The organism is Thermococcus celericrescens, from assembly GCF_001484195.1.
In the GTDB taxonomy this organism is placed as follows: Archaea; Methanobacteriota_B; Thermococci; order Thermococcales; family Thermococcaceae; genus Thermococcus; species Thermococcus celericrescens.
Genome location: NZ_LLYW01000004.1, coordinates 54,127 through 99,352 on the forward strand (window position 1 = coordinate 54,127; position 45,226 = coordinate 99,352).

50 protein-coding genes and 5 pseudogenes (1 of these 55 cut by a window edge) are annotated in these 45,226 nt (G+C 51.0%); 28 read left to right on the forward strand and 27 right to left on the reverse strand.

Going from position 1 to position 45,226, the window contains the following annotated elements; translation table 11 throughout:
• Together APY94_RS01585 and APY94_RS01590 are read right to left on the reverse strand one after the other, a co-directional pair.
• Positions 1 to 91, reverse strand: the start of a protein-coding gene (locus APY94_RS01585) for a hypothetical protein (protein ID WP_058937971.1). The gene continues 1,586 nt to the left of window position 1, outside the view; 91 of the gene's 1,677 nt are visible here — the first part of the coding sequence; the start codon lies at positions 89 to 91; its stop codon lies off the left edge, out of view.
• A 32-nt stretch (positions 92 to 123) separates the two neighbouring features.
• Complete coding sequence (locus tag APY94_RS01590) at positions 124 to 630, reverse strand: hypothetical protein (RefSeq protein ID WP_058937972.1); 507 nt, start codon at positions 628 to 630, stop codon at positions 124 to 126.
• A 243-nt stretch (positions 631 to 873) separates the two neighbouring features.
• Between APY94_RS01590 and APY94_RS01595 the strand changes: the two genes are divergently transcribed.
• The 14 genes from APY94_RS01595 to APY94_RS01660 all read left to right on the forward strand — a co-directional run bounded on the left by APY94_RS01595 (position 874) and on the right by APY94_RS01660 (position 16,151).
• Positions 874 to 1,230 carry an ArsR/SmtB family transcription factor gene (locus APY94_RS01595; protein WP_058937973.1) on the forward strand — a complete coding sequence of 119 codons (357 nt, stop codon included), beginning with the start codon at positions 874 to 876 and terminating at the stop codon, positions 1,228 to 1,230.
• Positions 1,231 to 3,318, forward strand: coding sequence for a heavy metal translocating P-type ATPase (locus tag APY94_RS01600; protein ID WP_058937974.1), 2,088 nt, complete (start codon positions 1,231 to 1,233; stop codon positions 3,316 to 3,318).
• A gap of 127 nt (positions 3,319 to 3,445) precedes the next feature.
• Positions 3,446 to 4,345, forward strand: a complete 900-nt coding sequence (locus APY94_RS01605; protein WP_157065431.1) for a DUF4855 domain-containing protein — start codon at positions 3,446 to 3,448, stop codon at positions 4,343 to 4,345.
• Positions 4,346 to 4,541: 196 nt separating this feature from the next.
• The gene (locus tag APY94_RS01610; RefSeq protein WP_157065432.1) at positions 4,542 to 5,165 is read left to right on the forward strand and encodes a hypothetical protein; all 624 of its coding nucleotides are present in this window, start codon (positions 4,542 to 4,544) and stop codon (positions 5,163 to 5,165) included.
• Positions 5,166 to 5,369: 204 nt separating this feature from the next.
• Positions 5,370 to 5,834, forward strand: coding sequence for a DUF302 domain-containing protein (locus tag APY94_RS01615; RefSeq protein ID WP_245610373.1), 465 nt, complete (start codon positions 5,370 to 5,372; stop codon positions 5,832 to 5,834).
• A 142-nt stretch (positions 5,835 to 5,976) separates the two neighbouring features.
• Positions 5,977 to 6,495 carry a hypothetical protein gene (locus APY94_RS01620; protein WP_058937978.1) on the forward strand — a complete coding sequence of 173 codons (519 nt, stop codon included), beginning with the start codon at positions 5,977 to 5,979 and terminating at the stop codon, positions 6,493 to 6,495.
• A gap of 9 nt (positions 6,496 to 6,504) precedes the next feature.
• Positions 6,505 to 8,328 (forward strand): hypothetical protein, encoded by a 1,824-nt coding sequence (locus APY94_RS01625; RefSeq protein ID WP_058937979.1) that lies wholly within the window; start codon positions 6,505 to 6,507, stop codon positions 8,326 to 8,328.
• A gap of 10 nt (positions 8,329 to 8,338) precedes the next feature.
• Positions 8,339 to 8,935, forward strand: coding sequence for a hypothetical protein (locus APY94_RS01630; protein WP_058937980.1), 597 nt, complete (start codon positions 8,339 to 8,341; stop codon positions 8,933 to 8,935).
• Positions 8,935 to 9,540 (forward strand): hypothetical protein, encoded by a 606-nt coding sequence (locus APY94_RS01635; protein WP_058937981.1) that lies wholly within the window; start codon positions 8,935 to 8,937, stop codon positions 9,538 to 9,540. Before APY94_RS01630 ends, APY94_RS01635 begins: the two co-directional genes overlap by 1 nt.
• Before the next feature lie 141 nt (positions 9,541 to 9,681).
• On the forward strand, positions 9,682 to 11,391 hold the full coding sequence (locus tag APY94_RS01640) for a serine/threonine-protein kinase (RefSeq protein WP_245610381.1): 1,710 nt from the start codon (positions 9,682 to 9,684) through the stop codon (positions 11,389 to 11,391).
• Positions 11,392 to 11,393: 2 nt separating this feature from the next.
• Entirely contained in the window at positions 11,394 to 12,575 is a 1,182-nt protein-coding gene (locus APY94_RS01645) for an ATP-binding protein (protein ID WP_058937982.1), read from the forward strand.
• A complete protein-coding gene (locus APY94_RS01650; protein WP_058937983.1) occupies positions 12,572 to 13,309 on the forward strand; it encodes a PP2C family protein-serine/threonine phosphatase in 738 nt (245 codons plus the stop codon). The genes APY94_RS01645 and APY94_RS01650 overlap by 4 nt, the downstream gene beginning before the upstream one ends.
• Before the next feature lie 4 nt (positions 13,310 to 13,313).
• On the forward strand, positions 13,314 to 13,880 hold the full coding sequence (locus APY94_RS01655; RefSeq protein WP_058937984.1) for a hypothetical protein: 567 nt from the start codon (positions 13,314 to 13,316) through the stop codon (positions 13,878 to 13,880).
• 108 nt (positions 13,881 to 13,988) lie between these two features.
• Positions 13,989 to 16,151 (forward strand): heavy metal translocating P-type ATPase, encoded by a 2,163-nt coding sequence (locus APY94_RS01660; protein WP_211259688.1) that lies wholly within the window; start codon positions 13,989 to 13,991, stop codon positions 16,149 to 16,151.
• A 17-nt stretch (positions 16,152 to 16,168) separates the two neighbouring features.
• Here the strand turns inward: APY94_RS01660 and APY94_RS13550 are convergent, their stop codons facing one another.
• The 15 genes and pseudogenes from APY94_RS13550 to APY94_RS13995 all read right to left on the reverse strand — a co-directional run bounded on the left by APY94_RS13550 (position 16,169) and on the right by APY94_RS13995 (position 25,355).
• Entirely contained in the window at positions 16,169 to 16,852 is a 684-nt protein-coding gene (locus APY94_RS13550) for an ATP-binding cassette domain-containing protein (RefSeq protein ID WP_281175981.1), read from the reverse strand.
• Positions 16,849 to 17,061 (reverse strand): ATP-binding cassette domain-containing protein, encoded by a 213-nt coding sequence (locus APY94_RS13795; protein WP_281175982.1) that lies wholly within the window; start codon positions 17,059 to 17,061, stop codon positions 16,849 to 16,851. The genes APY94_RS13550 and APY94_RS13795 overlap by 4 nt, the downstream gene beginning before the upstream one ends.
• Positions 17,062 to 17,119: 58 nt before the next feature.
• Complete coding sequence (locus APY94_RS01670; protein ID WP_058937985.1) at positions 17,120 to 17,476, reverse strand: hypothetical protein; 357 nt, start codon at positions 17,474 to 17,476, stop codon at positions 17,120 to 17,122.
• 2 nt (positions 17,477 to 17,478) lie between these two features.
• Positions 17,479 to 17,766 carry a hypothetical protein gene (locus APY94_RS01675; RefSeq protein ID WP_058937986.1) on the reverse strand — a complete coding sequence of 96 codons (288 nt, stop codon included), beginning with the start codon at positions 17,764 to 17,766 and terminating at the stop codon, positions 17,479 to 17,481.
• Positions 17,767 to 17,799: 33 nt separating this feature from the next.
• Positions 17,800 to 18,705 carry an ABC transporter ATP-binding protein gene (locus APY94_RS01680; protein WP_245610374.1) on the reverse strand — a complete coding sequence of 302 codons (906 nt, stop codon included), beginning with the start codon at positions 18,703 to 18,705 and terminating at the stop codon, positions 17,800 to 17,802.
• Positions 18,705 to 19,778, reverse strand: coding sequence for a hypothetical protein (locus tag APY94_RS01685; RefSeq protein WP_245610375.1), 1,074 nt, complete (start codon positions 19,776 to 19,778; stop codon positions 18,705 to 18,707). Before APY94_RS01685 ends, APY94_RS01680 begins: the two co-directional genes overlap by 1 nt.
• 45 nt (positions 19,779 to 19,823) lie before the next feature.
• Complete coding sequence (locus tag APY94_RS13560; RefSeq protein ID WP_245610376.1) at positions 19,824 to 21,473, reverse strand: radical SAM/SPASM domain-containing protein; 1,650 nt, start codon at positions 21,471 to 21,473, stop codon at positions 19,824 to 19,826.
• Between the two features lie 10 nt (positions 21,474 to 21,483).
• Complete coding sequence (locus APY94_RS01700) at positions 21,484 to 21,714, reverse strand: hypothetical protein (protein WP_157065433.1); 231 nt, start codon at positions 21,712 to 21,714, stop codon at positions 21,484 to 21,486.
• A 223-nt stretch (positions 21,715 to 21,937) separates the two neighbouring features.
• Complete coding sequence (locus APY94_RS13800) at positions 21,938 to 22,063, reverse strand: hypothetical protein (RefSeq protein ID WP_281175983.1); 126 nt, start codon at positions 22,061 to 22,063, stop codon at positions 21,938 to 21,940.
• 167 nt (positions 22,064 to 22,230) lie between these two features.
• A complete protein-coding gene (locus APY94_RS01705) occupies positions 22,231 to 22,620 on the reverse strand; it encodes a hypothetical protein (RefSeq protein ID WP_058937991.1) in 390 nt (129 codons plus the stop codon).
• Positions 22,608 to 23,030 carry a hypothetical protein gene (locus APY94_RS01710; protein WP_169791796.1) on the reverse strand — a complete coding sequence of 141 codons (423 nt, stop codon included), beginning with the start codon at positions 23,028 to 23,030 and terminating at the stop codon, positions 22,608 to 22,610. Before APY94_RS01710 ends, APY94_RS01705 begins: the two co-directional genes overlap by 13 nt.
• A gap of 554 nt (positions 23,031 to 23,584) precedes the next feature.
• Positions 23,585 to 23,953 (reverse strand): radical SAM protein, encoded by a 369-nt coding sequence (locus APY94_RS13990; protein WP_083500587.1) that lies wholly within the window; start codon positions 23,951 to 23,953, stop codon positions 23,585 to 23,587.
• Positions 23,886 to 24,338, reverse strand: coding sequence for a DUF6775 family putative metallopeptidase (locus tag APY94_RS13445; RefSeq protein WP_211259692.1), 453 nt, complete (start codon positions 24,336 to 24,338; stop codon positions 23,886 to 23,888). Before APY94_RS13445 ends, APY94_RS13990 begins: the two co-directional genes overlap by 68 nt.
• Before the next feature lie 252 nt (positions 24,339 to 24,590).
• Positions 24,591 to 24,758 carry a hypothetical protein gene (locus tag APY94_RS13565; protein WP_245610377.1) on the reverse strand — a complete coding sequence of 56 codons (168 nt, stop codon included), beginning with the start codon at positions 24,756 to 24,758 and terminating at the stop codon, positions 24,591 to 24,593.
• A 109-nt stretch (positions 24,759 to 24,867) separates the two neighbouring features.
• Positions 24,868 to 25,355: pseudogene (locus tag APY94_RS13995) on the reverse strand (FAD-dependent oxidoreductase).
• Positions 25,356 to 25,530: 175 nt separating this feature from the next.
• On the opposite strand from APY94_RS13995, the gene APY94_RS01725 reads away from it, so the two are divergent.
• A complete protein-coding gene (locus tag APY94_RS01725; protein ID WP_245610379.1) occupies positions 25,531 to 25,839 on the forward strand; it encodes an SHOCT domain-containing protein in 309 nt (102 codons plus the stop codon).
• A gap of 61 nt (positions 25,840 to 25,900) precedes the next feature.
• Here APY94_RS01725 and APY94_RS01730 read toward each other — a convergent pair whose 3' ends face one another.
• A complete protein-coding gene (locus APY94_RS01730; protein ID WP_058937994.1) occupies positions 25,901 to 26,230 on the reverse strand; it encodes a winged helix-turn-helix domain-containing protein in 330 nt (109 codons plus the stop codon).
• A gap of 135 nt (positions 26,231 to 26,365) precedes the next feature.
• Here APY94_RS01730 and APY94_RS01735 point away from each other — a divergent pair, with 135 nt between their 5' ends.
• Positions 26,366 to 26,827: a hypothetical protein gene (locus tag APY94_RS01735; protein ID WP_058937995.1), complete on the forward strand. Its 462-nt coding sequence runs from the start codon at positions 26,366 to 26,368 to the stop codon at positions 26,825 to 26,827.
• Positions 26,828 to 27,097: 270 nt separating this feature from the next.
• On the opposite strand, the gene APY94_RS01740 is transcribed toward APY94_RS01735, so the two are convergent.
• The 4 genes and pseudogenes from APY94_RS01740 to APY94_RS01755 form a co-directional block, all read right to left on the reverse strand.
• Positions 27,098 to 27,841 (reverse strand): class I SAM-dependent methyltransferase, encoded by a 744-nt coding sequence (locus APY94_RS01740; protein ID WP_058937996.1) that lies wholly within the window; start codon positions 27,839 to 27,841, stop codon positions 27,098 to 27,100.
• Positions 27,838 to 28,995: a cystathionine gamma-synthase gene (locus APY94_RS01745; RefSeq protein ID WP_058937997.1), complete on the reverse strand. Its 1,158-nt coding sequence runs from the start codon at positions 28,993 to 28,995 to the stop codon at positions 27,838 to 27,840. The genes APY94_RS01740 and APY94_RS01745 overlap by 4 nt, the downstream gene beginning before the upstream one ends.
• A complete protein-coding gene (locus APY94_RS01750; protein ID WP_245610380.1) occupies positions 28,992 to 30,173 on the reverse strand; it encodes a PLP-dependent cysteine synthase family protein in 1,182 nt (393 codons plus the stop codon). Before APY94_RS01750 ends, APY94_RS01745 begins: the two co-directional genes overlap by 4 nt.
• A gap of 251 nt (positions 30,174 to 30,424) precedes the next feature.
• Positions 30,425 to 30,999: pseudogene (locus APY94_RS01755) on the reverse strand (class I SAM-dependent methyltransferase).
• Positions 31,000 to 31,146: 147 nt separating this feature from the next.
• Here APY94_RS01755 and APY94_RS01760 point away from each other — a divergent pair.
• From APY94_RS01760 to APY94_RS13100, 3 genes are read left to right on the forward strand one after another with little or no spacing between them, the layout of a single operon-like run.
• Positions 31,147 to 31,443 (forward strand): hypothetical protein, encoded by a 297-nt coding sequence (locus tag APY94_RS01760; protein ID WP_058937998.1) that lies wholly within the window; start codon positions 31,147 to 31,149, stop codon positions 31,441 to 31,443.
• A gap of 47 nt (positions 31,444 to 31,490) precedes the next feature.
• A complete protein-coding gene (locus APY94_RS01765) occupies positions 31,491 to 31,850 on the forward strand; it encodes a hypothetical protein (RefSeq protein ID WP_058937999.1) in 360 nt (119 codons plus the stop codon).
• Positions 31,851 to 31,859: 9 nt separating this feature from the next.
• Positions 31,860 to 32,594, forward strand: coding sequence for a cytochrome C biogenesis protein (locus tag APY94_RS13100; RefSeq protein WP_157065435.1), 735 nt, complete (start codon positions 31,860 to 31,862; stop codon positions 32,592 to 32,594).
• Here APY94_RS13100 and APY94_RS01775 read toward each other — a convergent pair.
• Positions 32,535 to 33,152: a TRASH domain-containing protein gene (locus APY94_RS01775; protein ID WP_058938000.1), complete on the reverse strand. Its 618-nt coding sequence runs from the start codon at positions 33,150 to 33,152 to the stop codon at positions 32,535 to 32,537. The two genes, APY94_RS13100 and APY94_RS01775, sit on opposite strands and share 60 nt — an antisense overlap.
• Positions 33,153 to 33,270: 118 nt before the next feature.
• Between APY94_RS01775 and APY94_RS01780 the strand changes: the two genes are divergently transcribed.
• Positions 33,271 to 35,670 carry a heavy metal translocating P-type ATPase gene (locus APY94_RS01780; RefSeq protein ID WP_058938001.1) on the forward strand — a complete coding sequence of 800 codons (2,400 nt, stop codon included), beginning with the start codon at positions 33,271 to 33,273 and terminating at the stop codon, positions 35,668 to 35,670.
• Between the two features lie 30 nt (positions 35,671 to 35,700).
• Positions 35,701 to 36,006, forward strand: a complete 306-nt coding sequence (locus APY94_RS01785) for a thioredoxin family protein (protein ID WP_058938002.1) — start codon at positions 35,701 to 35,703, stop codon at positions 36,004 to 36,006.
• Here the strand turns inward: APY94_RS01785 and APY94_RS13915 are convergent.
• The 3 genes and pseudogenes from APY94_RS13915 to APY94_RS14000 form a co-directional block, all read right to left on the reverse strand.
• Positions 36,007 to 36,135 (reverse strand): annotated as a pseudogene (locus APY94_RS13915) (nitroreductase family protein); the annotation flags it as partial. It lies immediately after the preceding gene.
• Positions 36,136 to 36,205: 70 nt separating this feature from the next.
• A pseudogene (locus APY94_RS01790) lies at positions 36,206 to 37,485 on the reverse strand (RNA-guided endonuclease InsQ/TnpB family protein).
• Between the two features lie 68 nt (positions 37,486 to 37,553).
• The gene (locus tag APY94_RS14000) at positions 37,554 to 37,694 is read right to left on the reverse strand and encodes a hypothetical protein (RefSeq protein WP_394325667.1); all 141 of its coding nucleotides are present in this window, start codon (positions 37,692 to 37,694) and stop codon (positions 37,554 to 37,556) included.
• A gap of 196 nt (positions 37,695 to 37,890) precedes the next feature.
• Between APY94_RS14000 and APY94_RS01795 the strand changes: the two genes are divergently transcribed.
• From APY94_RS01795 to APY94_RS01825, 7 genes are all read left to right on the forward strand, one after another.
• Positions 37,891 to 39,555 carry a DUF4932 domain-containing protein gene (locus tag APY94_RS01795; protein ID WP_058938003.1) on the forward strand — a complete coding sequence of 555 codons (1,665 nt, stop codon included), beginning with the start codon at positions 37,891 to 37,893 and terminating at the stop codon, positions 39,553 to 39,555.
• A 52-nt stretch (positions 39,556 to 39,607) separates the two neighbouring features.
• Positions 39,608 to 40,258 (forward strand): helix-turn-helix domain-containing protein, encoded by a 651-nt coding sequence (locus APY94_RS01800; protein ID WP_058938004.1) that lies wholly within the window; start codon positions 39,608 to 39,610, stop codon positions 40,256 to 40,258.
• Between the two features lie 10 nt (positions 40,259 to 40,268).
• Entirely contained in the window at positions 40,269 to 41,015 is a 747-nt protein-coding gene (locus APY94_RS01805; RefSeq protein WP_058938005.1) for a class I SAM-dependent methyltransferase, read from the forward strand.
• A 40-nt stretch (positions 41,016 to 41,055) separates the two neighbouring features.
• Positions 41,056 to 41,907, forward strand: a complete 852-nt coding sequence (locus APY94_RS01810) for an ABC transporter ATP-binding protein (protein WP_058938006.1) — start codon at positions 41,056 to 41,058, stop codon at positions 41,905 to 41,907.
• Positions 41,904 to 42,605, forward strand: a complete 702-nt coding sequence (locus APY94_RS01815; protein WP_058938007.1) for a fluoroquinolone export ABC transporter permease subunit — start codon at positions 41,904 to 41,906, stop codon at positions 42,603 to 42,605. Before APY94_RS01810 ends, APY94_RS01815 begins: the two co-directional genes overlap by 4 nt.
• Positions 42,602 to 43,306: an ABC transporter permease gene (locus APY94_RS01820; protein ID WP_058938008.1), complete on the forward strand. Its 705-nt coding sequence runs from the start codon at positions 42,602 to 42,604 to the stop codon at positions 43,304 to 43,306. The genes APY94_RS01815 and APY94_RS01820 overlap by 4 nt, the downstream gene beginning before the upstream one ends.
• Before the next feature lie 187 nt (positions 43,307 to 43,493).
• Complete coding sequence (locus APY94_RS01825) at positions 43,494 to 44,897, forward strand: hypothetical protein (RefSeq protein ID WP_058938009.1); 1,404 nt, start codon at positions 43,494 to 43,496, stop codon at positions 44,895 to 44,897.
• A 47-nt stretch (positions 44,898 to 44,944) separates the two neighbouring features.
• Here APY94_RS01825 and APY94_RS01830 read toward each other — a convergent pair.
• Positions 44,945 to 45,226, reverse strand: a pseudogene (locus APY94_RS01830) (peroxiredoxin); the annotation flags it as partial.

Here is a 45,226-nt window from a genome sequence, read left to right on the forward strand (position 1 = left end):
CGTTGCTGGCGAGGGCCTGCCCCCCTGCCAGGAGCAGGGCGAGCAAAATCCCTGCAATCAACTTCTTGGTTTTTCTTACTACATCCCACATGTCGCATCACCAACCTGACCCTGAGTCGTGGCTTATTTTAGGGAACCGGCGAACCCCATAGGTTCCAAAAGGTTCCACTCGGTTTCTGTGAAATATTCGCTGGTGGATTTTACCGGGTTGGCAGCATACGCCGCTCTCTGGGGTTTATCCTTGATTGAAAGGGGATCCTCCCCTCGCAGGATTCTCCATATCTCATCATAGAGGGACAGTGCACTCACCGCCATGTTCACAGCCGCCTCGTAGTGGCTTATCTCACAGGCTGCCCGAATACTTCTCAGGAGGTTCTCTGAATCAAGGAGCATGTCTTGGACGTTTGGAGTAATGTCTCTCATGCTGACCCTGTACCTGATCCATTCTGCAAGGCCTTCAAGGAAGTTCAGCATCTCACACGCCTTCATCTCCGATGAGACGCTCCCGGGGGTGCCCCCCTGCCGCGGCCTCTGTGAACTTGCCACGCTGGTGCCACTTCTGCTGCCATAGCTGTCTCCGTCCAATATATCCGCCCTAAACTTAATCCCTTTACTCGGCTTCTTCTGCATGCTAACATCACCAACTAAGGTACATCCTGCCCACTATTTTAGGGAACCGCCGGGAGGTATGGGTTTCGCAGGGTTTCCCCGCGTCCCATTTACTTTGAAACCCCGCGTCATCCCTCCGGGGATGGAAACAGTGGGTGTGCATCCTTTTCATGAAGGCCGTGCCTTTGACGTGCTCGCTATTTTCTCCGGGGCGTAATGTTTATAAACATTTGCACAAATGCTCAAATGTGAAGGTGATGAAAGATGACAGAGGTCTGTAGGATTTACGAGGAGCACCTCGATAAGGTGCTCGAAGCCCAATCAAAAATTCCGGAGGAGGAGACCGTATTGGAGGCAGCGGATTTTTTTGACGCCCTCGGCAACCCGACGAGGCTCAAAATCCTGCTGGCACTCATGGAGGCAGGGGAGCTCTGCACCTGCGACCTCTCGGCGATAACCAAACTCTCGGTCTCGGCAATCTCCCACCAGCTCCGCATCCTCAAGGACAGGAAGATAGTCGCCTACCGCAAGGACGGCAAGAACGTCTTCTACCGCCTCGATGATGAGCACATCAGGGATATCCTGAGGACGGCCATGGAGCACCTCTCGGAGGTGAAGTGAATGCCAAAGAAGCTCAAGCTTGAAGGCCTCGACTGCGCGAGCTGTGCCTACGAGATAGAGGAGGCCCTGAAGAAGGAGGGTTTCGAGTTCGCGGTAGTCAACTTCGCCACCAAGGAAGCTGTGATCGAAGGTGATGTTGAGAAGGCTAAAGAGGTAATCAAAAAGGTCGAGCCCGACGTTGAAGTTATAGAAGCGGATGAACATGGGCATAGACATGGACACGAGCATGAGCACGGAGAGGAAGAGGAGTACGGGAAGACAGTGTACATGATAGGGACTTCCCTAATCCTCTTTGCCGTTGGCATTGTAATGCGCTACTACTACGACATGGACAACGCCCTCGTGTTCGGGATTTTCCTGGCGAGCTACGTCATCTCCGGCTGGAAAGTGCTGAGGAGTGCTGTAGTCAACTCCATCCGCGGCAACGTCTTCGACGAGAACTTCCTCATAGCCGTGGCGACCGTAGGTGCTTTCATAATCAGGGAATATCCGGAAGGAGTAGCGGTCATGCTGTTCTACGTCGTTGGCGAGTTCTTCCAGGATCTTGCAGTTGGAAAGTCAAGACGCTCAATTAAGGCTCTACTCGCACTCAAAGCGGAGTACGCCAACCTGCTCAGGAACGGCGAGGTCGTCCAGGTCAAGCCGGAGGAGCTTAAGGTGGGGGACGTAATCCTCGTCAAGCCGGGCGAGAAGGTTCCCGTCGACGGCGTCGTCATCGAGGGCACTTCAAGCGTTGACACCTCCGCCTTAACAGGTGAGAGCGTACCGAGGACTGTGAAGGAAGGCGAGGAGATCCTCTCCGGCATGGTCAACCTCAGCGGCCTCCTAAAGGTGAAAGTCACCAAGGAGCTGAGCGAATCCACAATCTCAAGAATCCTTGAGCTCGTCGAGAACGCCAGCGCCAGGAAGGCAAAGACGGAGAAGTTCATAACGCGCTTCGCCCACTACTACACCCCCGCTGTGGTGGGAATAGCGGCCCTGATAGCCCTCGTGCCGCCGCTCGTGACGGGAGACCCGTTCACCCCATGGATATACAGGGCGCTTGTGATACTCGTCATCTCGTGCCCCTGTGCCCTCGTCCTCTCCATCCCGCTCGGCTACTTCGGAGGTATAGGCAGGGCAGCGAAGGAGGGGATACTAGTCAAGGGCTCCAACTACCTGGACGCTCTCAAAGATGCCAGTATAGTGGCCTTCGACAAGACTGGAACCCTCACCAAGGGCGTCTTCAAGGTCACGAAGGTGGAAACGCGGAACGGCTTCAGCGAGGAAGAAATCATCAAATTCGCGGCACTGGCCGAGGCCCACTCGAACCACCCGATAGCGAAGGCCATCAAGGACGCCTACGGGAAGGAGATCAACGAGGCCGAAATCAAGGAGTACGAGGAGATAGCCGGCCACGGAGTGAGGGCGAGGATAGACGGCGTGGAGGTTATGGTAGGAAACGACAGACTCCTCCACAGGTTCAACATTGAACACGACACCTGCCGCGTGAAGGGAACCGTAGCTCACGTCGTCATCAACGGAAAGTACGCGGGCTACATCATAATCTCGGACGAAATAAAGGAGGACTCACCCACAGCCGTGAAGGAGCTCAAGCGCCTCGGCGTCAGAAAGGTCGTCATGGTTACCGGTGACAACAGGGAGGTTGCGGCGGAGATAGCAAAGCAGATCGGCCTCGACGGCTTCTACGCGGAACTCCTTCCAGAGGACAAGGTGAGGGTCATAGAGGAGCTTGAGAAGGAGAAGGGCAACGGCAAGGTCGTCTTCGTTGGGGATGGGATAAACGACGCCCCCGTTCTGGCCAGGGCAGACGTTGGCGTGGCCATGGGCGCCCTCGGAAGCGATGCGGCAATAGAGACGGCGGATGTGGTCATAATGGACGACAAGCCCTCGAAGCTGCCGAGGGGCATCAGGATAGCAAGGAGGACGCAGAGGATAGTCTGGCAGAACATAATCCTTGCGCTCGCCGTTAAGCTGACCTTCGTAAGCCTTGGAATCCTTGGAGAGGCGACAATGTGGGAAGCAGTGTTCGCGGACGTTGGAGTGGCCCTCATAGCTGTCTTCAACGCGATGAGGATCCTGAGGTGAGTTTATCTTAATTCTGTTTAAGATTGAGTAAGTCTCTTTTACCTTATTATTTCAACTGGTCATCATTGAGCTTATAACCATCTTTCCGTTCAAAAGATTTTTATATTTTGATAGATAACATGTGTTGGTGATCTCCATGGCGAACTTTGGACTATGGTGGATCAGATGGAATGGCTCGAACTACGAATCGAGAATGAATGGAAGCCTAAGGGAGTTTAAAGGACTAGGTTTTGACTATGCTGTGATACTCGGACAGCCGGCTCACATCCAATATACTGGAGATGCGGAGACTGACGCATATAACCTTTCTGAATATTTGAGTGACTACATGAACATGCCATACTACGTCACAATACCATTCTTTACACCTGCAAAAACTCCTCGTGGCAACATAACCGGAAGTTTTGAGGGGTCCTACTGGGAAAGATGGATTAATGTATTCGCCGGATCATCGGATCCCAATTTAAGGGGGTTTTATTGGAGCCTTGAGAATGCTTGGATGTTCAAACAGGATCAGATTGAGAAGGGAGTGGGGATTTCTTATGAATTAATCAAAGCAATGTCACAAAAGATACACAGCGCGGGATTTGAATTTATCTGGATTCCAAGTGTGCCAACAATGAATATTGAAGGAACAAATATCTTTCCTTGGTACTACTCTCCGAATTATCCTGGAGCCTGTGAATATTTTGACTATGTTTTTGCACAGCCAAATTATTATATGGGCCGGATAAATAACATAAATGGATGGACACTTAATCTTGAAGGGCTAAAGCTTAAATACAACTGCTGGAATGTATTTATGGAAATGGAAGCTGATGAATGTGTTATAGGTGGAGGGGGGAACTGTAAAACTTGCAGTGACTCAATTAACTGTACAAAGTTAGCAAGTGATTATGTACAAGCTCAGATTAACAATATCGGAAGGAAATATCCACAAAGGGCGTACTACTTTGGGGTGACCTTTGACGTTGTTAGACAAGTTGATTCATATTGTATCAGCAATTTGGGGGTCCCGTATGTATAAATTTAGTATGTGGAAGTTAGGGCTTTTTCTTTTTCTATTGTCACTTTCGTTTCTACCTGCTATCTCGGCTACCGGATCACTCTGCGGTCCACATCCTGTTCTCGGCCCCACCGAATACTGCAGTTTCGCTCCATTTATTAAAGTCGGAAAAGACGACGCGATAATAACCCTCTCTTGGGACGCGCTGGGCCAGGGAATGCAGGGGGTACCCACCCCGAGCATGATTGGGGAGTACTACTTCTACTTCAGGGATGGGCGGCTTTACTATCTCGGCAACACCACCGGGGCGGAGGAGCTCTTCTATACATTCTACAGGGGGTTTTGGTATTTGAGCGACGGAAGGGCCATAGACCCGCGGGGACCTTGCCTTATAGGCGACGTTATGATTCCGGAGGACATCCGAAATGAGCTGTGTCCCTGCGGCAACGTTTCCATAACCTCGCCCTCGTACCCGGTTGAGTTCAACGGGTCAACACTCCACGTCTCGAACGGCAGAGTGTCCTACATAATTAAAGTCCCAGACAGCGTGGCTCTCCATCTTCCGAGCAACACAACCCTGCGCGCAGTCTTCCTGGGAGAAGAGGCCCTCATCTACATCCGGCCCCAAAATCCCTTCGTCCCCCTTGACTGGGGAAACGTTACTGTGCTCTACTACGATGGGGGCTCCCTTCGGAGGTTGAACTTTACAGAGGGTCTGAGAAATGAACTGCCCCCCTGCCGAAAGGCCACCGGCCAGAACTCCAAAAACAGCGCGAAACTCCTAGCTCTCGCGGGAGTCGCTCTGATACTAGTACTTGATTACTGGAAGGTAAAGAAGTGAACACCTTTCTCCGCACCGCCCTAAAGACCTGCTCCTGTCACGGCAGTAGTTGCCCTTTTCGTAAATAGCAGGTCTGCCACGAGTGTGATGGTTACCTCTTCAATGGGTATTGCCCCTTTTATGAAGGGGGCTTATACAGGACTCAAGGAATCGCCTTAATTGTGAAAATTTTTGATCCATAATTTTTCACTTTGTGAAGGACAGATGAAAGGAAACTGCAAAGGTCACGGCAAGGGCATGAAAGGCCACGGAATGCACGGGATGGAAGAAGCGGAGGAGTCCAAGAGGGAGTACGCCTACGTCCGGGAGGTCGAGACCGGCTTTGACGAGACCGTTGAGAAGGTCAAGGAAGAGCTGAAGAAGGAAGGCTTCGGAGTGCTCAGCGAGATAAGAGTTGATAGGCTCTTTAAGGAGAAGCTTGACCTCGACATGGAGCCCTACGTAATCCTCGGGGCGTGCAATCCGAACTACTCAAGCGAGCTGATAGGCATAGATCTCAACAGCGGCGCCTTCCTACCGTGCAACCTGATGGTCTATGTCAAGGAGGGAAAGACCTACGTGAGTTTACTGCCCCCGACGGTGGCCATGGGCGTTACAGGGAACGGCGAGCTCCTTGAAGTTGCCGGGAAGGTTGAGGAGATACTGAAGGGTGTAGTTGATAGGGTTTGATTTTCTTCGTGGGTTTTCTCCTATTCTTTCACACTTTACAAAATGGAAAATTGACCATATCATGTTTTTCTCCAAAATGCCGAAAACTTTATATGCTCCCAATGACCAATACTATTCAAAGGGAAGTGCAGAGGTGAATACCGTGACGCATCTGTTCGTGGTGGTTTATGACAGCGATGCAGAGCGAAAGCGCGTTGAATACCTAATTGACAAGTGGTCGAACCGCGCCAGGGTATCCAAGCTCAAGGGCATCTCCTTTATGGTTGAGGCCCCCGATGTGTCCAAGCTCATGGAGGAACTCCTCTCGAAGCTCGACCCGCCGACGGAGGGCAAAGTTAGGGTGTACAGAGTCGAACCGGAGGACATCGGCTCAAAGGTGAGTCCCAAAGTAGTTGAAATACGCCACACGAGCAGCGAAGAGCCGGCAATCGTGGCCAAGCTCCTCAGGTACGTCCTCTCCAAGTTCGGCGCATATTACGTTTCCGGCGAGGGTAGCGTATCAAGATACAGGGCCTACACGAAGAAAGGCAGGCTGGAGATGACGGTGTCCGTTGAAGAGGAAGATAACGGAACAGCCGTTAACATTTCCATCGAAGGATATGGCAGCGCGGTGGAGGATATGGCGAAAAAACTCAGAAGGGAGCTTTCCCTGCTCCTGTGAGGTGATACCATGGTGGTCTTCAACGAAGGAAATCCCGACTGCGTGAGAAAGCTCCTAAGGCCTGCGGAGAGAGTCATCAGGCAGGGGCGAGATATCCGGGTGGAGAGCTTTGATACGAGAAAGGAGCTCTGGGAGCGGGTTCTTGACTCGTATTCACGCTATCTGGAGGGAGAATGCGGCGATTTCCTGGACGACGTTGATACAGCCTTCCGGGCGAAATTCGAGGCGGCCCTGGCGGTTCTCGCGTGGAGCTTCTGGAGGAAGGGGGAGGAGTTCTCCCCAGCGAGCGAGCGCTTTTCGGAGCACGAAATAGGGCTGATAGACGAGATACTGAAGTACAATGTTTTCGAAATAACAACGAAGGAGGACATCCTCGGAAAGCTCTACCGCAGGGATGAGGAGGTTCTCCAGCTGCTCAAAACCTACTACCTCGGCATGGACAGGTGGATAGAGGAGCAGCTCGAAGACCCGGAGATAAAGCTCTCCCTCAGGTACCACCTCAAGAGAACCTGGAGAAGATACCGCGAGAAGATTGATGCGGCAATAAACGAGGCGGGCAAATACGGCTGGTTCCGAACGCTCATGGAGGAGTGGGAGAGGGAAAAGGCCGAGGAAGTCGAGGCCGTGAGGGAGACCTACGAGACCCGGGTTAGAGAGCTGAAGAAGAGAATGGCCGAGATGGTCGAGTTCTTCGAAGAGGAGCGCAGAAAGCTTGAGGAGGAGCTCTCCACATCGAACCTGGCCGAGATAGAGAGGCTCCGCAGGGAGAAGGAGGAGCTGATCAGAAAGTTTGAGCGTGAGAAGGAGGAGCTGACTAAAAGGTTGCTCGAACTCAAGGACGAGGAGCTGAGGAAAAAACTGGAGGAAGAGCTTTCGAGGGCAAGGGAAGAGGCTCTGCGCGAGGCGAAGCTTCTCGAAGAAAGGATACGGAGAAAGGAGCTTGAGCTCAGGCAGAAGGAGATGGAACTCAGGAGGAGGGAAATCGAGGTCTCACAGAGGGACGAGGAACTTAGGAGGAAGATAGAGGAAGTGCTCGCCATCTCGGGCAAGGTGGAGAAGGGCAGCAGGCTCGTTGTGAGGGAAGAAGCGAGGATTCAGGAGCTCAACTTCATCGGCAGGGTGAAGAGCAAGTTTAGTGGGGAGATAGCCCTCCTTGGAAAGAGGTACTCCGTCGAGAGTGCTGAGGAGAAGAAGGGGAGCGATGTTTTGAGCTTCAGGGGAAAGCTCGACGAGACGGCCCTCTGGAACCTGCCGGAGAACAGATACATGGAGATTCGCCTGAAGGAGAAGAAGCTCCTCGGAAGAAAGGAGAGGCTCCTCATAAAGGCGATGTACCTCACCCGTGTGGAGAGGCTCGCGGAGCTGGGCATGGATACGGACCCGCTGACCCTGGCGGAGCTGAACGTGCATCTCGTTGGAGCGAGAGAATCTCCCAGCGAGGAAAGGATTGTGCTCGTGGTGGCCTCACCCCTCGGCTTTGAGGAGCGCATCAGGAGGTACGTCTCCTCCGAGGACTTCCACAGGAACTTCTACTCTGAGAACGTCTCGCTCATACTCCTCGACACCGAGACGGGAGAGGTGGTCCACAACCCGAACGACGCCTACGCCAGGGCGCTCGCTCCACTGGTGAGCCTTGAGCTGGACGAGGAGGTCTACGCCAAGGTGAGGGATTGTGTGAGGAGAAAGCTTGAGGGCAGGGACTACCTCCCCCTCAGCGAGTGCCTCGAATGCGGGGACGAGGAGCACGTTAGGAGGGCCTTCTATGAAATCGGCCGGGAAGGCCATGTGGTGAAATACATAGACGGGTTTGGGCTCGTGCTGATAAGGAAGTGAGGTGATTGTGATGGGGATACTCGACAGGTTTAGGAAGAACCCGATTGAAAAGCTCTCCCTCAGGGAGCTTCAGGAGGAGGAAATACGTCTGAGGAACAGGCTTGAGAGGGCGAAGAAGGAAATCGAGCGCATCGAGAAGAAAAAGAAGGGGCTCTTCCAGGAGGGCATCGGGGCGGACGTCCTCAAGAAGAAGATGCTGGCTCAAGAGATCAAGAGCCTCGACATGGAGCAGAAGCTCAAGCTGAGGGACTTCACCACCGCCCAGAAGCAGTACACCTTCGTCAAGAACCTGATAGTGGTCAAAAAGTACGAGAAGGAGCTGAGGAAGATAGGCCTCTGGGACAAGCTCTCCAAGGTCGAGCCGGAGCAGCTTGAGAGCGTGCTCGTCAAGGTGAGCCTCGACGGCAAGGAGTTCGATGAGATGGTTGAGGGTCTCAACAGGGTCTTTGAGATGGACGTGGCAGAGTTTGAGGCGACGGAAGATCAGACCGAGAGGGAACTCATGGAGGCCTGGGCCAAGGTCGAGACAGGGGAGGCAGACGTTGAGGAGGTATCCTCCGAGATAGCCTCGCCCAAGATTGAGAAGGATGCGGAGGAGGAGCTGTGATGGGCCTCCTTTCAAGGTTTTTTGGGAAGAAGAACCCGCTCGACATACCGATTGACAAGCTCAGGGAGAACCAGGTTAAGCTCGACATGCAGATAGGGAAGATTGAGAACGAGATAGCTGAGATAGACAGGGAAATAGCCCTCTTCTTCGAGAGGGCCAAGAACGCCAGAAGCAAGAGCGAGGAACTCACGATAGCGACGAAGATAAAAACCCTCAACCAGCGCAAGAAGAGCCTCCAGAACACCCACGCCCAGCTCAACAAACAGCTCATGCTCGTCAGCAACCTGCTGATAATCAAGGAGAACGAGGCCATCCTCAGGGGCACGCCCACGTGGGAGCTCCTGAGAAAGATGTCCCCCGAGGAGCTGGAGAAGAACCTCGTGAGCATGAGGCTTGATGCCCAGAACCTCAACGAGAACCTGAACACAATGCTCCAGTACACCGACCAGGCTTTAGGTACGGGCGTTGAGTTCGAAGAGGACGAGGAGCTCGCTGAGATAATGAAGACGATAGAGGCAGTGAAGGAGGGCGAGCTGGAGCCGGAGAAGGCCGCCGAGAAAGTGGCGGGGGAGAAGGAGGAGACAGAGGAAGTTGTCACTGAGTGACTTCCACTTTGTCGCGAACCTTCCTTAAATCTTTGTCCTAAATGAAAGATAACCCCCCGCAGATTTTCAAAACGACACCAAAAAGGGTTAAATGTTTGCCAGGAATGGTGGCCATGGGAGAACGGAGGGATTGACGTGCACATGGGCCATATGTTCGATGACGACATCCTGGAAGGGATAGTCAAGCTCTTCATAGTTATAGTGCTAATCTCCGTCATCTTCGGGAGGGCCGCGGGGTTTATAATTTTCATCGTGGTAGCCATGTGGATTGGACACCTGATAAAGCACCTGCTCAAAGACGTTTCGAAGTCCAGTAAAAGGTACAAGTACCGCTATCCAAAACCCGCCCCGCCGGCTCCACCTGCCCCACGGGAGGACATGAAGGAGCTCCTCCGGAAGTCCGTGATAGTCGAGCTTCCGCCGAAGGTTCACGCCGGGGAGGAGATACCCCTTAACGTAGGCTTCAGGAACCTGCTCCGGGGGACGATAAACGTTGAGATAGACCTCAGCGATCTCTCAAGGCACTTCGACCTGAGCTCCACGAGGGTCTACTTCAGGGGTGTGAGGCCGGGCGATTACGTTTCCCAGAGCGTGAGGGTGGTCCCGAGAAGGCCCGGAAAGGTCAGCGCCAAGGTTGTCGCCCGCTCCGGGATTGTGAGCGCCAAAGTCAAGGTGAGCACCGAAATAATCGAAAGGCCAAAGGTGGAGCCCAAAGCTCCCCTTCCAGTCCCCGTTCCGGCACAGGAGAGCCCGCAAAATTCGGCGGAAGGCCCCCGCACCCCGCTGGAGGAGCTTTTTGCGAGGTATAAGAACGTCGAGCTAATAGGTGAGGGCGGCTTTGCGAGGGTTTACAGGGCGGAGAGGGAAGACGGAAGCGTCGTGGCCCTCAAGATACCCATGAGCCTGACTGAGGCGGGAGGCAAAGCGTTCCTCCGGGAAGTGCGGAACTGGTCCCTCCTCAGCCATCCCAACATAGTCGAACTCTACGACTACAACATCTTCCCAGTTCCATATCTGGAGATGGAGTACTGTGAGAGCTCGCTGGCCAAGCTCGAAAAGCCCCTAAACCCGGAGAATGCCGCAAGAATCATCTTCGACGTTGCAGAGGGCATAAAGTACGCCCACTCCAAGGGGGTCATTCATAGGGACCTCAAGCCCAGCAACATCCTCCTCAAGAACGGCAGGGCAAAGGTGAGCGACTGGGGGCTGAGCAAGCTCCTCAAGGAGAGCAGAACAACCCAAGCAGTGAGCTTCACACCGCTCTACGCCGCCCCGGAGCAGATAAGCTCCCGCTTCGGAGGCACAGATGAGAGAACCGACGTGTGGCAGATTGGAGCGGTGCTCTACGAGCTTCTCACTGGGAGGCCCCCCTTCGAGGGCGAGGACTTCGTGGAGGTGGCGTCAAAGATAACCCTTGAGGAGCCCGTTCCTCCGAGCCATCTTAACCCGGAAGCAAAGCCCCTCGAGCATGTAGTCATGAAGTGCCTCACGAAGAAAAAGGAGGAGCGCTACGGGAGCGTTGAAGAACTTCAGAGGGACATAGCGGAGTTCCTCGGCACCAGCTACCGCGAAAAACTCAGCAGGAGCGTTTCGGTTAGAGACCTTTCGAGGAGCGCGTACTTCGCCGGCGAGCTGTTTCTCCTGTATTTGAAGCTCAACGACCTCGTGAACGCGCTCAAGTACGCCGACGATCTGGTTCACTACGCGAGGGGCGAGACTAAGAGGGAGCTCATGAAGCTGAGGGAGCAGCTGAAATTACGCCTTGAGAACGGCTTGGAAGTCCCCGAGGAACTCGTGGAGAAGGCCGAGATAATAGTCCACAGGATAAAACTTGGATTTAAGGGGGTGTGAAAATGCCGGTTGACCTTTCGGGACCCCTCCTCACGGAGTTCGAGAGGGCCAAAAAGGAGTTCGAGAAGGCCGTTGCCGCTGGGGACATGGGGAGGGCTAAGAAGAGCGCCCTCCGCTGTGCCTCCATACTCAGACAGCTGGCCAAACACGTGCCCTACAACGGGGAGCTGTACCTGAAGAAGGCCAAGAAGTGGGAGAAAACAGCCGAACAGATTGAGAGGGGAGAGTACGGCAGAAAGGCCCTCGTCGGTGCGGAGGGGAAGAGCACGACCCAGGAGAAAGGCGAGGAGGACCAGTTCAGGGAGTACGTCTTGGAGCTTGTGTCGAAGTCCAAGGTGACCTGGGACAGCATAGGAGGCCTTGATAACGTCAAGCTTCTCATGATGGAGACCGTGGTCATCTCGGCCCTTAGAAAGCCCGCCGCTATCCAGCCCTGGAAGGGCATCCTCCTCTTCGGGCCGCCCGGAACCGGCAAAACCCTCCTCGCTTCAGCAGCCGCGGGAAGCCTGAACGCGACGTTCTTCAACGTCAAGGCTTCGAGCGTCCTCAGCAAGTACTTCGGCGAGTCGAGCAAGATAATCTCAGCACTCTACGAGGTCGCTAGGGAGAAGGCACCGAGCATAGTGTTCCTTGACGAGATAGACGCGCTCACAACGAGGCGTTCAAACGACACAAGCGAGGCAACGAGGAGGATGCTCTCCACACTCCTCACCGAGCTTGAGGGGTTCCACGAGGGGGGGAGTGAGAGGCTCGTCCTCACGTTAGCGGCGACCAACACACCGTGGGACCTGGACGAGGCGGTCCTCTCGCGCTTCCCCAAGAGGATCTACGTGCCCCTGCCCGATAAAGAGGCTGTCAAGGCTATAGTGAGAATACACACGAAGGGACTGGACGTTTCGAGACTCGATTTAGACGCGATTGCCGAAGAGAGCGTCAGAAGGCTGTACTCGGGCAGGGACGTGAGAAACCTCTGCCAGGAGGCGGTGTGGAACATGATACGCGAGGAAAACAGGGATCTGCACAAGCTCGCTTCCCTTCCCCTGGAGGAACTGAGAAAGAGGTCATTAAGAACGCGTCCGCTTGAGATGAGGGACTTTGAGGAGGCGTTCAGAAAGATCAAGTCTCCGTTAACAAAGAGGGATATCGAGCGGTATGAGAAGTGGGCGGAGGAGTTCGGGGGATGAACAGGGTCATCTCAACGGGTGTTGGAAATAGGGTGTGGGGCATCTCGCATCCTGGGCCGAGGGAGAAAAACGAGGACGCGCTCCTGATACTGCCCCTTGGGGATGCATACCTCCTCGCCGTCGCGGACGGCCTCGGAGGGCACGAAGGAGGGGAGGTGGCCTCGAAGGCGGCGGTGGAGACGCTCCGGGAGACATTTGAGAGGGATTACGCGGGGGAGTTTGGATTGAAAGAAGTTGAGGAGCTCCTGAGAAAGGCCTACAAAGATGCACACCGCCGGATAATGGAGATGTCCCCAGAGCCAGGAAAGGCCGGCACGACGATGGTGGCCGCCTTCGTGGGGGATGAGACGGCCGTGATAGCGAACACCGGCGACAGCAGGGCCTACCTGATAAGGGACGGTAGAATAATCTCAAGGACGAGGGACCACTCCATCGTTGAGGAACTGCTTGAGAGGGGCGTTATAGGGCAGGAAGAGGTTCGCTCCCATCCGATGAGGCACGTCGTGACAAAGGCCCTTGGAATAGGGCTGGTGGTTGATACGTACATGTGGGAAATTAAGAGAGGTGACATCCTGCTCCTGAGCACGGACGGCCTTCACGATACCATAGATGACGGAGAGATAGCAGAGCTCGCCTCCCAGGGTGGCCCGAGGGAGGTTGCGGAGCGGCTCGTTGGGGAGGCTTTGAGGACCGCCGAGGACAACATCACGGTAATCGTGTTCAAATGGGGGTAGTGTTATGGTGAAGCTCTGGAAATCCAAGGAGGAGAAGGAGATAGAGCGGAAGATCCGGATGAGAAAGGCCAAGATGGCTCTGAAGCAGTACATAAACAACCTTGAGAACCTGAAGCGTAAGATTTTTCTCCAGGGAAAGGAAGCTGCCAAGCTCGGGGACGAGGCCCTCCTCAAGAGAAGCGCTGTAAAGTATCTGACTCTGGAGCAGAGAATAAAGCAGGCAAAGAGGCTGCTTCTCCTTATGGAGGAGGCCGAGATACAGAGGGAGCTCGTTAAGGTCTCGGCCGAGTTCATAGGGTTCAGCAAGGACGTGGTTAAAAGCATAGCCGAAGGGCCGGGGGCGGAGGATGTTGCAAAGATGCAGGTAGAGTTTGAGAAGGCAATGGGCAAGGTCGAGGGCCTGGAGGAGGCACTCAACACCATGATAGACCTCACGAGCGAGAGCATACTCACAGGAGAGTTCGATGCCGAGACGGTGGAGATGGCGGAAGGTCTGATGACATCCTCGGCCGAGAAGGATCTCGAACCTGGAAAGAGGCTGAAGGAGATCGAGGACATGATGAAGGGATAGCCTTCCCTTTTTCTTGTTCGTGAAAATTTATACCATCAAATTTTCTCTTTTGTACAGGAAAAGGTTAAGTATCCTTGGCACAATAGTAAGTTACGAGGGTGATATGTTATGAAAGAGGAAGATAGCGTGCACCGTGAGCACGCGCATATGAATGATGCTGACGATGGTTCTGGTATGGAACACATGGAGCACGAAGCGGGACACGAGGGGCATGCAAGCCATGATATGCAGATGGCCGGAAACCACGAACATGCCCACGGAAGCGAAGCAATGGAAGAACACGCTGAACATGGACACATGAAACACGAACACGGGGGCCACTCCCACGCGGAGCACCACAGGATGATGATGGAGGACTTCAAGAGGAGGTTCATCGTTTCTTCGATACTCACAATTCCAATACTCCTTCTCTCGCCGCTGATACAGAACTTCTTCGGCTTCGAGCTGACCTTTCCCGGCGACCACTACGTTCTCTTCGGCCTCTCCGCGGTGGTTTACTTCTACGGCGGCTGGCCCTTCCTCAAGGGGATGGGGGACGAGCTAAGGAAGAGGAACCCGGGAATGATGACGCTGATAGCGCTGGCAATAACGGTTGCCTTCTTCTACAGCGTCGCGGTGACCTTTGGAATACCGGGAAAGACATTCTACTGGGAGCTGGCAACGCTTATCGACATCATGCTCATAGGCCACTACATCGAGATGCGCTCCGTCCTCGGTGCCTCGAGGGCGCTGGAGGAGCTCATAAAGCTCATGCCGACGGAAGCCCACCTCGTGACGCCGGAGGGGGTAAAGGACGTCCCTGTCAGCGAGCTGAAGAAGGGCGATGTGGTTTTAGTCAAGCCCGGAGAGAAGATACCCTCCGATGGCCTCATCGTCGAGGGTGAAACGAGCGTGAACGAGGCGATGCTCACCGGGGAGTCGAAGCCCGTCTACAAAAAGCCCGACGATGCCGTTATAGGCGGCTCGATAAACCTCGAAGGCGCGATAAAGGTCAGGATAGAGAAGACCGGGAAGGACACCTACCTCATGCAGGTCGTCGAGCTGGTGAGGCAGGCCCAGGAGACGCGCTCGAAGACACAAGATTTGGCCAACAGGGCCGCCTTTTACCTAACCCTCATAGCGATTACAGCGGGCAGTATAACGCTCGGGACGTGGCTCTATCTCGGAAAGCCCTTCGTCTTCGCCCTGGAGAGAATGGTGACGGTAATGGTCATAACGTGCCCGCACGCCCTCGGCTTAGCCGTCCCGCTCGTCGTTTCGGTCTCGACTTCAATCTCCGCCGAGAAAGGGATCCTCATCAGGAACAGGGAGGCCTTTGAGAGGGCAAAGGACGTGGAAGTGGTCGTTTTCGATAAGACCGGAACGCTAACCGAGGGTAGGTTCGAGGTCACGGACGTTATTCCTCTGGACGAGCTCAGTGAGGAGGAAATCCTGAAGTACGCCGCGGCGCTTGAGTCGCACTCAAGCCATCCTATAGCGCAGGGAGTAGTTGAGAAGGCCAGAGAGCTCGGCCTTAAGCCCTATGAGGTGGACGAGTCAAAGGTTCTGCCAGGTAAGGGCGTCCAGGGCTTCATCAACGGAAGGGAAGTCCTCGTGGTCAGCCCCGGCTTCCTGAAGGAAAACGGGCTCTGGAAAGAGGACGAGCGCGTGAACCGGGTTTTAGAGCAGGGCAAGACGGTGGTTTTCCTGGTGGTTGATGGGAAGCTCACTGGAGCGATGGCCCTGGCGGACAGGATAAGGCCGGAGTCAAGGGAAGCCGTCAAGAGGCTCCACGAGATGGGGATAAAGGCCTACATGCTCACCGGCGACAACGCCAAGGTGGCCAAATGGGTCGCTGAGGAGCTCGGCTTGGACGGCTTCTTTGCGGAGGTTCTGCCCCACCAGAAGTCGGAGAAGGTCAAGGAACTTCAGGAGCAGGGCTACACCGTGGCCATGGTCGGCGACGGCATAAACGATGCCCCAGCCTTGATACAGGCCGATGTGGGCATAGCTATTGGAGCTGGAACCGACGTGGCGATAGAGAGCGCGGACATAATCCTCGTCAAGAACGATCCGAGGGACGTGATAACCGCAATACACCTCGCGAGGGCCACCTACCGGAAGATGGTGCAGAATTTAGCGTGGGCCACGGGCTACAACTCCTTCGCAATTCCCCTTGCCGCTGGAGTCCTCTACTCCTACGGGATACTGCTCAGCCCGGCCCTTGGGGCACTGCTGATGAGCATGAGCACGGTGATAGTGGCCATCAATGCGAAGTTCCTGAAGGTTTGAGCCCCCACTCTTTCATTTTATCCATTTTTTCTGTGGAGCATAGAGTAGAGTTCCTCTAATGTGGGTTCGTTTCGTTTTATCTCCTCAACGATTATACCCTCGCTCACGAGGAGCGTGTTGATTTCCGACGGCTCGGCATTTTCCAGCAGGATGTACCCTTTCATGATTTTTGGGTAGTATCCGTTATCCTCACGCACTTCGGCGGCCATCTTGATGTTCCCCACCTTCAGGGAGATTGAAGCTCCTGTAGGAAAACCGCGCTTGAACTCCTTCAAACTTCCTGAGAACAGCACTCTGCCCTCTTTGATAACCGTAATCTTTTCGCATAGCTCGTCAACGTCGCTCAAAATGTGTGTGGAGAACAAGACTGCGGTGTTTCTCTCTTTCACATATCTCTCCAAAAACCGCTTGAATTTAAGCCTCCACTCTGGGTCGAGTCCTCTTGTGGGCTCGTCGAGGATTAGAACCTCAGGGCTCCCAAGAAAAGCCCTCGCCATTGCGACCCTCCTCTGGGTTCCACCTGAGAGAGCCAAGACCTTTTTTCTGGCGTACTCCAAAAGCTCGAAGAACTCCAACAGTTCTCTAAGCTCTTTCTCATCGTAAACCCCCTTCAGCGAAGCATAGCGCTTGAGGTTGTCCCACACTGAAAGGCTCGGATAGAGAAGGTCGTACTCCGGAAGGTAGCCAATCCTTGCCCTCACCTCGGGGTTTTGAGAGGATTAACGCCGAGGACTTCCACCCTGCCGGAGTCAGGGACGAGGAGGCCGAGGATCGGGCGGAAGGCGGTTGTCTTGCCTGCCCCGTTGTGGCCGAGGTAGGCGTGGACTTCGCCGGGCTTCACAGTCAGGCTTATCCTTCGAAGAACTTCTTTTCTATTTATACTTTCCCTCATGTTTTCAAGCTCTATCATAAAACCACCTCACGGCTCTTACCACTTATACTAGGATTATGGCTTCCGGGAGTCTTTCTCAATAGTACTTGAGTACTGCAAAGTAAGCTGCCAGCACAACCAACAGAGTGGGAAAAGCAACAAGTAGTGTGCTTGAGAGGTAAATGCCGACTCCGAAGTATCTTGCAAGGTACAGGGGAAGGAGGTAGGCTATCATGAACACAGCAACTTTCAAGAAATCAAGGTGTTTCTGCTCCACAAGGGCACACAGCAGTGTGGACAGCAGACTGAAGGCAAATAAGAGTGGGATGCAGGATAGCATAGTCAGGAGTAGTAAAGATGGAGTGGTTTTCGCCCCAACGAATGTTCTGAGTATACTTCCAATTGCAAGACCTCCTCCGATGAGGAGGGATCCGTAGATGGAAGCAGCCCCCACCTTTAGGAGAAGGATTCCCTGAGGGGACAGGGGGACTGAGAGTTGTATCTCCAGTGCTCCTGTCGTTTTGGCCCATGATACGGGGGAGTTACGATGATACTGACCATGATGGAGAACGCCACTGCCAGCATCCCAAGGGTTAGTCCATTCTCAAGACTTGGGCTGAGAATGGAAATTGCCATGTAGATTATGACTACGTTCGCTAAGGCGTTCACTCCAAGAATGCCGAGCTCTTTTGTAGTGTATTTAACCTCCTCCATTAACCGAGATTTGATCATCTTGTGAGTCATTTCTCAAACCTCCAGAGCATGCAGTATGAAATTTTATAGTTTTTTGATGAAGTTGCTTTGCTGTAAAGCTGCACTGTTCATGATAAAAGCGCATATTTCGCTGATAGATGCCTCCCGGATCTCTTCGTTTTTAATCTTTGTAGTATTGGAAAGGGCATGGTGTTCTCCAATGACCGACACTCTTTCATTAATTGCCACTGTTACATTATGGGGGTTTTTCAGGATTTTCTTAATCTCCGAGAGTGACTCCATCTCTATTGCATAAACATCCTTAAATGCCCGTTTCAGATTGTTGGGAGAATCTGCGTACAGTAGTTTTCCCTGATGTAGAACCAATATATAATCGGCTATCTCCTCAAGCCAGGTGGCCGTGTGAGATATGAGGAAAATGCTTTTACCTTTCTTTAAAGCGTGATGAATTAGCTCCATAACCTTAATTCGCCCCCAAAAATCCAACTCTTCGAATGGTTCGTCCAAAATATAAATGTCTCTGTCAGGTAGAAATGCAAGGAGTATTGACAGGCGCCTTTTTAAACCTCCGCTTAAGTTTCCGACAAGAGTGTCCCTATACGGAGAGAGCCCCAGGTTATCCAATAGCTTATTTGCCTTAGTGTCGGATTCTCCAAAAAGCCTGGAATACAGTTCAACAATTTCCCGAACAGTTAAGGCATCCTCAACTATATTATCTTGGGGCAGGTATGATATTATTTGCCGGATTTCTCTTTTGTTTGAGTTTATTTCCTTTCCTTTTACCTTTACAGTTCCCTCGTCGTAGGGTAAAAGCGTACTGATTATCTTAGCTAAGGTGCTTTTCCCACTTCCGTTTTTACCAAGCAATATTATCAGTCCCGAGGGGGCTGAAAAGTTAATCCTGTCAAGAGCACGTGTTTTTCCAAATGTTTTTGTTAGCTCTTTGCACATAATGAGAGATTCCTCCATCATTCACACCTCCGCAGGAATACATGCAAAAATATGAACGCAAAGGGAACTACCATTGGTCCAAAATAGACCCCTAGGATCATTAGGATAGATGCCAGAAAGGGAAGCAATATTGAATCTTTTCCGTAGTACTTTTTGAATTTCCTCAAGAGTGCTATACTGGAACCAAGAAATGCCCACAATATCAACCTGAGGATAATTTTAGTGTTTATCCCGACGGTAAATGGGGCGGTTATGATCATTGAAAACAGGGTGAACATTGATAAGGAAATAAAGAGTTTCCTAAAGTTTAAGAGTCTCAACGTATCTGCCACACTAACACTACTAATCAAAAAAGATGGGAGAAGGTATCCAATAGTCATGTATATTATTTCAATTCTTTCAATCCCTGAAATATAGTTGTAAATAATGGGCGACATTAGTATGGGGGCAGTTATAAAGGAGTACCTTACTGAGTAGCTCATAATGATGGATATCCACACCGGGTTTCCTTTAAAAAATTTTACTGGGATCATGACTGATCTCACACTTGGCTCCTTTCCTATAAATGTTAGGAATAGTATGGTAAGGGCCATGGTTGATAATGATATTAAGATGAGATTCTCCGTTTTAGGGATCTCCATAACCAACTCTGAAATACTTCCCGAATTCCCAACTATCAAGGATGTCTGAATCACCACAATCATTATCAATATTACCGCAGGGATTAGGCCGGAAATCAGAAATACCCCCAACAGAAGGAAGCACGAATAAATTGTTGAGACAAGGCTCATATTCAGGATATCATTCACTGAGAATTCAAATCCACCGATAGCTATCATAATGCCAGAAACTGAGAATACATAAAACATTGAGAAGGCAAAAAGCGCTGATATAATACCAAATTTTTCAAGATTGTAATATCTGCCACCACAGGAGAATTTCCTTATCTGGTATAATGTAGAGTTGCATTCAATAACATACCCAATAACAAATACTGTGATGTATAAAATAAGTGGCTCAATTATAAATGGCGTTTTTGAAAGTATAGAGAAGAATAATGAAGAGCTCATCGCCAGCCCGTAGTATTTCATAAGCCTGTTAAAGTAATGAAGCAGGATAGATTTAAAACACATCTGTCAGGGCCCCCTGTTACTTTCTGACATCTTTACTAGCTCCTCGACAAATTTTCTACTCTCATTGTACAGTACAGGGCTAGTGTTTATGTACAGGCAGATCTCACATATTGATGATACTCTGGGGGGAAGCGCAAATTTTCTGGACAGCTGGTGTACTAATCGCTCTGGATATCTCGTTAAAACATAAAGATAGGGATCATTAACCATTTTTTCCACAATATCTGCAATATCCTCTTTGTACACGTTTCCATATTTAAGAAACTTTGACAGCTCACTGCCCGCACAGCAGGGTGTTACGTCCCCACTGCTTGTGATAGTTAAGTTCAGATTGTACCAGCACCCTCCTTGGAATAACGGAGTCGGGCTTAGATATATTTCATCTTTTGGTATTCTCTCCCTGGCTCTTCCAATCCATGAGATTGGGGAGCTCGCTATTAAAAACCCCTCAATACTATCATCGAGCAATTTATATAGAAGATTCAACTTTTTTGTTTTTGTGGTTTGAACTCGTAGGATTGCCCCACTAACTAATTTCTCTTCCACCGTCTTTTTTAGGTTCTCAAGAACGTTTTTGTAATATTGTTTGCCTAGACATTCAACATGGAAAGGGGTGATGGAAACTTCCACGTAGTCGGTGTACTCTAGTATCGGATCATAGAACTCTTTGTGTGTAAATAAATACCCATTAGTAACTATTTCAGTTTTGAACCCCAGCATTTTTGCAAATTTTAGAATCTTTATCAGATCCTCCTTGAAAGGGGGTAATGTTACTTCCCCACCTGCAATGCATACTTTCTTTTCGTTTAGATACCGGGTTAATGAGTGTGAAATCTTTTTTAGAACCGCTATGACTTTATCAACCTTGAGGGTCTGAGTTGTTTCAGGTGAACATGAGACGTAACAGTGATTGCACTTAGCATTGCAACATCTGGTGTATTCAATGACTACACCATTAAACCTAATCTTTTTGTAGGGCTTTGTGTCTGCATGGCGGGTTAACGGTATTGTCTCACTTCTTTTTTTGTTTTTAATGTCCAGAAATGTGTGCCACCCCTGCTGGGAGGGAACATGACAATAATCAAAAGGATCTACGCTCCTCGATATATACCAGTTCCCGCTGGGAAAGGAATAGATTAAAAAGTCCTTTTTTGCGTCGTTGCCCAATATCACAATCTGATTATATGAGCTGTTCAGGATATCGTTTTTTAAAATATCACCTAGGTGTGGATCTTTTCTGAGCAGAATGTTGCCCTCTCTGGAGCCCGTCTGATGAAGAACAGATGAAAGCACTAAAGTTTTTTCAAGTAATTTATCCAGAACATCCTTATTCTCACACTTTAAATACACCCAGTAATCATATATCCAGGGACTAATGGGGGACAACAAGTCAAGCAACAAACTTCCCGCATTCTCAACGTCGGAATCTTTGACGAGAGCCAGCCTATCATCGACAGCAATTATGCAGGACTTTATTGAGCTTTTAGATGTTGGAACCTTTGTCAGCCCAGACGTATTGATATGTGATTTCTCAATGAGCTGGTTAGAGTCTACTACAAGGTAGTCACTGTATTTCAAAACATCATAGTGCTCTTTGGGAAGATTGAGCAGGGATCTTGGGCGGGAAATATAAAAGATTAAAAGGTCTTCCATCAATACCCACCTATAACAACTTGTTTATTGGAGAAATCCCCTCAAAGGACAATGCTTTTGTAGCCGCCGCTGCGAGTATTCCAGACACTATCCCAGCCGCAACACTCTTTACAAAAGATGTTCCCGCCGCCGCTTTGGCTGCTGCGACTATGGCGGCAACAATAGCGTTGGGTTCAGATCCCGAAGGTGCCCCCCACATTTCCTCCAAGTACATAGCAAGCTCTTCCACAGAGATCACCAACTACAAATAGTATTAACTACGAATTTAAGTTTTTTCTAAACTTTGTGTTTAAAATATTAAGTTAACAAATTTTTCTATAAAAAAGCAATATCCTGTGAACCCAATTTCGGAAATACTGGGTACGTAAAAACTTACAACTTCCGATAGTTCCAACTGTTTTGGACGTATATAATCTTAGACCAACCATAAAATATGTGATTACTAACTCTGCCCTACATCCACCTCAGATGAGCACCATTTTCTCCCCAAGATTCGTGCCGAGGGATTTTATCATCAGAAAAGATACAATGATGGTCCCCGTGGAGAGGAGCAGGGAAATACCGAATGCCATTGGTATTGAGAGTCCCATCCCCAGATACTTAGGGATGTAGAGGGGTGCAAAGAATGCCACAAGGGCAATGACTCCCTTTGCAACGTCGAGGCGTATCGAATGGAACAGGAACGTTATCAGGATTACCAGAAAAGTGAAGCTGAAGAGGAGAGGAGCCGATATTAGGACTCCACTGAATATCTTTGTCAGGGAGAGGGGTTGCCTAGGTATTCAGTAAGCATCCATCCGGCGATACTACCCAACGCTATCCCCGTGATTCCTATGATAAAACCTCCGAGAGTTCTAATGAACACGAGCTGAACCGGATCAAGCGGGAGACTGAGGAGCATCTCGTGGATGCCCAAAAGTTTCTCCCTGGAAACCGTGCCGCTAAAGAAGAGGGAAATTATTATGGAGAGGAAGATGCTCGGGCTTCCAACGACTTCATCACTTGGTAGGGGATTCAAGCTCGCCATCCAGTAGAGAACAGCCGTCATGAAAGGAATTAACAGGGAGTTAAGTCCAATTTGTTTCGTGGTATATGTGAGTTCTTCAAGGACTTGAGCCTTTGTTACCCTAAAGTTCATTGCGGGCATAATTTCCTCACCTCTATGATCTTCTCTTTTATGCTACAGTCTAATATAGTATCCATAACTTCATGGATGCTATCAAATGCTAGATAGTATCTTTCTCCACTCACATCATCTATGAGCAAACCAGAGTCGGATATAGCATAGGAAACTACCTCCCCGTATTTGCCTGTGTACTTACCCAACCGGTATCGACCAAATTCAAGTCCATTGGTTCTCCACCTAAGTACTTCCCGATACTCTTTGATTCTGAAGTTTTCGATGTTAATATGCGTGGTTTTTCTTTTCGTCTGTATGATTAACTCAGTTTTGTCCCCTTTGTGTTTTACTATAACTTTTAGGGGAATGTAGTCATCCAAATAACGCTTTATCATTATTGCAACAAACGTTACTGTTCCAAGGATAGGCGTCAACACTATTAAAAGGGGCACCAATGAATTATCTGCTATTGCTACTTAGGAAATCATGCTCGGTTTTCATATGGGAGGACACAGACAAAAGGACTGGATTACTCTTCCAGATGTATTCCAGTCCACTGTGCCACAGCTTTTTTACCCCATCTGGAACATGGCCATATGCCAAGCTTAGGTATGGTGTGGGAAGAATATAGCCCTCTGCACTAATACTCAATGATACAAGTGACATATAAGGACCAATTGCAATATGTTCTGTTGGATCTCCAAATTCTCTAATAGAATATTCATCCCAATGACTGCTTATCCAGGATACCAGTTTTTTATATTGATCATTGGTCGGTGCTAACCTTAAATGGTTGGGGGCTTCGGGTACAAAATACATGGTACATATGGATAAAACTCCAAGTTTGTCACACAACTCGACAGTATTTGGAAAGTCCTGTATGTTGAGATTAGTGGAACAGAAACTTACAACTGTTGGAATGCCATATTCATTTAAACTTTTTATGGCTTGATGGCTTTGTTGAAGGAACCTTTGGGTTTAAGTCTTTCCATTATCTCGGGCTAGATCCATCTAAGGATACCTGAACAATACCAATTCCTGATTCCGCTAATTTTGAAGCAAAGTTGTCTGATATCAATGATCCATTAGTTACTATATTAACGGTAATCCCTTTTTCATTGGCATAATTCAAGATTTTAATTAAGTCTTTACGGAGAGTCGGTTCTCCTCCACAAAGGCACAATACCAATACCTCCAGATCCGCAAGTTCGTCTATAATACTGAACATTTCCTTGGTAGTAAGTTCCTCTCTGTTTATATTCGGCGAACAACCAACGTAGCAGTAGGGACAATTATAATTGCATCTGTACGTGACATCGATTGAAACAGAAACAGGACCTTTTAAGTCCTCTGCCCACATATAGTATTTGCGATATAATTCTCGGCTTTATCTCCTCTGTTGTATGGCAATTTTGGAGCATGCATTCTTCGTTCTCGCAAAAGATCTCATCATGCTTAAAATAGGAATAAGTATAGAACTGAAGAAGGAGCATTTTCAACACTTTGTCAACATTTACATCGATTTTCTCATCAAATCCAAATGAATGCATCATAATATAATATTGGAGAGGCTTTGCTGGAGCATAGAGTATTCCTTTAAGGGAAATTATCGCCGCAGGGCTCATTACAATCCTTCTAAGGTGATGCTGTCCATCCTCTCCAAATGTGGCTATGAGCCTGTTCGTTATCAAAACTGCCGACTCAGAGGTATCAACATCTCGAGAGAAATATTTCAGCAGTTCCACGCCATCATAGACAACCCCTTTTATGAGACCCTCTTTTCGTTCTCGACTTCCACCGGAAAGAGCTCGTAGAATTCTCTCTTATTTGGATTTCTAACCCGCATGTAAGATAGAAAATAGGGATCTCTGGATGTATAGGGACTAAATTCTACAGAGAACTTGAAAAACTTCCTAATTTCCTCAAAAAATAAAAAGGAGCTCCAAAGGGAATCTCCAATGTAAATATTCATTGGATCACTCCAGGTCTTTGGGCTTCTATAAAGCCACTTCAGCAGCTCTCTTTCCGCTTAAGAGCATTCCTCCAAAGGTTGGTCTCATTCTTGGAAGCCCAAAGACAGTAGAAACGGCCATTTCCGTAATTATAAGTCCCGGATAAACTTCACTCGTGTGATTTATAACCGCGTCTTCACTCTCCTCAACCACATCGAGCCGTGTCTCTCGTTTTCAGGAACCCTTTTCTTCGAGCTTCTTGGCAACAAAGGCCTCGTGTCTGGTAGCGTCTATTACAAGCTTTGACTCAAGAGCTATTGGGTCAACACCAGGTTATTTGCCTTGGCAAAGCTTGAACTGGGGTCCAGTTAACTACAACACCTGCAACTTTCCCATCTCTTATAACAACATCATCAAAGCTCGTCATGTTGAAGAACTTCACTCCCGCATCACAAGCAGCTGCTTTTAGCTTTGAACACGTATGAGGACCATCTGCGACATATAGACCTTCCGTGTATTCCTCATATGGAACACAAGCTCTTTTAACACCCCTTGTGCTGGTGCCCTCACTGTTATCTTGTTCATTAAGAATCCTCCGATCCAAAAACCCCCGAGATAGTTGTTCCTTTCTATGATCAAGACCTTTTTACCTGCTTTTGCAAGCTCTTTTGCTGCCATCAATCCACTTGATCCAGCTCCCACTATTATTACGTCCGATTCTGTGTAGTTCCTAAGCATTTCATAGAACGTTTCAACTGTAGCTGATGTTACATCTTTTTCACTAACCTTTGCCAATATCTTTGCACTCATATTATCATCAAGTTATGAATGGTAATAACTTAGTTTTAAATTTTCCGCAGGTTAAGTCCCAGCCAATATAACATTCATATTTTTAAATGCCCAAAATTTGCCCTTTATTTTTGTCAGAATGGGAAGAATAAGGGTTATACTAACCCCTGCTGAGGGGTAGTTGGAGGTATGAAAAATGATGTTTGAAAGCGCTGGCAGTAGTAGGTTTTTGGTTCACGCCGGAGATGGAACGTGGGGGTGGCACGACATGATGGGATTCGGCTGGTTTGGATGGTTCGGCATGATCTTTATGCTGATCTTCTGGATTCTAATAATAGTCGGGATAGTGTGGCTCGTCAAGTGGCTCCTGAACCCGGGGGCAGGGGGTTCAAAGGGCTCTACCTCAAAAGAGAGGGCACTTGAGATCCTCGACGAGGCGTACGCCCGCGGTGAGATAGACGACGAGGAGTACGAGAGGAGGAAGAGAAAGCTCCTTGAGGAGTGAAGTCTTCGCTCATTTCTCTGCCTTAAATTCAGGACTCCTTATGAAAATCTAAGAAAAGTTACTACTCCCTGAACACATCCCCAGTAACTAAATCCACGCCTATCCTCCTCACTTTGAGCTTCCAGAGCTTCTCCGGCGCACCACCTCCCTGCTCCCTGTAACCGACCATCTCAATTATCCCGGCTTTCTGGAGTGCGGAGAGGTGGTAATACAGGGTTGACCTGGGCATGTGAAAACCGCTTCTCTGGAGTTCGATGTAAATCTCGTTCGTGCCCTTAACGCCGTCCGCGAGGACCCGTATGATGCTCCTCCTGGGCTCCGATATTAGGGACTTCAGCATCGCCGTGAACGCCCTCATGTTTGAAGGGTCGCATCTCATCCATCTCCGCATTCTATCACCGTAACTCCCTCCCCATTAACCTTTATAATTCTATCTGTTTACCTGCGATTTAACAATAATATAACAGAAAACTTTATAAATACTTTTGTGATATTCTAAAACGAAGACACAGTGGAGGTGGTGTGAATGAGGTTTGGAATGCCAAGGTGGATGCACATGATGAGAAGGTTCGGAGGGTTTATGAGGTGGAGAATGTGGGGTATGGAGATGCCGGAGGAGGCTATGGATATGGGGCCCGGAATGGACATGATGCCTGGAGCCTACGGTGGCCCGATGGGCGGCTGCAGGATGGGTATGTTCCAGGGAATGGGCGGCATGGGGCCCATGTCAGGAATGGGCGCCAACTTCGAGGAGATAAAGTCCAGGGCCAAAGAGGCACTCCAGAACGCCTCGAAGGGAACTCCGTGGCAGAACTTCTGGGGGCCGGCCAGGATACCGATAATCATCAACGGCCAGATAGCCGGCCAGCTCTGGGAGGACGTTGACCTGAATGAGGTTGAAATTGGAACCTACGTCCAGGGAATGTGGGGCACCAGAGTTCAGCTCCTCAAGGACGGCCGCGTGGTAGGCTTCCTCAGGCTCGCCTGACGTTTAATTTTTGTTTTCTGCCATTTCTTTTATCGAGGGTAGCTTTTCTTAACCATGCGTTCTGACATGGGTCTCAAAACGCTGTAGCGGGTAGTGACCCGCTCAACACTAATGGCCGTGCCATCGAGGGAGATAAAGCGGTGTTCGTACTCAGCTTCTTCAGGGAAAGCCATCCCTCAAACAGTTCCCCTGTGGTGAGTCATTCCCACTTCTTTTCCCTCAATCAATATTTCGCAACCCAAATAGAAAAGGGCGGGTCTGGTTAAATATCTACGTTTTAGCCCGGCTAAACACCGCCTTGTAGAGCCCTATCAGTATGCCGTCAACCTCGCAGTGCAGTCCGAGGGGCCTCACTTCAGCGTTTCTAAAGACCCGCAGGCCCATTCCCCTCATCTCTTCTATCGAGAACCCAAGGTGCGTGTCCTTCAGTGTGTCCTTGAACTCGCCGTGCCCGTGTTTTAGGACGTCTATGATAACGGCCTTGCCCCCATCTTCGAGGACTTCTCTGATGCTTCTCAAGACCTCTTCCGGGTTGAGGAAGTGGTGGAACGCGAGGGTCGAGAAGACCACGTCAAACTTCTCCGGCACGTCGAGCCCGTAGTGGTCGTTGGCTATTCTTATGGAGTCCCCTATCCTTTCGGCAACTCCCCAGATGGGTGTTATGTCCTTATCCCTTAGCCTCTTCAGCATGCTTGGCGTTATGTCGAGGCCGTGGACCTCTACTCTGATTCCCTTCTCCTCAAGCTTCCTCTTTACACGCTCCGTGAAGAAGCCCGAGCCAGCGGCGACGTCGAGTATGCGCACCTCCTTCTTTCCCAGCCTCAGGATTTCCAGTACTATCTCCTTCACGAGCCGCTCTATGCACTCGTCCCGCAGGTAGTCCCGCACGATGTCGTCCCTCTCGGGGGCCTCCATCTCAAAGTACTCTATCTGCTTCACCAATTCGTCTACGGCCTTCTCCTCAAAGCCCAGCCTCCGAAGGAACGTCCTGATCCCCTCGATGCCCGGCATCATGCTCTCACCGCCTGGAATGCTCTCTCAAGGTCTTCGATGAGGTCTTCAACGTCCTCTATCCCCACCGAGACCCTGATGAGCGAGTCCCTTATGCCGACCTTCTCCCTCTCCTCCTTCGGGATGGAGGCGTGCGTCATGATCGCCGGCAGCTCTATGAGCGACTCAACGCCGCCGAGGCTCTCCGCCAGAGCGAATATCTCAAGGCTCTCCACGAACCTCACCGCCTCCTCAAGGTTTCCTTTAAGCTCAAAGGACAGCATTCCGCCGAAGCCGCGCATCTGCCTCTTCGCGAGCCCGTGCTGTGGATGTGAGGGCAGGCCCGGATAGTAAACTCTCTCAACCAATGGGTGCTCCTCCAAATACTTCGCAATCCTCATGGCGTTCTTCTCGTGCCTCTCCATCCTGACGGCGAGGGTTTTGATGCCCCTCATTACCAGCCAGGAGTCGAAGGGCGAAAGAACCGCTCCAACCGCGTTCTGATGGAACTTGAGCTTTTCGTAGAGCTCGTCGTCGTTCACCATCACCGCTCCACCGACGACGTCCGAGTGCCCGCCGAGGTACTTGGTGACGCTGTGGAGGGTTATATCCGCTCCGAGGTCAAGGGGGTTCTGGAAGTAGGGGCTCGCGAAGGTGTTATCAACAACCACCATGATGTCCCTCTCGTGGGCGATCTCGGCTATCGCCTTTACGTCCGCCAGCTTTAGGAGGGGGTTTGTGGGCGTTTCGAGCCAGACCATCCTTGTGTTGTCCTTTATTGCCTTCCTAACGTTCTCCGGCTCTCTCGCGTCAACGTAGGTGAACTCAATGCCGAAGCGCTCCATCACCTGGTTGAAAAGCCTCTTTGTCCCACCGTAGAGGTCGTCAAACGCTATGACGTGGTCGCCCTTCTTGAGAAGGGCGAGGAGTATCGTGGATTCCGCCGCTAATCCTGAAGAGAAGGCAAGGCCGTACTTTGCATTCTCAAGCGCCGCTAACTTCCTCTCAAGACTGTCCCTCGTGGGGTTGCCGCTCCTTGAGTAGACGTAGCCCTCTTCAACCTCCTTTACGCTTTTCTTTGCGAAGGTTGTTGAGAGGTGGATTGGAGATACGACGTCGCCGTGCTGGGTTCTCTCAGGCTCTTCGCCGACGTGGATTGCCCTGGTCGAGAACCTCATCTCAGCACCTCCAGAACCCTTTCGTCGTCAACTTCGAAGCCGTTTTTGAGCATCCACTCGTCGTTGAACACCTTCGTCAGGTAGTTCCTTCCGGTATCGGGGAATATGACCACAGCTTTCTTCCCCTCAATGCCCATCTCCTTGAGGTACTTTATCGTCCCGTAGAGGGCCGCACCAGATGAGCCTCCAGCTAAGATGCCCTCCTTCCTTGCGAGGAAGCGGGTCATTGAAAAGGCTTCCTGATCGTTGACGACCACCATATCATCAACGAGGCTTAAATCGACGGTCTCGGGGAGGAGGTCTTCGCCTATGCCCTCAACGAGGTACGGGTGAGCTTTCTTGAGGGCCTCCTCAAGGCTTATTCCTTTCTTGACGAGGTTGTATATCGAACCGACCGGGTCAACGCCTATTATTTTGACCCCCTTCTTCCTCTCCTTGAGGTATCTCCCAATGCCCGTTATCGTCCCGCCGGTGCCTATTCCGGCGAAGAGGTAGTCCACCTCACCATTCGTCTGCTCCCCTACCTCCCTCGCTGTGGTCTCGTAGTGTGCCAGGGGGTTGTATTTGTTGAAGTACTGGTTGGGGATGTATGCGTAGGGGGTCTCCTCTACTTCCTCATCAAGGATCGCCCTGAGCTCGTCGAGCCTCTCCTCATCAACGAGCCGCTGGACGTACTCGACTATCTCCCGGAGCTCCCCCCTCGTTATCGCCCTCCCCTTCCTCCAAATGAGGTTCCTCACGGCCTCGGCCACCCTGTAGTAGGAGTTCGGGTCGCTTGGAGAAACGGCCGTTGGAGTCCTTATGACGAACGCTCCGAGTGCCTTAAGGAGGAGCTCCTTTTCGGTGCTCATCTTGTCGGGCATCGTGAAGACCGTCATGTAGCCCTCGTCCGCTGCCACCAGTGCGAGGCCGACCCCGGTGTTTCCTGAGGTCGGCTCCACTATAACGCCGCCTTCGACGATCTTGCCATCCCTCTTTGCTCCCTCGATCATGTACTTGCCTATCCTGTCCTTTATGCTCCCCCCGGGGTTGAAGAACTCCACTTTGGCGTAGAGCTCGTTTTTGAGGTTGAAGTACCTCTCGATCTTCCTCAGCCTCACCAGGGGTGTGTTGCCTATCGTTTGAACGATGTCGTCATAAGTACCCAATTTTGTGTAATTCTCTATTATCATGCCCATCACCTACTCATTGATGAATAAAGATGCATATATATACTTTTCGGCATGAGAGCTGTCCTTTTGACGAAAGAGAAAATAATTCGGCTCTATTTAACGAGAGGTTTGAAATAAACAGTTTTGGACAAAAATGGGAAATAGATCCGCCTCCCTGTATCTGCCCCTACTCATCAAAAAGCAGCAGCTTTTCGGCCTGCCGGCTGTCCTTGCAGTATATCTTTCCATCCTCCATGTAGAGTATCCTACCGTGAATTTCACTCACCCTGTGGTTTTGTGGCTATGATAAGCCTCACAATATCAAAGAAGAGATTCTCAACACGCCCTATCCTGAACCCGGCTATCTCGATGTTTCTCTGCGTCTCCCGTATCGTGGATGTCCCTGTGAGTGTCCTCATTACCGGATCCATGAGATAGAGCGGGATGTTCAAAAGCCTCGACTCGCTCTTCATGTGCTCCAGGAATATCGCCCTTCCTCCGGGCTTTAGGACACGGTACGCCTCTTTCAACCCTCTTATCGGGTCGGGGACCGTGCAGAAGACGAAAGTACTCACAATGGTGTCAAAGCCCTCGTCTTCAAACTCCAAATTTTGGGCGTCCATCAGAAGGAGCCTGACGTTGTTCAGGCCGAGTTCTCTTCTCCTTCTCTCGGCTTTCTCCAGCATGCCCCTGCTGAAGTCTATTCCAATGACCTCTACGCCGGAGGGACAGTGGGGGAAGTTTTTCCCGTTCCGACGCCTATCTCAAGCACTTTCCCTTCTGCCAGAGAAAGGGCCCTGGCGCGGTACTTTGAAAACCTATCGTACTTGCTGGCTGTTTTTGAGGTGTTCATCAATTTAACCTTGTGAAAATATTTGATTGGCCTTATCCTTTCGCATCTGAAAAATTTGGGGGAATCCTTTCACATTATGTCAATGATAAGCCTATTATTCCTTCGGCCGCAATGTACTGATGGAAGCAAATAAAGAGGTGATGCGGAATGGAGTGGAAGTCCCTGTTTATCGGGCTCCTCATCGGAGCGCTCATAGCCGTCCCCCTCGGGATGGCCCACAGCGGAGGATTTGACGTTGCAGAGAGAACCGGCACGCGCTGGGGCTTTGGCCCGATGGGCGGCTACATGCACGGCGGAATGATGGGCTACGGCATGCACGGCATGATGGACGACGAGATGTACGAGGAAATAGAGGAGCACATGGCCCAGTACATGGGCGACGGCTGGCAGGAGATGCACGAGAGCTGCGAGAGGTACATGGGAATCGAGGAGAGCGGCGAGTGAGCCCTCTCCAAGTTTCATTGTTTTTATAGTCCCCTGCGGTGAGAGGTATGAGGGATGCGGTAGCGGGCATTGTGGCGGTTCTGGTTGTGTTACTTCTAGCCATTGGGTACTTTTCAGTGGGAGATGGAGATGCCCGGGACACTTTTCACGGGGTCCTGGTCGAGGGACGGCCCCGGAACTCCACAAACGCCGTAGTTTTGGCGGATACCAACTGCATTCCCGATCAAACTAACACAAAGCTAACATGCATTGCGATAATAGACGCAAACGGTGAGGTTCTGAAGGTCAGATACACCCATCCCATAGAAGTCCCGTGCCTCGCGAGGGGAGACAAAGTTAATATATCAATGAACTCCCATTCATCCGTGGAGATTGTGCGCCTTGGGGCACCATCGATGGAGCATTAGGTGGTTGCCATGCCGGTTTCAGACGCAATTCTGATGACTGCCGCGGATATACCGCTGGACTCTCTGGGTCAAGTGACCGAGTTCACGGGGGTAACGTTCTCAATAATAGCCCTCGGGATTCTCAACGCCCTTAGGCCTTCCATATTTCTCATGATAGTGTTCCTTCTCTCGATGATAGCCCTGACGGACGAGAGGAAGGTTCTCAGGGTCGGCCTGGCATTCACAGTCGGCGCATTTCTGGGGTACTCGATAATAGCCGTTGCCCTCATGAACCTGCACACCAAGATACCCCTGCTCAGATACTTTGTGGTCGCCTTTGGAATAACCGTGGGGGTTTACAAGATACTCTCCGCACTGGGCTACGTGAAGATACCAGTCTCCAGCCCACTGAGGGAAAAGAGCAATGAGGTTCTTGAAAAGGCCACCTCCCCACCGGCAGCCTTTGTCGTTGGGGGAGTGATGGCGTTTCTCTCACTGTCCTGTGTGCTCCCCTCGTACCTCCTGGTGAGCTCCCTGCTCTCCGGCCAGTATCCGCCGGGAATCACAGCGGCGCTGCTCGTGGTGTTCATTGGAATATCAGTGCTGCCCTTTGCCCTCGTTACCCTGGGCTTTCACTATGGAAGCAGGTACGCGAGGCTGGGGAGAGCTGTGGATAAGCTCTCTTCGGTAAGCGGGAGGGGAGATTTAGTTATGGGCGTGGTGCTCGTGCTCGTGAGCGTGCTCTACTTTGTCTTCTTCCTTTAGTTTGAACTTCTCTATGTTCTCCCGGGTCTTTTTGAACTCCCTCAGGCACGTTGGACAGCAGAGGAAGTAAACCCTGTTGTGGTACTTGTAGACTATCGGCTCTCCCACTATCTCCTTGCCGCAGTAGTCGCACTTGAAGGGTATCTTGACCTTCGGGGGAGTGGTTCTTTCAATGCTCTCAAGAATGGGCATTATCTCGATGACCTCAAACCCTGCCCCTTCTATGACCTTTCTCAGCTCCTCCATATCCTCAACGGCTATCTTTATGAGATACTTCCTGCTCGTGAAGCGGTTTATCTCGATTATCTCCTCGAACTCCCTCATCCTCTCAGGCTCGTCAGTTTTGACTATGAGGGCAACGACGTTGTGCGCCCTGAGAAGCTCTGGATTCAGCTTTACGGTATACCCAAGAATCACTCCTTCCTTCTCAAGCTTTTCAAGGCGCGATTTTACCGTCGGCCTGCTGACACCAAGCCTTTCGGCGAGCTCTGAGATGCTCAGGCGCGAATTGTCCATCAGCAGGTGAATGAGCTTCAAATCAAGGTCGTCTATCTTCATGACGTTCCACCGTTCAAATCTAATCTTCGAACTATAAAAATTCTCCGGCTCTACTTTTCAGATTGTAAAAAATAATCCCCATAAGCTGGCCTGCATAGTAAGTAATAGGTGAGGAAAAATGGAGCTTGTGCTCAAGGTAAATGGCATGACCTGCGCAATGTGTGTTAAAACCATAGAGACTGCCCTGATGGAGCTCCCAGGGGTGAAGGAGGCAACTGCAAACCTGAATTCAGAGAGCGTCCACGTTAAATTCGATGAGTCAGAAGTCGGGCTTAACAGGATTATAGCTACCATCGAAGAGCTGGGATATGAGGTGATCAGGGAGAGAAGGGATGCTGTAATAAAGATAGGCGGGATGACCTGCGCAATGTGTGTTAAGACGATAGAGGAGGCGTTGAAAGACCTTCCCGGTGTTTTAGAGGCGAGCATAAACCTTGGCACCGAAACCGCGAGGGTAAGCTACGATCCAAGCCTCGTGACCATTGAAGACATCAGGAAGACCATCGAGGACGTAGGCTACCAGTTCATAGGGGTCGAGGGGGAGGAGACCCACGATCTCGAGAGGGAACTAAGGGAGAGGCACCTTCGCGACATGAAGAGAAAGCTCGCCGTCGCGTGGAGTATTGGAATAGCCCTCTTCGCCTCCATGCAGGTTGAGCGCTTTGGCCTTGAAATCCCGTACCTTATGCCCATCCAGTTCATCCTATCCACCATCGCAATAGTCTACGCTGGAAGAGGGATATTCGGTAAGGCATATGCTTCTCTGAGACATAAGAGTCTTAACATGGAGGTCATGTACTCCCTCGGCATAGGCTCGGCCTACCTGGCGAGCGTCCTCGCAACGGTAGGGGTCATTCCGGAGGACTTCAACTTCTACGAGGCCAGCGTCCTGCTGATGGCCTTCCTTCTGCTTGGCAGATACCTTGAAACGAGGGCCAAGGGAAGAACCAGCGAGGCCATAAAAAAGCTCATGGGTCTTCAGGCGAAGAAAGCTACGGTAATAAGGGACGGAAAGGAGATTGAGGTTCCGATAAGCGACGTTAAAGTTGGGGACGTTGTCATAGTGAAGCCCGGCGAGAGGATTCCTGTAGATGGGATTGTACTCGAGGGGGAGAGCTACATTGACGAGTCAATGATAACTGGCGAACCCGTTCCCAACCTCAAGAAATCCGGGGATGAGGTTATCGGGGGCACCATAAACAAGAACTCTGTGCTTAGGATAGAGGCAAAGCGCGTCGGAAGGGACACAGTTCTGGCCCAGATAATTAGACTTGTGGAAGAAGCTCAGAACACAAAGCCGCCGATACAGAGGCTCGCTGACAGGATCGTCACCTACTTCATTCCGGCGGTGCTCACGATAGCCCTGCTTTCATTCGCCTACTGGTACTTTGTAGCGGGTGAACCCCTGCTTTTTGCCTTTACAACCCTCCTCAGCGTCCTCGTTATAGCCTGCCCCTGTGCCTTCGGCCTTGCAACACCAACTGCATTGACGGTTGGAATGGGCAAAGGTGCCGAGATGGGGATACTCATCAAGAACGGTGAAGTGCTTGAGATAGCAAGGAAGGCGACGGTTGTGCTCTTCGACAAGACCGGAACGCTCACAAAAGGAAAGCCCGAGGTGACTAACATCGTTACCTTTGGCATGGACGAAAAGGAACTACTGAAGCTCGTTGCTTCGGCGGAGAAGCGCTCTGAACACCCGCTTGGAGATGCTATCGTGAGGAAGGCTCAGGAACTCGGCCTTGAGCTTGAGGAGCCGGAGGGGTTCGAGGCAATAACTGGCAAAGGTGTTAGAGCAGTCGTGGGTGGAAGGGAGATCTTGGCAGGCAACCGGAAGCTCATGGTGGAGAACGGCTACTCTGTGAATGAGGTGGAGGAAACACTCCACAGACTTGAGGACGAGGCGAAGACTGCAATAACCGTCGCCATAGACGGCAGGATAGTGGGAGTAATCGGCATAGCTGACACGATAAAGGAAGGAGCAAAAGAAGCCATCGAGGAGCTCCACAGGATGGGCAAGAAGGTCGGCATGATAACCGGAGACAACAGGAGAACTGCAAACGCGATAGCAAGGCAGCTCAAGGTAGACTACGTCCTCGCCGAGGTTCTGCCGGGAGACAAGGCCAACGAGGTCAAGAAGCTCCAGGAGAAGGGAGAAGTCGTTATCTTCGTTGGCGACGGAATAAACGACGCTCCGGCCTTGGCACAGGCGGACGTTGGGATCGCTGTCGGCAACGCGACGGACATAGCGATGGAGAGCGGGGACATCGTTCTCATGAGGAACGACCCGAGGGACGTGGTCAGGGCCATAAAGCTCAGCCAGAAAACCCTCGGAAAGATAAAGCAGAACATCTTCTGGGCGATGTTCTACAACACGATTCTCATACCCTTCGCGGCCGGCTTGGCCTTCGTCCTCTTCGGCGTGGAGTTCCAGCCCGAGTGGGCGGCGGGAGCGATGAGCATAAGCAGCGTGAGCGTCGTCACAAACTCGCTCCTGCTCAAGAGGGCCAGGATCTGACCACCATTTTTATTTCCCGGAGGTGCGGATATGATAGTCGAATACGACGGAAAGTTTGAGTTTGAGTCTAGAAAAACCGTCCTGTGGTTTTCCATTCCGGGCTGTCCGCCGTGCAGGATAGTCGAAAGCTTCATGGAGGATCTCAGCGGGGAGTTTCCCGAGATAAAGGTCGTTCACATCAACGCCGAGGAATGGAACGACCTTGTGAATCGCTTTGATGTTCTCAACGTCCCGACGCTGATTTACCTTACGGACGGAAAAGAGGTTGGGAGGCAGAACCTCATAAGGAAAAAGGAGGAGGTTCTCATAAGGTTTGAGGAGCTCAGGAGGCTCTGACTACTCCCCGGGGACGCCAAGAGGGAAGACGTAGAGCGGTTCTCCGGGCACGTTCATTACCCTTTTTACCTCCTCATCCCTGAAGGCACCAACCACAACGGTGCCGATGCCGAGGGCCGTTGCCTGCAGCTGACCTCCTCTCCGCCGTGAAGGGCGAGGGTTCCAACGAGTTTAACCCCCTCGCTAAAGGCGGAGAGGTTCAAGGGGTTTCATTCAGACCCACTAAAAAGTGGGTTTTCCACCCCGCTGGGGTGGTCTTACCCCAATTACCCCTCCCCCCGCCAAAGCGGGGAGGCTCGGGGTTATCGTTTTTCCCGCTTTCCCCAAAATGTTAAACGCTCCAACCAAATCCGCATTAAATACAAGCCCCGTTGCAGGACACTTAAACAATCCCCTAACAAACCTCGCCCCCTCGTGGGGCTTCCCGCAGACGGGGCAACGCTTAGACGTGAAAACCTCGTCCACAACCAAAACCCGAATACCATACTCTTCGGCAATCTCAGTTAGGCGTTTAATCACGTAATTGAACCGCCAAACGTGGGAAAGCATGAAATTCTGCTTTTTACCCTTGTCCGAGTTTCTCGCTATCCCCTTCGGGTAGCCAACGAGGATTCTCGAAACTCCAAGGTGATAAAGCGTCTCAACTGTTTGCCTCACGACAGTGTTAATGTAGTGCTTCGCTTGGAGTTTAGCCTTCTCGTGTATTCTCTTAAGCTTCCTGCTCTTTTTACAGCCGGACTTGTTGAGTTTCGACTGATACTCGGCGATTTTCCTCTGCCAGTAAAAGGCGATGCTCTTCAATGGCCTTCCATTCACGAGGAAACTTTCACCGTTCTCAACGTAAATGGCCATCAAATTGTTTACACCCAAGTCAATGCCAGCAGAGAGATTGTCCAAAGGTTGTTTTGGAACTTTAACCCACTCGTCTCCAATTAGTTTTTCCTCAACAGTAAAGCTGATGTGGGCATACCACTTCCTCTTAACGTCATCATAAGTTATCTCCAAACGTCCTTGCTTGCCCTTCAGGTGAATTCTCCCCTTGAACTGGACTTCAAGGCGTTTGAACTTGCCAAGACCTTTGAGGATTAGTTTGTTTCCTTCAATCTTGTACTGGTCGTTCCTGAGAAGGATTAAAGGGTTCCCCCTCCCGTTTTCCTTTAAGTAGTTCGGTGGTTTTGGCTTGAGCCAGTTGGGAAGTTCTTTAGCCCTCTTTTTTCTTGAGAGGGTGAAGAATGAACGCCAGCTTTCAGCGTTCTTGCGACAGATTTGCTGGACTGTTGCAGAGCCGATTACCCTCTTGAATTCTTCATAAACAGTCTTCTCGGTTTTGTTGAAGTCCACTGGCTTGCCGTCAAAGAATTCTTGTCTTCTTAGGTAGTTCACTCTGTTCCAGGCCTTGGCTCCAACGTCGGCTAACTCAAAGAGGACTTTTTCTTGCTCTTTTGAGAGTTGTAGTTTAATGGTTACTGTCCGCTTCATCTCAAAGTATGGTGTGGTTCTTAGGCTTTAAAATAGTTTGCTTTCCGTTTAAGGGGTCGTCGGGTGGTTTATTGCATCCCCGCCCTGAAGGGTGAGGCTTTCAAAAGAAAAAGGTAACGTCTTATGCTCTTTCTCTTATCTATAGCCTCCTCCAAGCTCATTTTACCTTCAAGTTTAGGGGCTGGCAGGTCAATTTTCATCTTCACCACCAATTCATGATACTTTTTTCACACATTAGGTTTTTGATGTCTCATCTGAGCTGAGCAATTTAGTTGGCTTTTTAGATTGGCACAAATTGAAGGAAACTCAGTGTACCCCCGGAAATAGCCGAGTTGAGAAAGCCGGCAGTTTATAATTTGGAAATGTTTAAATATCCTGACGTTCATCGATGGTACGGTGAGTTAGGTGAAAAAGCTTGCATCTGTTGTGCTGGTATTCCTCGTGGTGATGGCGAGCGGATGCGTGGGGACTACGGGCGAAAAGGTCCAGGGAGGGGAAACGAAAAGCCCAACGACCGCCTCCATGCAGGAACATACTTCAGACACGCCGGTTTCAATCTCCCTCTCGGATCGCCTTCACGTGGAGATAGACCCCAGGGTCGAGCTAGTGGCGATAATCTACAGGCTCTCAGACTCAAGCTGGTACAGGGAGCACGTTGATCCGGCGGTACTCGGCGTCACCCCCGGGAGCTACCGCTACATCAGGGACGTGGACGAGTACTTTGGCCCCTATAGAAACCTGACGGCGGTTAAAATGGTCCCGCAGATGATTGAAGAGGGAATCGACTACGACGCGATTCCAGAGTTCGCTATCCACCTGAGCCCGACGGACTTCTCAAAGGCAATGCCCTGGGACGATATGCTTCGATTGAGGCCGTTTTTGGACGCCAAAAAGCTCGATGAGTTTGCGGAGGCCGTTGCAGAGTTCGCAGAGGAGACTGACTTCTGGAGGTTCTACCGCGAGCACGAGGAGTTCTACAACAGAACGCTTGAAACGTTTGTGGGAGAAAATCCTGGGCTGGTCGAACTCGTTGAGTTTGAGGAGGACTTCTTCGGGAAAAACACCTCTTCATGGCACATCGTGCCGATGCCCCTCTTCTGCTGCCATGGCTTTGGATACCACATAGAAAGCGGGAGCAATATGAGTGTATACGCATTTCTGGGCTTTGGGGAGGTGGCAGGCGGAATCCCCCATGTTTATGCCACGGTGGGCGGCTCCAGCTTCCTGGCCCACGAGTTCGCCCACAGCTTCGTTAATCCAGCGGTTGATCAGCACTACGAGCTCTTCGAGCCCTACGAGGCGCTCTTTGATCCCGTCGCCGAGAAGCTGAGGGAGATGGCCTATCCCAACTTTAAAGTGATGCTCTACGAGACCCTGGTGAGGGCGTTCGAGGCCTACTACCTCAACGCCACGGGCAGACCAGATAGGGCCATGCTGTCCTTGAGCCGCAACAAGGTCTTTTACTTCGTAGACGATGTTTACCGGGCGTACGCTGATGACTACGCGAGGCATAGGGACATGTACAGAACCTTCGATGACTTCATGCCCGAACTCGCCAAGGTCATTGCGAGGGTTTACAACGAAACAAACGGAGGAAAGAACGTCGTGATTCCGCTGACGGTTGATGACTTCCTGAACGCTGCAAAGGAGGGGGGCGTTATCGTGGCTTACGATGATGGTTCCTCCGCAGGGAATCTGGCCAGGTTCATATACGACTCCTTTAGACGAATGGGTGTCGATGCCGAGCTGAAGGCAGTATCGAGTTTAACGCCCGAGGACATGAGGAAAAACCTGGCGTTAGTACTGCTATCAAACAGCACCCTTCTTCCCGAGCTCCAGAGGAACGCTCCCGTCATCGTCAACGGCACGACCGTTTACAGCAGAGAGAGTGGTGAGACGTACTCCGGATCGCTGCGGGTCTTCGAGGTGATCGAAAATCCATGGAATCCTGACGCGATTGTGCTGATGGTGATAGCCACCGACAAAAGGGCGCTCGGCAGCATACACATTTACCGGCACTTAACGTACAGCATCAGGGATGCCCTTGATGACCTGCTTGAGAGCGGCTGATTCCATTTCATTTTTCCGAAATCCCCATAAAGTTTGAGGTCAAGCCTTCGTTATGAAGCGCCTGAAAATCGCAGTACCCTACAGAGAGGAGCTCTTTGGAGGTCTTGAGTGGCTTCTTGAGGCGATAGACTGGGCGTACGGAGACACCTATTTCACCATAGGGGCGGACGTCGTTAAGCTGATAGAGGTGAAGTTCAAGGAGGGGATAAACCCGGTGGGGATACTTGAGCGGCTGAACACCCTTCCCTCGGTAAAGGACGTCAGAGCTTTTCCCCGGAACGGGGGTTATCTGCTCTACATCCGCACCTCTCTTGAACCCCAGAGGGAGCAGGCGGATAGACTCTTCGAGCTTCAGAAGAAAGGCCTTGTCGTGTTCGAGAGCGGAACTTTCGTTGGGGGCGAGAGTGTTCTCTCGGTCCTCTGCGAGGAGGAACTCGTTGGGGACGTGGTAAGGGCATTCCGGGAAACCTACGGTGCGAGGGTGATCAGCGTTGAGGAAGCGGAACCGGAGAGCAGTCCCCTCTCAAAGCTGACGAAAAGGCAGGCCGAGGTTCTCCTCCTGGCTTACAAGAGCGGCTACTTCGACGAGCCCCGGAAGGTCACTTTGCGGGAGCTGGCGGAGATGCTGAACCTCAGCCCCTCAACGGTGAAGGAGCACCTGAGGAAGGGCTTGAAAAAAGTCCTTGAGGGAATCATTGAGTAGGTGACTCGGTATGAAGAAGCACGTGTGGGAGGAGTTTTTCGACGTAGAAGCGCCACACTATCTGAACGAGCCCTTCACAAAGAACACCGAAGAGGAGATTGAGTTTATCGTGCGGGAGTTTAAGCTCCCAGAGGGCGCCAGAATTTTGGATGTGGGGTGTGGCGTTGGCAGGCATTCGATAGGGCTCGCAAAAAGGGGCTACAGGGTTACAGGGATAGACATCTCAGGGGGCATGTTGAAGGAGGCCCGAAAGAGGGCCGAAAAAGAAGGGGTAAACGTCGAGTTCATTAAAGCAGACGCCACGGAATTTAAGAGGAGCGGGGAGTTTGACGCGGCCATCTGCCTCTGCGAGGGTGCCTTTTCGCTCCTCGGCCTTGGAGATGATCCGATAGAGCACGACCTCGCGATACTGCGGAACGTCTACGAGTCGCTGAAGCCGGGCGGGAAGTTCCTCCTCACTGCCCTCATTGCCCTCCGCAGGGTTAAGAACGCCACGGACGAAGACATAGAAAAAGGCCTCTTTGATCCTCACACAATGACGTTCTTTGAAGAGATAGAAGCTCCAAACGGGGAGAAGTTTCCCATACGGGAGCGCGTCTACGTCCCCACGGAGCTGTATTTGATGTTCAAAATGGTCGGCTTCAACGTCCTCGGCATCTGGGGAGGCACCGCTGGAAGGTGGGGGAAGAGGAAGGTGGACTTTGAGGACATTGAGCTCATGGTGCTCGCGGAGAAGCCCGCACATGTGCGGGGCTAACTATAACTACTTTGAGTTCCTATTTTTAACCGGTGAAACCATGCCCGTCATTGAGGTTGAGAACGTTAGGAAGTACTACGGCGAAGTTAGGGGCGTTGATGGGCTGAGCTTCTCCGTCGAAGAGGGCGAGATCTACGGCTTTTTGGGGCCGAACGGTGCCGGAAAGACGACCACCGTCAAAATCCTCGTGAAGATCATAAAGGACTACACCGGGGACGTCAGGGTTCTCGGGAAAGACCTCCGGGAGTGGGGTAAGGACTACTACAACAGAATCGGCGTCTCCTTCGAGTTTCCTGCCGTTTACTCCCGCCTAACTGCCCTCGAAAACCTTGAGTTCTTCGCGAGCTTTTACAAGAGACACCTCGACCCGATGGAAGCCCTCAAGATGGTGGAGCTCGACAAGGAAGCTGATCAGCTCGTTGCCGGCTTCTCCAAGGGCATGAAGAAAAAACTCGATCTGGCAAGGGCTCTGCTCCCGGATCCGGAAATCCTCTTCCTTGACGAGCCCCTCGAAGGCCTCGACCCGGCGAGCGCGAGGAGGATAAAGGATCTGCTCCTTGAGATGAGAGAGAATGGAAAGACGATTTTTCTCACCACGCACAACATGTACGTGGCCAATGAACTCTGTGACAGGGTTGCCTTCATCGTTGACGGCTCCGTTAGGCTCGTGGACAACCCGGGCGAGCTCAAGGTCAAAATGGGGAAGAGACTCGTGAAGGTCGAGTATGTGGCCAGCGGTGATGTGAGGACCGCCGAGTTCCCGCTCGAGGGCATAGGCCGTAACGAGGAGTTCCTGAACATCTTGAGGAACTACGATGTGAGAAGGGTCAACACGGAGGAGCCGACCCTGGAGGAGATATTCCTCAAAGTGACCGGGAGGAGGCTCGTATGATAGGCGAGCTGGTGAAGCTCGACTTAAAGGTCGGAACGAGGGGCTACGTCTACCCGATATACCTGCTGGTGGCTTTAGCCTACGGTCTCATGGTCATGGCGTTTCCTGAGGGGTATCATTCACTTGTGGTTCCCATATTCCTCCTCCTGGAACCGGGTCTAGTTGGCTTCATGTTCGTCGGCACAGTCATCTTCGCGGAGAAGAAGGATGGAACGATAGGCGCCTTGGCAGTCACACCGCTCGACTGGAGGAGCTACATCCTCGCCAAAACGCTCCTCATGGCGCTGGTTTCCCTCCTCGCGGGGGCGCTTATATTTGTCCTTGGAACCCGCTCCCTTGACGGGCTGCCCTACGTCCTGGCCGGCACGTTGCTGGTTTCAGCCGTTTATACCCTCCTAGGAATCGCGGTCTCCGCCAAATACCGCGACCTGGACGACTATTTCGTCCCCCTCCTCGGGGTCATGGCCCTTTCCCTTCTCCCCTTTGCCCACTACCACAGCTATTTAACGGGCGAGATATGGAAGGTTCTCTATGCCGTCCCCAGTTATCCTGCCATCTACTTCTTCAGCGCCCCCTTCGGAGGGGTTTCGGCGGAAAACCTCCTGTGGTCGGCGCTTGGTCTGATGGTGTGGGGTGTCGTGGCGTATTACCTCGCAAGGGTTCGCTTTTACAGGTACGCGGTGGAGGGATTGAGATGAGCTTTGTGCGAAAATTCGCTGCCATATACAGGACCGACCTCAAACTGCTCCGCAGGGACCCGATGCTCCTCTACAGCGTTGCCATGACGCTGATTCTGCTCTTCGTCGTCCGCTACTTCAAAGACCGCATGGGGGAGCTCTACTACGGGATAGCTCTCTTCGTCCTGATATTCCTTCCCATGATATTCGGCATGATTCCGGGCTTCATGATGGCCGACGAGAAGGAGGAGAAGACGGTTCAGGCTTTACAGGTCATACCGATTTCCAGCGAGGCGTTTCTGGTTTACCGTCTTACATGGGCTTCGCTGGTGACTGCGGTCTTTGCGGTAATAGCACCGGGCATCCTGGGCCTGGAGATTTCCTGGAAGGGAGTTCTGGCTCTGGTGGTTCTCTTCCTGCTGGAGGTCTGGATTTACGGATTAATCATCACCGTCTTCGCCGACTCACGGATGCAGGCACTTACGGTCTCCAAGGTCATCGGCTGGCTCCTGATCCTGCCGGTGGCGATAAAGCTCGTTGTCCTCTGGAGGGATCTCTCAACGGACTGGAGCAAGCTTACAGCCTTCCTGCCAACGTACTGGACGTACAGGGTCTTCGAGGGCATAGCCTTGGCCGATTACGGTGACTTTCCGGTGGCGGTGGTTGTTCACTTAGCGTGGCTCGTTCCGCTCGTGGTGCTGTTTAGAAGGAGAGTGCTTTGAGATGTTGATGAACATTTATGTTCGTTAATTTACTCTCCCTTATTTTCACTCAGGCGGTTAGCAAAATTACCGTTAGAATTACATAAACCTACGAAAAAAAAGCAGAAATAGTTACTAATAGTAAAAGGAAAAATTTATAAGCATTAATGTCCCAATATGATACGTGGATTTTGGTTAGGTGATCAGGATGGTGTCAAAAAGAATCATCGGGGCATTGTTTGTGGCATTTTTGTTGAGTGGAACAATGGGGATATACTTGGCAAACGCCCTTCAGCCGCCCGCCCTCCAAATTGTACTGGTTGACGAGAAGGGAAGACCCCTCACAGAAATATCAAAGAACGTTGAGGTTCAGGTTCAGATAGATGCGTTAGTTCCCACCCAAGAAGTATACAGGACAATTTTCTTGGGAAGCCTAGAAAAACCCGGTCTGCTGAAGTTCTGGGATTCGGGAAATACGGTCAAAATACCTCTCTCCGATGAAAAGCTTCAGTCTGTTCTCAACGAGTGGGGAAAAGATTACCCAACTGGGATTGGCTCTTCACTGATGATTTCTGTCTGGGTTCTGGATCATGAAAACGAGAAGCTGTACAGAGGCTTTGCGGTGGTTAACTACAACACCGCCAACGTTGCTAAGGGATTCACGAAGACAGTGAAAATTGACATACACAGATTGCCTTCATCTCCCCTTGAAGCTGCTACGAAAAGTGGTGAGGTAGCACCCTTGGGGTCCAACAGACAGTTCTATTACTGGAAGACCGACTGGGGCCTCTCGTGGAGACCTTCGGACTACATCGAAGTGCCTGCTCTGATCATGGACAACAAGGATTCTTATTCTGGAGTTGTCACTGCAAGCGTAAACATTGTGACTGACTATTATACCAGATTTGGACTTACGATAGCCTACGGCTACAAAATCTCAGAAAAGGATACCCCAAGTTTAGACATATATGGAAATGACTTCTACACCATTGAGAACAAGTTTTACTTTTATAAAGATCTCCTTCTTGGACCAAACGAGAAAGGATACATATACATCTATGCAAAACCATACCACCTACACCAGAAGGAGTACTACTGCACTGCCAGTATAAACAACTGTGTGCCTACTGGAGAAGAGAGGATCCAGGAAGGGGTTAATGACATTGACACAAGCGGAAATGAAATTCTCGGGGGAAGCAAGTCCGGATTGCCTGATCCCTCCATTATGAACTGGATATACAGTGGAACCGACATGAAGTATGCTACTGCTCTTGGAGTCGGGGACTCAAAAAGCATTGCTTTGCTGGTCTCGGATGCCTCTGGTTCATGCTCGGCAGATTTTGGAATTGGAATTCCAATAGGGGCGCTTGCAGTGGCATTAAGCGGTGGTGCAGTTCCTCCATGGGCTGCAGGGCTCAGTGCCGGAATGTACTATACCTATTCAAGTTCTCTTAACATATACGGGGGAATTACAAATCATGGGCAGTGGCATAATGTTGGTCAGGATGTTTCGGAATACATCTACCTGGGTACCAGCACTTATACGTATCATATAGGAACATGTGATACCAATGTTCCAGTTGGGATCTATATAGAGAGCAAAAGCAATTGACCATTTACACTTTATCTTTCATTTTTAAAACAAAAGAATGAAGAAGCTCACTCGAGCTTCTTGTGGCAGAACCACCAGTCGTAGCACTCGATCTCGCCCTTGGCCTTCGCTTCCTCGCGCTCCTTGATAGCATCGACGGTTCCGGCCGGCGGAACGATGGCGCGGTCGCCGATGAGCTCGTTGTTCGGCCACTTGTGCGGCAGGGCGACGCCCTTCTCGGTGCTGAGCTTGAGGGCCTTCACAAGGCGGAGTATCTCATCCCAGTCCCTGCCAACCTCGGCCGGGTAGTAGACGATGGCCCTTATGACGCCCTTGTCGTCGACGACGAA

Excerpts from the sequence above, each read along its gene's own strand:
- APY94_RS01590 (WP_058937972.1), bottom strand. The coding sequence starts at position 630 with ATGCAGAAGAAGCCGAGTAAAGGGATTAAGTTTAGGGCGGATATATTG.
- APY94_RS01595 (WP_058937973.1), top strand. The coding sequence starts at position 874 with ATGACAGAGGTCTGTAGGATTTACGAGGAGCACCTCGATAAGGTGCTC.
- APY94_RS01600 (WP_058937974.1), top strand. The coding sequence starts at position 1,231 with ATGCCAAAGAAGCTCAAGCTTGAAGGCCTCGACTGCGCGAGCTGTGCC.
- APY94_RS01610 (WP_157065432.1), top strand. The coding sequence starts at position 4,542 with ATGCAGGGGGTACCCACCCCGAGCATGATTGGGGAGTACTACTTCTAC.
- APY94_RS01615 (WP_245610373.1), top strand. The coding sequence starts at position 5,370 with ATGAAAGGAAACTGCAAAGGTCACGGCAAGGGCATGAAAGGCCACGGA.
- APY94_RS01625 (WP_058937979.1), top strand. The coding sequence starts at position 6,505 with ATGGTGGTCTTCAACGAAGGAAATCCCGACTGCGTGAGAAAGCTCCTA.
- APY94_RS01630 (WP_058937980.1), top strand. The coding sequence starts at position 8,339 with ATGGGGATACTCGACAGGTTTAGGAAGAACCCGATTGAAAAGCTCTCC.
- APY94_RS01635 (WP_058937981.1), top strand. The coding sequence starts at position 8,935 with ATGGGCCTCCTTTCAAGGTTTTTTGGGAAGAAGAACCCGCTCGACATA.
- APY94_RS01640 (WP_245610381.1), top strand. The coding sequence starts at position 9,682 with ATGGGCCATATGTTCGATGACGACATCCTGGAAGGGATAGTCAAGCTC.
- APY94_RS01645 (WP_058937982.1), top strand. The coding sequence starts at position 11,394 with ATGCCGGTTGACCTTTCGGGACCCCTCCTCACGGAGTTCGAGAGGGCC.
- APY94_RS01650 (WP_058937983.1), top strand. The coding sequence starts at position 12,572 with ATGAACAGGGTCATCTCAACGGGTGTTGGAAATAGGGTGTGGGGCATC.
- APY94_RS01655 (WP_058937984.1), top strand. The coding sequence starts at position 13,314 with ATGGTGAAGCTCTGGAAATCCAAGGAGGAGAAGGAGATAGAGCGGAAG.
- APY94_RS01660 (WP_211259688.1), top strand. The coding sequence starts at position 13,989 with ATGAAAGAGGAAGATAGCGTGCACCGTGAGCACGCGCATATGAATGAT.
- APY94_RS13795 (WP_281175982.1), bottom strand. The coding sequence starts at position 17,061 with ATGATAGAGCTTGAAAACATGAGGGAAAGTATAAATAGAAAAGAAGTT.
- APY94_RS01675 (WP_058937986.1), bottom strand. The coding sequence starts at position 17,766 with ATGACTCACAAGATGATCAAATCTCGGTTAATGGAGGAGGTTAAATAC.
- APY94_RS01680 (WP_245610374.1), bottom strand. The coding sequence starts at position 18,705 with ATGGAGGAATCTCTCATTATGTGCAAAGAGCTAACAAAAACATTTGGA.
- APY94_RS01685 (WP_245610375.1), bottom strand. The coding sequence starts at position 19,778 with ATGAAATACTACGGGCTGGCGATGAGCTCTTCATTATTCTTCTCTATA.
- APY94_RS13560 (WP_245610376.1), bottom strand. The coding sequence starts at position 21,473 with ATGGAAGACCTTTTAATCTTTTATATTTCCCGCCCAAGATCCCTGCTC.
- APY94_RS13800 (WP_281175983.1), bottom strand. The coding sequence starts at position 22,063 with ATGGGACTCTCAATACCAATGGCATTCGGTATTTCCCTGCTCCTCTCC.
- APY94_RS01705 (WP_058937991.1), bottom strand. The coding sequence starts at position 22,620 with ATGCCCGCAATGAACTTTAGGGTAACAAAGGCTCAAGTCCTTGAAGAA.
- APY94_RS13990 (WP_083500587.1), bottom strand. The coding sequence starts at position 23,953 with ATGTGGGCAGAGGACTTAAAAGGTCCTGTTTCTGTTTCAATCGATGTC.
- APY94_RS01725 (WP_245610379.1), top strand. The coding sequence starts at position 25,531 with ATGATGTTTGAAAGCGCTGGCAGTAGTAGGTTTTTGGTTCACGCCGGA.
- APY94_RS01730 (WP_058937994.1), bottom strand. The coding sequence starts at position 26,230 with ATGCGGAGATGGATGAGATGCGACCCTTCAAACATGAGGGCGTTCACG.
- APY94_RS01735 (WP_058937995.1), top strand. The coding sequence starts at position 26,366 with ATGAGGTTTGGAATGCCAAGGTGGATGCACATGATGAGAAGGTTCGGA.
- APY94_RS01740 (WP_058937996.1), bottom strand. The coding sequence starts at position 27,841 with ATGATGCCGGGCATCGAGGGGATCAGGACGTTCCTTCGGAGGCTGGGC.
- APY94_RS01745 (WP_058937997.1), bottom strand. The coding sequence starts at position 28,995 with ATGAGGTTCTCGACCAGGGCAATCCACGTCGGCGAAGAGCCTGAGAGA.
- APY94_RS01750 (WP_245610380.1), bottom strand. The coding sequence starts at position 30,173 with ATGGGCATGATAATAGAGAATTACACAAAATTGGGTACTTATGACGAC.
- APY94_RS01760 (WP_058937998.1), top strand. The coding sequence starts at position 31,147 with ATGGAGTGGAAGTCCCTGTTTATCGGGCTCCTCATCGGAGCGCTCATA.
- APY94_RS01765 (WP_058937999.1), top strand. The coding sequence starts at position 31,491 with ATGAGGGATGCGGTAGCGGGCATTGTGGCGGTTCTGGTTGTGTTACTT.
- APY94_RS13100 (WP_157065435.1), top strand. The coding sequence starts at position 31,860 with ATGCCGGTTTCAGACGCAATTCTGATGACTGCCGCGGATATACCGCTG.
- APY94_RS01775 (WP_058938000.1), bottom strand. The coding sequence starts at position 33,152 with ATGAAGATAGACGACCTTGATTTGAAGCTCATTCACCTGCTGATGGAC.
- APY94_RS01780 (WP_058938001.1), top strand. The coding sequence starts at position 33,271 with ATGGAGCTTGTGCTCAAGGTAAATGGCATGACCTGCGCAATGTGTGTT.
- APY94_RS01785 (WP_058938002.1), top strand. The coding sequence starts at position 35,701 with ATGATAGTCGAATACGACGGAAAGTTTGAGTTTGAGTCTAGAAAAACC.
- APY94_RS01800 (WP_058938004.1), top strand. The coding sequence starts at position 39,608 with ATGAAGCGCCTGAAAATCGCAGTACCCTACAGAGAGGAGCTCTTTGGA.
- APY94_RS01805 (WP_058938005.1), top strand. The coding sequence starts at position 40,269 with ATGAAGAAGCACGTGTGGGAGGAGTTTTTCGACGTAGAAGCGCCACAC.
- APY94_RS01810 (WP_058938006.1), top strand. The coding sequence starts at position 41,056 with ATGCCCGTCATTGAGGTTGAGAACGTTAGGAAGTACTACGGCGAAGTT.
- APY94_RS01815 (WP_058938007.1), top strand. The coding sequence starts at position 41,904 with ATGATAGGCGAGCTGGTGAAGCTCGACTTAAAGGTCGGAACGAGGGGC.
- APY94_RS01820 (WP_058938008.1), top strand. The coding sequence starts at position 42,602 with ATGAGCTTTGTGCGAAAATTCGCTGCCATATACAGGACCGACCTCAAA.
- APY94_RS01825 (WP_058938009.1), top strand. The coding sequence starts at position 43,494 with ATGGTGTCAAAAAGAATCATCGGGGCATTGTTTGTGGCATTTTTGTTG.